The organism is Mesorhizobium mediterraneum, assembly GCF_002284565.1.
Taxonomy (GTDB): Bacteria; Pseudomonadota; Alphaproteobacteria; order Rhizobiales; family Rhizobiaceae; genus Mesorhizobium; species Mesorhizobium mediterraneum.
The window spans coordinates 54,708-109,644 of the sequence record NZ_NPKI01000020.1; the positions used below are offsets into that span (position 1 = coordinate 54,708).

59 protein-coding genes, 1 pseudogene and 1 riboswitch (2 of these 61 only partly in view) are annotated in these 54,937 nt (G+C 62.6%); of the genes and pseudogenes, 26 read left to right on the forward strand and 34 right to left on the reverse strand.

All coding sequences use genetic code 11. The features are described 5' to 3' along the window. A protein-coding gene (locus tag CIT25_RS37150) for a hypothetical protein (RefSeq protein WP_206072958.1) crosses the window boundary here: on the forward strand, positions 1-566 show its 3' portion. The gene continues 73 nt to the left of window position 1, outside the view; the window shows 566 of its 639 coding nt (coding positions 74-639); its start codon lies beyond the left edge, outside the window; its stop codon occupies positions 564-566. Then, positions 566-859: a hypothetical protein gene (locus CIT25_RS18210; RefSeq protein WP_095485939.1), complete on the forward strand. Its 294-nt coding sequence runs from the start codon at positions 566-568 to the stop codon at positions 857-859. The genes CIT25_RS37150 and CIT25_RS18210 overlap by 1 nt, the downstream gene beginning before the upstream one ends. A 120-nt stretch (positions 860-979) precedes the next feature. Here CIT25_RS18210 and CIT25_RS18215 read toward each other — a convergent pair whose 3' ends face one another. Together CIT25_RS18215 and gloB are read right to left on the reverse strand one after the other, a co-directional pair. Continuing rightward, positions 980-1,408 (reverse strand): cupin domain-containing protein, encoded by a 429-nt coding sequence (locus tag CIT25_RS18215; RefSeq protein WP_095485940.1) that lies wholly within the window; start codon positions 1,406-1,408, stop codon positions 980-982. 23 nt (positions 1,409-1,431) lie between these two features. Then, positions 1,432-2,199, reverse strand: coding sequence for a hydroxyacylglutathione hydrolase (gloB, locus tag CIT25_RS18220; protein WP_095485941.1), 768 nt, complete (start codon positions 2,197-2,199; stop codon positions 1,432-1,434). Between the two features lie 97 nt (positions 2,200-2,296). Here gloB and CIT25_RS18225 point away from each other — a divergent pair, with 97 nt between their 5' ends. The 3 genes from CIT25_RS18225 to CIT25_RS18235 all read left to right on the forward strand — a co-directional run bounded on the left by CIT25_RS18225 (position 2,297) and on the right by CIT25_RS18235 (position 6,032). Further along, the gene (locus tag CIT25_RS18225) at positions 2,297-3,073 is read left to right on the forward strand and encodes a class I SAM-dependent methyltransferase (protein WP_095486031.1); all 777 of its coding nucleotides are present in this window, start codon (positions 2,297-2,299) and stop codon (positions 3,071-3,073) included. A 120-nt stretch (positions 3,074-3,193) separates the two neighbouring features. Beyond that, the gene (locus CIT25_RS18230; RefSeq protein WP_095485942.1) at positions 3,194-5,020 is read left to right on the forward strand and encodes an ABC transporter ATP-binding protein/permease; all 1,827 of its coding nucleotides are present in this window, start codon (positions 3,194-3,196) and stop codon (positions 5,018-5,020) included. A gap of 199 nt (positions 5,021-5,219) precedes the next feature. Then, positions 5,220-6,032: a DUF1194 domain-containing protein gene (locus CIT25_RS18235; RefSeq protein WP_280953369.1), complete on the forward strand. Its 813-nt coding sequence runs from the start codon at positions 5,220-5,222 to the stop codon at positions 6,030-6,032. Between the two features lie 116 nt (positions 6,033-6,148). Here CIT25_RS18235 and CIT25_RS18240 read toward each other — a convergent pair whose 3' ends face one another. From CIT25_RS18240 to CIT25_RS18250, 3 genes and pseudogenes are all read right to left on the reverse strand, one after another. Continuing rightward, positions 6,149-7,081 (reverse strand): glycosyltransferase family 2 protein, encoded by a 933-nt coding sequence (locus CIT25_RS18240; RefSeq protein WP_095485944.1) that lies wholly within the window; start codon positions 7,079-7,081, stop codon positions 6,149-6,151. A 238-nt stretch (positions 7,082-7,319) separates the two neighbouring features. Continuing rightward, positions 7,320-8,312, reverse strand: a complete 993-nt coding sequence (locus tag CIT25_RS18245) for a glycosyltransferase family 2 protein (protein ID WP_095485945.1) — start codon at positions 8,310-8,312, stop codon at positions 7,320-7,322. A gap of 122 nt (positions 8,313-8,434) precedes the next feature. Next, a pseudogene (locus CIT25_RS18250) lies at positions 8,435-8,708 on the reverse strand (methionine biosynthesis protein MetW). Between the two features lie 241 nt (positions 8,709-8,949). Here CIT25_RS18250 and CIT25_RS18255 point away from each other — a divergent pair. Then, entirely contained in the window at positions 8,950-9,270 is a 321-nt protein-coding gene (locus CIT25_RS18255; protein WP_095485946.1) for a DUF1330 domain-containing protein, read from the forward strand. A 15-nt stretch (positions 9,271-9,285) separates the two neighbouring features. Here CIT25_RS18255 and metW read toward each other — a convergent pair whose 3' ends face one another. Together metW and metX are read right to left on the reverse strand one after the other, a co-directional pair. Further along, positions 9,286-9,900 (reverse strand): methionine biosynthesis protein MetW, encoded by a 615-nt coding sequence (gene metW, locus CIT25_RS18260; RefSeq protein ID WP_095485947.1) that lies wholly within the window; start codon positions 9,898-9,900, stop codon positions 9,286-9,288. A 115-nt stretch (positions 9,901-10,015) separates the two neighbouring features. Beyond that, entirely contained in the window at positions 10,016-11,185 is a 1,170-nt protein-coding gene (metX, locus tag CIT25_RS18265; protein WP_095485948.1) for a homoserine O-acetyltransferase MetX, read from the reverse strand. A 120-nt stretch (positions 11,186-11,305) separates the two neighbouring features. Continuing rightward, positions 11,306-11,383: riboswitch (SAM riboswitch) on the reverse strand. A gap of 140 nt (positions 11,384-11,523) precedes the next feature. On the opposite strand from metX, the gene hisC reads away from it, so the two are divergent. Continuing rightward, on the forward strand, positions 11,524-12,633 hold the full coding sequence (hisC, locus tag CIT25_RS18270) for a histidinol-phosphate transaminase (protein ID WP_095485949.1): 1,110 nt from the start codon (positions 11,524-11,526) through the stop codon (positions 12,631-12,633). Positions 12,634-12,654: 21 nt separating this feature from the next. Further along, entirely contained in the window at positions 12,655-13,590 is a 936-nt protein-coding gene (locus CIT25_RS18275; protein ID WP_206072959.1) for a prephenate/arogenate dehydrogenase family protein, read from the forward strand. Between the two features lie 21 nt (positions 13,591-13,611). On the opposite strand, the gene CIT25_RS18280 is transcribed toward CIT25_RS18275, so the two are convergent. Together CIT25_RS18280 and CIT25_RS18285 are read right to left on the reverse strand one after the other, a co-directional pair. Beyond that, positions 13,612-14,538, reverse strand: a complete 927-nt coding sequence (locus CIT25_RS18280; RefSeq protein ID WP_095485951.1) for a sugar kinase — start codon at positions 14,536-14,538, stop codon at positions 13,612-13,614. Positions 14,539-14,594: 56 nt separating this feature from the next. Continuing rightward, positions 14,595-15,593 carry a DUF2125 domain-containing protein gene (locus tag CIT25_RS18285; RefSeq protein ID WP_095485952.1) on the reverse strand — a complete coding sequence of 333 codons (999 nt, stop codon included), beginning with the start codon at positions 15,591-15,593 and terminating at the stop codon, positions 14,595-14,597. A 120-nt stretch (positions 15,594-15,713) separates the two neighbouring features. Here CIT25_RS18285 and CIT25_RS18290 point away from each other — a divergent pair, with 120 nt between their 5' ends. Next, positions 15,714-16,262 carry a gamma-glutamylcyclotransferase gene (locus CIT25_RS18290; RefSeq protein ID WP_095485953.1) on the forward strand — a complete coding sequence of 183 codons (549 nt, stop codon included), beginning with the start codon at positions 15,714-15,716 and terminating at the stop codon, positions 16,260-16,262. Between the two features lie 82 nt (positions 16,263-16,344). Here CIT25_RS18290 and CIT25_RS18295 read toward each other — a convergent pair whose 3' ends face one another. Next, a complete protein-coding gene (locus CIT25_RS18295) occupies positions 16,345-17,325 on the reverse strand; it encodes a quinone oxidoreductase family protein (RefSeq protein ID WP_095485954.1) in 981 nt (326 codons plus the stop codon). A 169-nt stretch (positions 17,326-17,494) separates the two neighbouring features. Here CIT25_RS18295 and CIT25_RS18300 point away from each other — a divergent pair, with 169 nt between their 5' ends. The 3 genes from CIT25_RS18300 (at position 17,495) to CIT25_RS18310 (ending at position 20,324) form a co-directional block, all read left to right on the forward strand. Then, on the forward strand, positions 17,495-18,463 hold the full coding sequence (locus CIT25_RS18300; protein WP_095485955.1) for a GlxA family transcriptional regulator: 969 nt from the start codon (positions 17,495-17,497) through the stop codon (positions 18,461-18,463). 152 nt (positions 18,464-18,615) lie between these two features. Further along, positions 18,616-19,563 carry an aldo/keto reductase gene (locus tag CIT25_RS18305; protein WP_095485956.1) on the forward strand — a complete coding sequence of 316 codons (948 nt, stop codon included), beginning with the start codon at positions 18,616-18,618 and terminating at the stop codon, positions 19,561-19,563. A gap of 143 nt (positions 19,564-19,706) precedes the next feature. Next, positions 19,707-20,324 carry a LysE family translocator gene (locus CIT25_RS18310; protein ID WP_095485957.1) on the forward strand — a complete coding sequence of 206 codons (618 nt, stop codon included), beginning with the start codon at positions 19,707-19,709 and terminating at the stop codon, positions 20,322-20,324. A 24-nt stretch (positions 20,325-20,348) separates the two neighbouring features. Here CIT25_RS18310 and CIT25_RS18315 read toward each other — a convergent pair whose 3' ends face one another. Together CIT25_RS18315 and CIT25_RS18320 are read right to left on the reverse strand one after the other, a co-directional pair. Further along, on the reverse strand, positions 20,349-21,143 hold the full coding sequence (locus tag CIT25_RS18315) for a lysophospholipid acyltransferase family protein (protein WP_095485958.1): 795 nt from the start codon (positions 21,141-21,143) through the stop codon (positions 20,349-20,351). Positions 21,144-21,224: 81 nt separating this feature from the next. Further along, a complete protein-coding gene (locus tag CIT25_RS18320; protein WP_095485959.1) occupies positions 21,225-22,136 on the reverse strand; it encodes a LysR family transcriptional regulator in 912 nt (303 codons plus the stop codon). A gap of 106 nt (positions 22,137-22,242) precedes the next feature. Here CIT25_RS18320 and CIT25_RS18325 point away from each other — a divergent pair, with 106 nt between their 5' ends. The 3 genes from CIT25_RS18325 to CIT25_RS18335 all read left to right on the forward strand — a co-directional run bounded on the left by CIT25_RS18325 (position 22,243) and on the right by CIT25_RS18335 (position 24,021). Further along, on the forward strand, positions 22,243-22,794 hold the full coding sequence (locus CIT25_RS18325; protein WP_095486032.1) for a carboxymuconolactone decarboxylase family protein: 552 nt from the start codon (positions 22,243-22,245) through the stop codon (positions 22,792-22,794). Between the two features lie 116 nt (positions 22,795-22,910). Continuing rightward, positions 22,911-23,381, forward strand: a complete 471-nt coding sequence (locus CIT25_RS18330) for a nuclear transport factor 2 family protein (RefSeq protein ID WP_095485960.1) — start codon at positions 22,911-22,913, stop codon at positions 23,379-23,381. 13 nt (positions 23,382-23,394) lie between these two features. Beyond that, positions 23,395-24,021, forward strand: coding sequence for a pyridoxamine 5'-phosphate oxidase family protein (locus tag CIT25_RS18335; protein ID WP_095485961.1), 627 nt, complete (start codon positions 23,395-23,397; stop codon positions 24,019-24,021). Positions 24,022-24,035: 14 nt separating this feature from the next. Here CIT25_RS18335 and CIT25_RS18340 read toward each other — a convergent pair whose 3' ends face one another. From CIT25_RS18340 to ftsE, 3 genes are all read right to left on the reverse strand, one after another. After that, on the reverse strand, positions 24,036-24,758 hold the full coding sequence (locus tag CIT25_RS18340; RefSeq protein ID WP_095485962.1) for a YdcF family protein: 723 nt from the start codon (positions 24,756-24,758) through the stop codon (positions 24,036-24,038). Between the two features lie 77 nt (positions 24,759-24,835). Next, the gene (locus CIT25_RS18345; protein ID WP_095485963.1) at positions 24,836-25,825 is read right to left on the reverse strand and encodes a cell division protein FtsX; all 990 of its coding nucleotides are present in this window, start codon (positions 25,823-25,825) and stop codon (positions 24,836-24,838) included. After that, entirely contained in the window at positions 25,818-26,477 is a 660-nt protein-coding gene (gene ftsE, locus CIT25_RS18350; RefSeq protein WP_010911739.1) for a cell division ATP-binding protein FtsE, read from the reverse strand. The genes CIT25_RS18345 and ftsE overlap by 8 nt, the downstream gene beginning before the upstream one ends. Before the next feature lie 191 nt (positions 26,478-26,668). On the opposite strand from ftsE, the gene CIT25_RS18355 reads away from it, so the two are divergent. The 3 genes from CIT25_RS18355 to CIT25_RS18365 all read left to right on the forward strand — a co-directional run bounded on the left by CIT25_RS18355 (position 26,669) and on the right by CIT25_RS18365 (position 28,317). Then, on the forward strand, positions 26,669-27,313 hold the full coding sequence (locus CIT25_RS18355; RefSeq protein WP_095485964.1) for a hypothetical protein: 645 nt from the start codon (positions 26,669-26,671) through the stop codon (positions 27,311-27,313). Positions 27,314-27,339: 26 nt separating this feature from the next. Then, on the forward strand, positions 27,340-27,882 hold the full coding sequence (hpt, locus tag CIT25_RS18360; protein ID WP_095485965.1) for a hypoxanthine phosphoribosyltransferase: 543 nt from the start codon (positions 27,340-27,342) through the stop codon (positions 27,880-27,882). A 63-nt stretch (positions 27,883-27,945) separates the two neighbouring features. Then, positions 27,946-28,317 (forward strand): response regulator, encoded by a 372-nt coding sequence (locus CIT25_RS18365; RefSeq protein ID WP_095485966.1) that lies wholly within the window; start codon positions 27,946-27,948, stop codon positions 28,315-28,317. Between the two features lie 20 nt (positions 28,318-28,337). Here the strand turns inward: CIT25_RS18365 and CIT25_RS18370 are convergent, their stop codons facing one another. Continuing rightward, on the reverse strand, positions 28,338-29,288 hold the full coding sequence (locus CIT25_RS18370; RefSeq protein ID WP_095485967.1) for a DMT family transporter: 951 nt from the start codon (positions 29,286-29,288) through the stop codon (positions 28,338-28,340). Between the two features lie 228 nt (positions 29,289-29,516). On the opposite strand from CIT25_RS18370, the gene CIT25_RS18375 reads away from it, so the two are divergent. Next, the gene (locus tag CIT25_RS18375) at positions 29,517-30,374 is read left to right on the forward strand and encodes a LysR substrate-binding domain-containing protein (protein ID WP_095485968.1); all 858 of its coding nucleotides are present in this window, start codon (positions 29,517-29,519) and stop codon (positions 30,372-30,374) included. 13 nt (positions 30,375-30,387) lie between these two features. Here the strand turns inward: CIT25_RS18375 and CIT25_RS18380 are convergent, their stop codons facing one another. The 3 genes from CIT25_RS18380 to CIT25_RS18390 form a co-directional block, all read right to left on the reverse strand. Continuing rightward, positions 30,388-30,756 (reverse strand): glyoxalase superfamily protein, encoded by a 369-nt coding sequence (locus CIT25_RS18380; RefSeq protein ID WP_095485969.1) that lies wholly within the window; start codon positions 30,754-30,756, stop codon positions 30,388-30,390. A 41-nt stretch (positions 30,757-30,797) separates the two neighbouring features. Further along, positions 30,798-33,428, reverse strand: a complete 2,631-nt coding sequence (locus CIT25_RS18385) for a TIGR02302 family protein (protein WP_095485970.1) — start codon at positions 33,426-33,428, stop codon at positions 30,798-30,800. A gap of 174 nt (positions 33,429-33,602) precedes the next feature. Continuing rightward, positions 33,603-34,544 carry a threonine/serine dehydratase gene (locus CIT25_RS18390; RefSeq protein ID WP_095485971.1) on the reverse strand — a complete coding sequence of 314 codons (942 nt, stop codon included), beginning with the start codon at positions 34,542-34,544 and terminating at the stop codon, positions 33,603-33,605. A 50-nt stretch (positions 34,545-34,594) separates the two neighbouring features. On the opposite strand from CIT25_RS18390, the gene CIT25_RS18395 reads away from it, so the two are divergent. After that, positions 34,595-34,897 (forward strand): ArsR/SmtB family transcription factor, encoded by a 303-nt coding sequence (locus CIT25_RS18395; protein WP_095485972.1) that lies wholly within the window; start codon positions 34,595-34,597, stop codon positions 34,895-34,897. Between the two features lie 94 nt (positions 34,898-34,991). Here the strand turns inward: CIT25_RS18395 and lysA are convergent, their stop codons facing one another. From lysA to argH, 3 genes are all read right to left on the reverse strand, one after another. Continuing rightward, on the reverse strand, positions 34,992-36,260 hold the full coding sequence (lysA, locus tag CIT25_RS18400; RefSeq protein WP_095485973.1) for a diaminopimelate decarboxylase: 1,269 nt from the start codon (positions 36,258-36,260) through the stop codon (positions 34,992-34,994). A gap of 52 nt (positions 36,261-36,312) precedes the next feature. After that, on the reverse strand, positions 36,313-36,519 hold the full coding sequence (locus CIT25_RS18405; protein WP_095485974.1) for a lipoprotein: 207 nt from the start codon (positions 36,517-36,519) through the stop codon (positions 36,313-36,315). 68 nt (positions 36,520-36,587) lie between these two features. After that, positions 36,588-37,988, reverse strand: coding sequence for an argininosuccinate lyase (gene argH, locus CIT25_RS18410; RefSeq protein ID WP_095485975.1), 1,401 nt, complete (start codon positions 37,986-37,988; stop codon positions 36,588-36,590). 34 nt (positions 37,989-38,022) lie between these two features. On the opposite strand from argH, the gene tlpA reads away from it, so the two are divergent. After that, complete coding sequence (tlpA, locus tag CIT25_RS18415; RefSeq protein ID WP_095485976.1) at positions 38,023-38,709, forward strand: thiol:disulfide interchange protein TlpA; 687 nt, start codon at positions 38,023-38,025, stop codon at positions 38,707-38,709. 111 nt (positions 38,710-38,820) lie between these two features. Beyond that, entirely contained in the window at positions 38,821-39,234 is a 414-nt protein-coding gene (locus CIT25_RS18420) for a TOBE domain-containing protein (protein ID WP_245329897.1), read from the forward strand. Between the two features lie 138 nt (positions 39,235-39,372). Here CIT25_RS18420 and CIT25_RS18425 read toward each other — a convergent pair whose 3' ends face one another. From CIT25_RS18425 to CIT25_RS18445, 5 genes are all read right to left on the reverse strand, one after another. Next, the gene (locus CIT25_RS18425; RefSeq protein WP_095485977.1) at positions 39,373-40,455 is read right to left on the reverse strand and encodes an ABC transporter ATP-binding protein; all 1,083 of its coding nucleotides are present in this window, start codon (positions 40,453-40,455) and stop codon (positions 39,373-39,375) included. Further along, a complete protein-coding gene (locus CIT25_RS18430) occupies positions 40,452-42,038 on the reverse strand; it encodes an ABC transporter permease (protein ID WP_164897534.1) in 1,587 nt (528 codons plus the stop codon). The genes CIT25_RS18425 and CIT25_RS18430 overlap by 4 nt, the downstream gene beginning before the upstream one ends. Before the next feature lie 176 nt (positions 42,039-42,214). Beyond that, on the reverse strand, positions 42,215-43,222 hold the full coding sequence (locus tag CIT25_RS18435; protein ID WP_095485979.1) for an iron ABC transporter substrate-binding protein: 1,008 nt from the start codon (positions 43,220-43,222) through the stop codon (positions 42,215-42,217). Between the two features lie 209 nt (positions 43,223-43,431). Beyond that, complete coding sequence (locus CIT25_RS18440; RefSeq protein WP_095485980.1) at positions 43,432-44,637, reverse strand: cytochrome P450; 1,206 nt, start codon at positions 44,635-44,637, stop codon at positions 43,432-43,434. Continuing rightward, entirely contained in the window at positions 44,634-45,293 is a 660-nt protein-coding gene (locus tag CIT25_RS18445) for a GNAT family N-acetyltransferase (protein WP_158302585.1), read from the reverse strand. The genes CIT25_RS18440 and CIT25_RS18445 overlap by 4 nt, the downstream gene beginning before the upstream one ends. Before the next feature lie 56 nt (positions 45,294-45,349). Between CIT25_RS18445 and CIT25_RS18450 the strand changes: the two genes are divergently transcribed. The 4 genes from CIT25_RS18450 (at position 45,350) to CIT25_RS18465 (ending at position 49,709) form a co-directional block, all read left to right on the forward strand. After that, on the forward strand, positions 45,350-46,399 hold the full coding sequence (locus CIT25_RS18450) for a hypothetical protein (RefSeq protein ID WP_158302586.1): 1,050 nt from the start codon (positions 45,350-45,352) through the stop codon (positions 46,397-46,399). 105 nt (positions 46,400-46,504) lie between these two features. After that, positions 46,505-47,074, forward strand: a complete 570-nt coding sequence (locus tag CIT25_RS18455; RefSeq protein ID WP_095485983.1) for a sigma-70 family RNA polymerase sigma factor — start codon at positions 46,505-46,507, stop codon at positions 47,072-47,074. Position 47,075: 1 nt separating this feature from the next. Then, positions 47,076-47,714, forward strand: a complete 639-nt coding sequence (locus CIT25_RS18460; RefSeq protein WP_095485984.1) for an NrsF family protein — start codon at positions 47,076-47,078, stop codon at positions 47,712-47,714. A 270-nt stretch (positions 47,715-47,984) separates the two neighbouring features. Further along, a complete protein-coding gene (locus CIT25_RS18465; protein WP_095485985.1) occupies positions 47,985-49,709 on the forward strand; it encodes an adenylate/guanylate cyclase domain-containing protein in 1,725 nt (574 codons plus the stop codon). Between the two features lie 504 nt (positions 49,710-50,213). On the opposite strand, the gene CIT25_RS18470 is transcribed toward CIT25_RS18465, so the two are convergent. From CIT25_RS18470 to CIT25_RS18500, 7 genes are all read right to left on the reverse strand, one after another. Next, entirely contained in the window at positions 50,214-51,092 is an 879-nt protein-coding gene (locus CIT25_RS18470; protein WP_095485986.1) for a 3-hydroxybutyryl-CoA dehydrogenase, read from the reverse strand. Between the two features lie 117 nt (positions 51,093-51,209). After that, entirely contained in the window at positions 51,210-52,139 is a 930-nt protein-coding gene (locus tag CIT25_RS18475) for an electron transfer flavoprotein subunit alpha/FixB family protein (RefSeq protein ID WP_095485987.1), read from the reverse strand. A gap of 158 nt (positions 52,140-52,297) precedes the next feature. After that, the gene (locus tag CIT25_RS18480; protein WP_095485988.1) at positions 52,298-53,047 is read right to left on the reverse strand and encodes an electron transfer flavoprotein subunit beta/FixA family protein; all 750 of its coding nucleotides are present in this window, start codon (positions 53,045-53,047) and stop codon (positions 52,298-52,300) included. A gap of 213 nt (positions 53,048-53,260) precedes the next feature. After that, positions 53,261-54,064, reverse strand: coding sequence for a rhomboid family intramembrane serine protease (locus tag CIT25_RS18485; protein WP_095485989.1), 804 nt, complete (start codon positions 54,062-54,064; stop codon positions 53,261-53,263). A 25-nt stretch (positions 54,065-54,089) separates the two neighbouring features. Next, the gene (locus CIT25_RS18490) at positions 54,090-54,671 is read right to left on the reverse strand and encodes a cob(I)yrinic acid a,c-diamide adenosyltransferase (RefSeq protein ID WP_095485990.1); all 582 of its coding nucleotides are present in this window, start codon (positions 54,669-54,671) and stop codon (positions 54,090-54,092) included. 29 nt (positions 54,672-54,700) lie between these two features. Then, complete coding sequence (locus CIT25_RS18495; protein ID WP_095485991.1) at positions 54,701-54,892, reverse strand: twin transmembrane helix small protein; 192 nt, start codon at positions 54,890-54,892, stop codon at positions 54,701-54,703. A 23-nt stretch (positions 54,893-54,915) separates the two neighbouring features. Then, positions 54,916-54,937, reverse strand: partial view of an SDR family oxidoreductase gene (locus CIT25_RS18500; protein ID WP_095485992.1) — the 3' portion only. The gene runs 845 nt beyond the window's last position; only the last 22 of its 867 coding nucleotides appear in the window; the start codon falls outside the window, past its right edge; its stop codon occupies positions 54,916-54,918.

A 54,937-nucleotide genomic window follows, 5' to 3' on the forward strand; every position in this document is an offset into this window, starting at 1 on the left:
GGGAGCTGATCCGGATTGCGACGCCGGATAAACCGGACGTACTGGCTGCGATCTCGGCCGCCCACGAGATCGATCAGGCGACGGCGGTGAGCTACAGGAAACAGTATCCCGCACTGGATTTCCTGTGTGGCTATCGGTCAACCTGCGTTTGGCACGGAAAGGCCATTCAATATCTCGAAGACGCCGGCGTAGGCTGGGGCAATTTTGGAACGCTGACCTCGGCCGCGCTCGATGGCGACGCAAATACCGCGTCTCACAAGGTTTACAAATTCTCTGATAGGCTTTTGCGACAATATGGTCGGGTGCAGGAGGTGGTCCGGGAGTATGATCGCATCCACCGAGTTTCGCTCAAAAGCGGCGCGAGTGTCAGGATTGGCATGATCGCAGACTACGAGCCCACTGCCGACGCTGTTCGCACTCTCTGGGAGCAGTTTGGTCCCATTGATATCGTCTGGAACATCAATCCAAATGGGAGTCCTTCGCCCGAAGCGATTGACGCAGGGCAAGAACTCGGGTGCGAGGTGATGAAATGGGACGAGCTGAGAGAATATCTGAGAACAGCTTGATGACTGCAGGCGAGATTGCGGCCTATCTTCTGGGCTGCTGCGGCTCCCTGGGCCGGTTCGAGTCCTACATGTTCGGTTCGACCCTAAACGGTATCGGCGAGGATATTGACATCCTGGTCGTTGGCTCAGTTGGCGATGCGCTGTCACAGCTCAAACAGGAGTTGCAGTCTGCGAGCGAATGCCTGCCGCTTCACATTCTCTACATGCAGTCCACTGAAGTGCAACACACTGAGTTTGTGACGCGAGAAAAGTGCGTACCGCTCACGCAACTAGCGTCGTCGGTAGCTGTATGATGAAGTTCACAGCGTAACTGAATTGAGCGCGGCGAACGACAGGTTTCAGGAGTCCGTCTGCACAACTCGAACGTCCTAAATGAGGTCGAATTTCGTCGTTCGAAGCGATTGGGTTTAACCCTAGGGGGTGCGCGGCTCCCAGCCTGGTGCGGCCAGTTCGAAGGCCGCGAAATCGAAGCCCGGCGCCACGGTGCAGCCGACCAGCGTCCATTCGCCCAGGCTATGTGCCGACTGCCACCAGCCTGCCGGCACGACGATCTGCGGTCGCTCGCCGGCCGCCAGTGCCGTGCCGAGCACCTGCTCGATCACCGGCCCGTCTTTCTCATGCATCGACAGCGCCAGCGGGGCGCCGGCATAGAAGTGCCAGACCTCGGCCGCGTCCTTGACCCGGTGCCAGGCCGACAATTGATCTTGCTCCAGCAGGAAGTAAATCGCGGTCGAATGGCCGCGCGCGCCTTCTGCGCCATCGCGGAAGGTCTCGGCATACCAGCCGCCTTCCGGATGCGGTTTCAGGCCGAGCGTTGCGATGATTTCGGCGGAGGTGGTCACGGTTTCCAGACCATAAATGGCGCTCAGAAATTATCCTTGCGCTTGCGGATCTCGGCGAACACTTCGACGTCGGATGCTTTCTCCATGCCGAGATGCTTGCGGATTGCCGGATCATGCCAGCGCAGGAACGGATTGGTCGACAGTTCCTCGCCGATCGTGGTTGGCAGCGTCGGCTTGCCATCGGCGCGCAGCGCCTCGATTTTCGCGGCGCGTTCCTTCAGTGCCGAATTGGTCGGGTCGACGGTCAGCGCGAAGCGGGCGTTGGAAAGCGTGTATTCATGGCCGCAATAGACGACCGTCTCGGCCGGAAGTGCCGCGAGCTTCTTCAACGAATCGTACATCACCGGCGGCTTGCATTCGAACAGTCGGCCGCAGCCGAGCGCGAACAGCGTGTCGGCGGTGAACGCCACTTTCGACGCCGGCAGATGATAGGAGACATGGCCCGCCGTGTGGCCGGGCGTGGCGATCACGTCGATCCTCTCCTCGCCGAGGTGGATGACCGAGCCTTGCTCCACGGTTTCGTCGATGCCGGGGATCTTGGCCTTTTCCGCCTCCGGCCCGACGATGCGCAGCTTGAAGCGTTCCTTCAGCGCCAGATTGGCTTCGACATGGTCGACATGGTGATGGGTGGTCAGGATCATCGTCGGCGTCCAGCCGGTACGCTCGATCGCAGCCAGGATCGGCGCCTCCTCCGGCGCGTCGATAATCGCGGTCTGGCCGCTTTTGGGGTCGTGCACCAGCACACCGAAATTGTCGCTGCGGCACATGAACTGTTCGATTTCGACCGGCATCGCATCTCTCCTTTATCGCCGCAGACATAGGGCGCTTGCCCGCGGATGTCATCCGCCTTTGTTGAACTTGGACCGCATCGAAGATACCGTCCCGCGCATGCATTCCGATATCGTCGATCTCCGCTCTTTCTATTCGACCACGCTCGGGCGATTGGCCGAACGCTCGATCACAATGGCGTTGTCCTCAATATGGGCTGTCGTGCCCAATGAGCGGCTGGTTGGCCTTGGCTACACCTTGCCGTGGCTGGAGCGATTCGGCGCCGACGCAGAGCGGGTCTTTGCTTTCATGCCGGCGACGCAAGGCGCGGTGGTCTGGCCGGCCACGGGGCCGACCGCGACCGCGCTGGTCTTCGATGAGGAATTGCCGCTGGTCGATGCTTCCATCGACCGCATGCTGCTCGTCCATTCACTCGAACATGCCGAGAACCCGCGCGAGACGCTGAACGAAATCTGGCGGGTGCTGTCGCCCGCCGGCCGCGTCGTCATCGTCGTGCCAAACCGGCGCGGTGTCTGGGCCCGTTTCGAGCATACGCCGTTCGGCAGCGGCCGGCCTTTCTCGCGCGGCCAACTCACCGAATTGCTGCGCGAAGCAAACTTCACGCCCGCCGCCTGGTCCGATGCCCTGTTTTTCCCACCATCGCGGCGACGCTTCATGATGCAGCTCCACAACGTGCTGGAACGCGCCGGCCGCAGGCTCTGGCCGATCTTTTCCGGCGTCATCGTGGTCGAGGCGCAGAAGCGGCTCTATCAGGGCGTGCCGGTCGTCCAGCGCGCCTCTCGCCGCGTCTTCGTGCCGGTTTTCTCGCCGCATGGCGCCACAAGGCTCGGCCGGATAGCGCGGACCGGGAACGCAACATTGCCAGTCCGTCGATGACATTTTCGTGATCGGAATCGCGCTTTTTCTCGCCTATCTGTCGAGGACGGGCTCGCTACCCGATTGAGTCGACTTGTTTACCGGTTTCAGCACCGCTTTTCGAATTCAAGGACTTCACCAATGGCTGATCATCCGGATGTCGAGGCCAAAGCCAAGCCGGTTGCCGCGTCGATCGAGGCCAGCAGCCTGCGCGACCAACTGGCGACAATCAAGCTGGCGCTGGGTACCTCGCCGATCCGCAAGCAACTGCTCTGGGCCAGCATCGGCATAGTCGCCGTCATTGTGGCAACCTCGATCGGGCAGGTCCTGCTCAATCGTTGGAACGAGCCCTTCTACGACGCGCTGGCGCGGCGCGACATGCAGGGTTTCCTGCATCAGCTTATGATCTTTGCCGCCATCGCCGGCGGGCTTGTGGTGCTCAATGTCGGCCAGACCTGGCTCGACCAGATGATCCGGCTGAAGCTGCGTGAGGCGTTGACCCTCGACCTGATCGGCGAATGGATGCGGCCGGCGCGCGCCTTCCGGCTTGCCAATGCCGGCGCCATCGGCGTCAATCCTGACCAGCGCCTGCAGCAGGATGCTGGGCATCTCTCCGATCTTTCTACCGGTCTCGGCATAGGGCTATTGCAGTCGTTCATTCTGCTTGTTTCCTTCGTCGGCGTCTTGTGGTCGCTGTCTTCGGGCTTCGTTTTCCATATCGGCGGCTATTCGCTGGCCATTCCGGGCTACATGGTGTGGGCCGCGATCCTCTATGCCGGCACCGCCTCCTGGTTGAGCTGGCTGGTCGGACGGCCGCTCATCCGCTTCAATAGCGACCGCTACACGCGTGAAGCGGAGCTGCGCTCCTCGGTGGTCCGCGTCAACGAGAATGTCGATGCCATAGCGCTTGCGCACGGCGAGGCCGACGCGAGACGACGGCTGGAGTTCGACCTCGGCACGGTGCTGGGCGCGATGCGGCGCATCTATAGCGCCCAGATCAATCTTTCCTGGGTGACCGACACCTATGGCTGGATCACTGTCGTCGCGCCGATCCTCGTCGCCTCGCCGGTCTATTTCGCCGGCGATATCAGCTTCGGCGGGCTGATGATGGCTGTCGGCGCCTTCAACCAGGTGCATTCCTCGTTGCGCTGGTTCATCAACAATATCGGCGGCATCGCCGATTGGCGCGCCACGCTGATGCGCGTCGCCGATTTCCGCATCGCGCTTGTTGAAACGGATGTGCTGCACGACGCCGAAGAACGCATCACAATCGGCGAAAATCCGAATGGCAGGCTGACATTCGAGAAACTCGAGATTGCGTCGCGGGATGGATGCACGAAGCTCGCCGAGGCCCATGTCGAAATCCGCGCCGGCGAGCGCGTCATGATCACCGGAGATCCGCGCGCCGGCAAGACGCTGTTCTTTCGCGCCATTGCCGGTCTGTGGCCGTGGGGAAGCGGGCGGATCGGCATGCCGGCCGGAGAGGTGCCCGCCTTCGTTCCCCGCAAGCCCTATTTCCCGCTCGGCACACTGCGCGAGGTGCTCGACCACGCCAATGCCGGGGTCAGCGATGCCGAGATCTCGGCGGTGCTTGCCGAGGTCGGTCTCGAGCGTCTGTCGTCCTCGCTCGACCGCTCGGCGCGCTGGGAGCGCGAATTGAGCGATGACGAGCAGCGCCTGCTTGCCTTTGCCCGGCTGGTCCTGCGGCAGCCGAAATGGGTGATCATCGACGAGGCTTTGGACACGTTCGACGGCGCGACGCTGAGGCGGGTGCTGTCGATGCTGGAGGCGCGTCTTGCCGACGCCGCGATCCTCAATATCGGCCGTGGCCAACATAACAGTGAATTCTTTCCGCGCTCATTGGCGATCGTGAGAGATGTCGGCCGACCAGCCCTCAAGCCAGTCCGTGTCAGGGCCGGCGCGATCGAGCCTCCCCCGGCCGTCGCCGCAACCTATCAAGAGACATAGCCGGCCATCCCAGCCAAGCTTTATTTCGCCGTGATCGCAGCGAAAGATTGCCGGTATCGCTCGGAGGTCTGCGGCGTTGAACCCATGCTTGACGCGCTTAAAGCGCGTCCCGTTGAAGAGATTCATGCGACACGCTTTAAGTCTTTGTTTCTATGCATGTCGTTACCCCAGAACCGCTGCGCACTTTTGGGCGACATGCATTAGCCTGCTTGCCTGCCTTGCCTGGGCTCAGGCCGCACCACTGGCCGCGCCTGCCGATACCATTGCCGTGGACGTCGAACTGGTGCTGGCGGTCGACATTTCACACTCGATGGACGAAAGGGAATTCGCCCTGCAGCGCGCCGGCTATGTCGAGGCGCTGCGCCATCCCGACTTCATCAAGGCGGTACGCTCGGGTGTGAAGGGCCGCATCGCGCTCGCCTATTTCGAATGGGCAGGCACCGTCCGCGACGATGCGCTCATTGCCTGGCAGGTCATCGACAACGCCGAGAGCGCCAGCGCTTTTGCCGACAAGATCGAGGCCCGCCCGTTCAGGAGCTTTCGCGGCACCTCGATTTCCGGTGCGCTCGCCTTCGGCGCGAAGCTTCTCGGTGGAACCGCTTTCGACGCGACACGCAGGGTGATCGACATTTCAGGCGATGGCCCCAACAACATCGGCATGCCCGTCACCACGACACGCGACGCCGCGGTGGCAAACGGCATCGTCATCAACGGCCTGCCGATCCTGATCAGCCCATCGCCCAGCTTCAGCCATCTCGACCAATACTATGCCGAGTGCGTTACCGGCGGGCCTGGCTCTTTCGTGCTGCCGGTCTACGCCGCTTCCGAATTCGTGACCGCCATACGCCGCAAGCTGGTCCTAGAGGTAAGCGGTGTTGCCGACCCTTGGGCTGATCCCAAGGCCGGTCCCGGAACGATCCGGATCGGCGCGGCAGCACCAGTCGACTGTTTGCAAGGCGAGCGCGGCCGGCGGTTTTTCTCCGATCCGTATTTTCCGGAACTTAACCGATGAGCTTCTGGTTGGCTCTGGAGCAATTCCAGGAAAAGTGCGGAGCGGTTTTCCGTCCGGAATTGCGTAAAAACAAACACTTAGAGCGGTTCGGCGTTTCCGTGAAACGAGGAAGCGCTCTAGGCTGGCCGTGCGCCATATTTGGTGCGGAACTCATCGTAGAGATCACGACGCCAGCGCCGGCCGCCGACATAGCCGCGCAACAGTTGCGGCAGCGAGTAGCCGAGCGCTTTCGACGACCGGTTGGCCAGATAACCGGCAAATGCCTGCGAAATCCTGCCCTTAATCGTATCGGCGATGATCTGCCGTGCGATCATGTAAGGCGGAATGTCGGGATAACGGTCGATGATGTAGGGGTGTTTGCAGATCAGGTTTGCGTAGGCTTCGACATAGCCGTCGCGTTGTCGCGAAATCGAATTCTCCGAATTGTACTTTTTCCAGTCGACCTCTTCGGACAGTTGCGCGCCACTGCGCCCGGCGAAGCGCAACAGCAACTCGCGATCCTGCATCCGTGCGATGTCGCTGTCATAGCCGCCGATCGCCAGCAAGGCCTCTCGCCGGGCGGTAATCGCCGATCCGGCTATGAAGATCGTCTGCGCGACCAACGCCCTTTCCAGCGTGTTCCGTGTCAGGAACGCGCCGCGGTTGATGCATTTGCTGCTGCGGTCGCCCTTCAGGGACACGAACGAACTGATGAGCACTTCAAGCGTCGGATTCTCCTCGAACCACGCCAGTGTCCGCTCCAGCCGGTTCGGCAAGTAGACGTCGTCGGAATCCAGGAATGTCACCACAGGCGCCCGCGCCCGTTCGATGCCGGCATTGCGGGCGGCGTTGGCGCCTCGCCATTTCGCGCCGACATAGATAAGGCGAGGGTCGCGGATGGCAGCCAGCGCCGCTTCCGTGCCATCGGTCGAGCCGTCGTCGACGACAATGTGCTCGAAGCGGGTAAGGTTCTGCGCAAGCACGCTCTCCACGGCGCGCAAGACCGTGCTGCGCCGATTGTGGGTCGGCGTGATCACAGTGATGAGTGGAGCAGGGTCCATCTCGGGCATGTCGCCTCAGCTACGCCCCGCGTTCCACAGCCATCGAATGGATTGGATGTTCGTTTCCATGCCCGCCCCAGGATTGCGTTCGATTCGACGCTACAAAAAAGAAGCGATCATGTCATCACAAAGTATTGCGGCGGAACTCGTCGGGCATTGGCGAATTCTTGATGCCACGCTAGAGCCGCTTGGTGGCCGCTTCCTAACCCATTCAAAGAAACGACCGAAACCACGAACGCAGCAGCGCCTAACTATGTCCGACATAATCAGGCACGACTTCGATTTCGTCGCCAACGAGACCCGCAGCGAAACTGAGTTGGCCCCAAAACGCCAAGCTGTAGAATGCCAGACCGACAATCAGAGATAATGGAATTTGCCAAAGCGGCATGCCTGTCTGGCGGGCATGGCCAGTTACGCGTCGCATTGTGCGCCACGACATGGTGAACCATCGGCTGAACGATTTCACAATCCGCTGCGTGCGACTGGGCGACTTCAGCTCCACAAACTTCCGGTCGGCATCGCGGCCTGTTACCAACGCGCGCCAGAAAAAGAACCGCCAACCACGTGGCGAGTAATGATAGACGCGTGCGTTGACGTTCAGAATTTTGTGGCCTTCACGTCGAAGCTCATGCGTCAGCAGAGTGCAAGAAACCTTGAATCCATTGTGTTTCGCAAAGGGATGGCTGACAATCCAGTCGCGCCGAAAGGCACTGTTATTGGCGTTGATCGCTCGCTTGTTAGCAAATCGTGCATCTGCCTCAGGCATAGGGAAAAACCAAAGCAGCGCGAACGTCCTGGAAAAGAAATCATCGTACGAAAGATATGTATATCCGTTCACGCAAATAATTTCAGGATCTTGAAACGGGTCAAGCAGAGTTGGGAGCCAGCCCGATTCTGCCACGGTATCCGAGTCGATGAAGATAACGATATCTCCATTGGTTGACAGGATGCCGTTGTTCTTGAGGTCGTAATATCGACCGCCTGGGCAAGCGGTGAAGATCAGGTCGGCAACCCGTTCCAACTGCGGCGCTTCAATTGTGATACTGCTACGCAGCGAGGCGGCGTCCTCATCTCGCCCGCCGTGGGAGATGACAACCTGCGGTCTTGCAAGACCAGCTGAGGAAACCACGGCGATTTCTCGAGCCAAGGCAGTCAACGCAACGCCGATCTCGTCCCAGTCGATCGACTTGGCGTTATCCATTTCCACAACGAGGGAATAAGTTGGCTGTTCTTCAACCATCTTTACACCGCAAAATTTATCAGAGGTCACTTTGTTCGACGCGGCTCGCGACGATACCGGTTCAGGTTAGTTATACATAGCAACGCCTGCTGATCAAGAAACACTGCAATCCTTGGAGCGAGCTACCGTTTCAGCAGGAACACCGCTTGCTGGCCGAAGAAATTCCAGAACCAGCACGGCATCGACAGACCGATTTTCTGGCCATTGGCGTCGAGCGCGGTTACCTTTTCCACCGTCGCGCCGAGCTCGTCGCAGAGGTTGACGAAGTCGCTTCGTCGCCTGCAGCAATTCGAGCAGTAGGCCATCACCGGAGCCGACGTCCAGCACCCGTGCCTGCGCCGGGATGAGGTCGGCGACGACTTCGAGGTCGACGCGCTGGGCGTGATTGACACTCATGATCGTGCCTTTGGCTAGCGCATGATGCCGGTCCGAAAAGTCTGCAACTTTTCGGAGTCACGCGCGAATGCCTGGCGCATGATGCCGGTCCGGAAAGCCTACAATCTTCAGGGGTCATGCGCTGAGTTGGTCCTGTATGCATTCTTATAACTTCAGAGGTAATCGACCACCGTAGGGCGCATAGGCAATTGTCGTTCGTGAAGCCGCCTATTGTTGGCTTCGATCAGCAAGGATCTCAGCCATGACCGCTTACGCCGTTGCCCATATGCACCAAGTCACGTTAGGGCCGCAGATTGTCGAATATTTGCAGAAAATCGATGCAACGCTGGAGCCGTTTAGCGGGCGCTATATTGTGCATGGCAGCGAGGTGGAAGTGGTTGAAAACACCTGGCCGGGGCACCTCGTAATCATCGAATTTCCGGACATGCAGCATGCGCGCGGATGGTACCAGTCGCCCGCCTATCAGGAGATATTGCCCCTGCGCACCGAGAATTCCCAGTCCGATGTGGTCCTGGTCGACGGCGTCCAGCACCCGCACAAGGCCACCGACGTGCTCGGATAGGATGAAATGCGGCCGTCATCGTCTCAACAAGAACACCGCTTGCTGGCCGAAGAAATTCCAGAACCACCACGGCATCGACAGACCGATTTTCTGGCCATTGGCGTCGAGCGCGGTTGCCTTTTCCACCGTTGCGCCGAGCTCATCGCAGAGATTGACGAAGTCGCGGATGGTGCAGAAATGGATGTTGGGCGTGTCGTACCAGGAGTATGGCAGGTCCTTGGTCACCGGCATCCGCCCGTCGAGGAACAGCGAAAGGCGCACCCGCCAGTGGCCGAAATTGGGGAAGGAGACGATGGCGTGCTTGCCGATCCTGAGCAACTCGTCGAGCACCAGCTTCGGGTTGCGGGTCGCCTGCAAGGTCTGCGACAGGACGACGAAATCAAAACCCTTGTCGGGATAGAATTTGAGGTCCTTGTCGGCGTCGCCCTGGATGACGGACAGGCCGCGCGCCACGCATTCGTTGACGCCGCGTTGCGACAGTTCCATCCCGCGGCCGTCGACCTGCTTCGTCGCCTGCAGCAATTCGAGCAGCAGACCATCACCGGAGCCGACGTCTAGCACCCGCGCCTGCGCCGGGATGAGACCGGCGACGACTTCGAGGTCGACGCGCTGGGCGTGGTTGACACTCATGATCGTGCCTTTTGGTTAGCGCATGATCCTGATCCGAAAAGTCTGCAACTTTTCGGGGTCATGCGCTGATGCCTCGAGCATGATGCCGATCCGGAAGGCCTGCAATCTTCAGAGGTCATGCGCTGAGCCCCCTGGCGCGGGCCGCCGAGGCGATGAAGCCGTTGATGGCGGCAAACAGCTCCGGCTCGTCGAGCAGGAAGGCATCGTGGCCGCGGTCGGTCTCGATCTCGACAAAGGACACCGAGGCGCCGGCCGCGTTCAGCGCGTGAACGACCGAGCGGCTCTCCTCGGTCGGGAACAGCCAGTCGCTGGTGAAGGAGACCAGGCAGAAACGGGTCTTGGTGCCGGCAAAGGCGTCGGCCAGCCGGCCGCCATGGTCGGCGGCGAGGTCGAAATAGTCCATCGCCCGGGTCATGTAGAGATAGGAGTTGGCGTCGAAGCGGTCGACGAAGGTCATGCCTTGATGGCGCAGATAGCTCTCGATCTGGAAGTCGGCGTCGAAACCGAAGGTGAGCGCTTCACGATCCTGCAGGTTGCGGCCGAATTTCCGGTGCAGGGCGGCCTCCGACAGATAGGTGATGTGAGCGGCCATGCGCGCCACAGCCAGTCCCTTTTCCGGGCGCTTGCCCTGTTCGAAATATTTGCCGCCATGCCACTCCGGGTCGGCCATCACCGCCTGCCGGCCGACCTCGTGGAAGGCGATGTTCTGCGAGGAATGGCGCGCGCCGGTGGCGATCGGCAGTGCCGAGAAAACGCGCTCCGGGTAGCTCGACGCCCATTGCAGCACCTGCATGCCGCCCATCGAGCCGCCGAGAACCGAAAACAGTTTTTCGATGCCGAAATGGTCGACCAGCATCAACTGCGCCCGCACCATGTCGCGGATGGTGATGATCGGCAGGTCGAGCCCGTAGGGTTTGCCGGTGGCGGGATTGGTCGAGGCGGGGCCGGTGGAGCCGAGGCAGCCGCCGATGACGTTTGAGCAGATGACGAAGAAGCGGCTGGTGTCGATGATCTTGCCGGGGCCGATCAGCACCTCCCACCAGCCCGGCTTGCCGGTCACCGGATTGGTGCTGGCGACATGCTGGTCGCCGGTCAGCGCATGGCAGACGAGGATGGCGTTGGAGCGGGCGTCGTTGAGCGTGCCGTAGGTCTTGTAGGCAATCTGGAACGGTGACAGCAGCGTGCCGGCGTCGAGCTTGAGCGGCTTGTCGGCATCGAAACGCAACACCGGGCTCGACGGCTCGTCGGCCTCGTTGTTGGTTCTTTTAGTGCGCAGCGCGACCATCGCATCCTCTTACATCAACCCATCGCGCTTTTCCGAAAATCGATACCGATTTTCGGGTCGATGCGATTGTCCGGCCGGCTACGGACAACAAAAAACCGGCATCGCCTTCGCAAAGCCGGTTACAGGATGCAAACGGCCCTTTAGCGAGTTGTTTAACGTGGCTGCAAGCCGACCGGCCAAATCACCACGGGATTTCGCCTTTCTTCTAGGACCGGCGCGCCTCGGCGTCAACGGCCAGTCGCTCACCGACAGTTGCCGCCTCTCGACATTCCAGGCCACGGCTTGTATTTCCGCTGCGGCTTCCCCAGGCGGAAGCGTTCTCGACGGATTTTTGCAATATGAACCAGGCATCGGATCAGGCACGTCCAACGCCCCGCGCGGGGATCATGGACATCGAAGCCTATGTGCCGGGCAAAAGCACGGCACCGGCCGGCGTTGCCAAGGTCCATAAATTGTCGTCAAACGAGAACCCGCTCGGCCCCTCGCCGAAGGCGATAGAAGCCGCGCGTGACGTCGCGGCCAAACTCGACATATATCCCGATGGCACCGCCAGGCGCCTGCGGGAGGCGATCGCCGAGGTGCATGGCCTCAACCCTGCGAACATCGTCTGTTCCAACGGTTCCGATGAGATTCTGGGCCTGCTTGCGCAGACCTACCTCGCGCCCGGCGATGAAGCTGTCATCACCGAACACGCCTTCATGGTCTACAAGATCTACATCCAGTCGGCAGGTGCTGTCCCGGTGTCGGTCCAGGAAACCAATGAGCGCGCCGACGTCGATGCGATCCTCGCTGCGGTGACGCCGCGCACCAGGATCATCTTCCTCGCCAATCCCAACAACCCGACCGGCACCTATTTGCCGTTCCAGGAGGTGCGCCGCCTGCATGCCGGCCTGCCTCGAAACGTGCTTCTGGTGCTGGATGGCGCCTATGCCGAATATGTCCGCCGCAACGACTATGAAGCCGGCGTCGAACTGGTGGCTGGCGCGGAAAACGTGGTCATGACCCGCACCTTCTCAAAGCTCGGCCTCGGCGGCGCGCGGATTGGCTGGATGTACGCGCCGATGCATATCATCGACGCGATCAACCGTGTGCGGGGTCCCTTCAACGTCAACGCGACGGCGATCGAGGCCGGCATTGCAGCGATCCGCGATCGTGCCCATGTCGAGCGCAGCGTGGCGCATAACGAGACCTGGCTGTCATGGGTGAGCGAGGAATTGACCAAGCTCGGGCTGCGGGTGACGCCGAGCGTCGGCAATTTCGTCCTCATCCATTTTCCCGAGGACAAAAAACATTCGGCGGCAGCTGCGGACGATTACCTCTCCGCGCGCGGCTACATATTGCGGCGCGTCTCCGGCTACGGCTTCCCGAATGCACTGCGCATGAGCGTCGGCACCGAAGAGGCCAATCGCGGCGTTGTCGCCGCACTCACGACATTTCTGAAAAGCTGAAACCCCCGAAAAGCTGAAACAATGACATCACCGATGTTCGAAAAGATCGCGCTGGTCGGCATCGGCCTGATCGGCTCGTCGCTGGCCCGCGTCATCCACCGCGAAGGTCTTGCCCGTCACGTCGCCATCTCGACGCGCAGCGAAACGACGCTGGCGCGGGCGAGGGAGCTCGGCCTCGGCTCCTCCTACACGATGGATGCGAAAGAGGCGGTCCGCGATGCCGACCTGGTTATCGTTTCGGTGCCGGTCGGCTCTTCGGGCGAGGTCGCCGAGGAAATCGCACCAGCGCTAAAGCAGGGCGCCATCCTCACCGATGTCGGCTCGACCAAGGCATCGGTCATTGCGCAGATGCAACCGCATGTGCCTGATGGCGTGCATTTCATCCCCGGCCATCCGTTGGCCGGCACTGAAAAATCGGGCCCGGACGCCGGCTTTGCCGAACTGTTCGAAAACCGCTGGTGCATCTTCACGCCGTTGCCCGGCACCGATCCGGACGCGCTAGAAAGACTCTCGGAATTCTGGCGCCGCTGCGGCTCCAACATCGACACGATGGATCCCCAGCATCACGACATGACACTGGCCATCGTCTCGCATCTGCCGCACATCATCGCCTACAACATCGTCGGCACCGCCGACGACCTGGAGTCGGTGACAAAATCCGAGGTCATCAAATATTCGGCCTCCGGCTTTCGCGACTTCACGCGCCTTGCCGCTTCCGACCCGACCATGTGGCGGGATGTCTGCCTGCACAACAAGGATGCCATCCTCGAAATGCTGGCGCGGTTCTCGGAAGATCTGGCCTCGCTGCAGCGGGCAATCCGCTGGGGCGACGGCGAAAAGCTGTTCGACCTGTTCACCCGCACCCGCGCCGTCCGCCGCTCGATCATCGAGGCCGGCCAGGACATCGACGTACCGGACTTTGGCCGCCAGGCGGTCGAGCATCCCGCAAAGCAGTAGCCTGTCTCGACCGCCAGGCCGTTAGTCCGCCGGCCAGTGAGCCGCCATCATGGCCAGCGTCTCGGCCCTGTCCGGCGCGCCCAGCCTGCCGCCGAAGCGCAGGCATTTGAGCGCGGCGGCGGCGCTGGCAAAGCGTAATGTCCGTTCGATCGGCATCGCCTCCGCCAGCCCGACGGCAAAGGCGCCGTGAAATACGTCGCCGGCGGCAAGCGTATCCACTGCTTTGATCCTTGGCGCCGCGACATGGCGCACGGAACCCGCCGAGCGGTCGAACCACCAGCTTCCCGCAGCGCCGCCCGTCACCGCGACAAATGCATCGATGCGTCCGGCCAGCGCTTCACAGGCCCTTTGCGGGCCTTGCTCCTCGCCGCAGAGGATGAACGCTGCCGGCTCCGACGCGACGACGTGCGAGGCCAGCGGAAACAGACGTTCCAGCACGTCCCGTGGCGCGGTGTCGGCGTCCAGTATGGCCGGACGGCCGATTGCGCGCGCCGCCGCCAGCGCCACAGTTGCTGCGCCCGGCCAGCGCACGTCGACCAGGACGGCGTCGAATGCGGTGAGATCTTGGGTGGGGAGCGCCTCGGGGTCGGCCTGGGCGAGCTTGTCATAGAAAGGAACGATGATGCGCTCGCCATGCGTGTCGACCAAGATGGCCGACAGTGCCGACCGCGCGCCGCTGACGCGCCGGACAAAGCTGCAATCGACGCCCTCGGCCTCGATCCCGGCGACCAGCTGATCGCCGACGGAGTCGTCCCCCGCGCTCGCCCACAGCGATACGTCCGCGCCGAGGCGGCGCGCGGCGCAGGCCGCGCTCGAAGCCATGCCCGAGGCGATCTGGACGCCGTCGGACGCGATGAACTTGCCCTGACGTGTCGGAAGCGTGTCGACGCGAAGGATCGTATCGAGCGTCAGCGCGCCAACACTCAGGAGCTTCACCGGGCTGTTCATTTATCTTCCTGTTTGACCGTGATCTTTTCCGAACTGGAGGATTCGCAATCATGGGTCTAATCGACCGGTTTGATCCTGCCCAGCGGGATAAAACCGAGCGAGGCCTTGCCCTTGACGATCTTGAGGGGCATCGACGGTTCGTTGCCAAGCAGCGCCAGCCCGGCAAAGCCGGTTTTGATCTGGCTCTTCTGCTCGGGAATGGCCTTGCCGAGGATGGCCGCCACGGCCTTCGGGTCACTGAGCTTGATCATCAGGTCGGCGTCGATCAGCCCATCGGCATCGACCGAAACTGGTCCGGAGACGGTGACGCGCGCGGTCCCCGACGATAGATCGAGCTTGCCGATATCGACCGCCTGGCCGCGCAAGCTCCTTGGCTGCGTCTTGATCAGCGCCACGCCGTTCTTCAGCGTCACGTCGCCGCTGCCGTCGAGCGGCGGCAACACGCGGCCATCGATCGCCCCTGGATCGATTTCGAGATCGGTAAAACTCCCGGCATAGTCGATGTCCTGACCGTTCGGACGCAATTGTCCGGCCGCCGTCCCGGCGCTGAACAGCTCGACCGGATCTGTGCCATCCGCCGGATCGGTCTGGCCGGACAGGCCCTCTGCCTCCAGTGAAACGCCCCGGGGCAGCGGCCAGGACAATTTCAGGTTCGCTCGCAGATTATCCCAGTCGATCCACAGCGGCGTCATCCCCGGGGCTGAGGTCCTGAGCGGTCCGCGCAAGTCGGCGCCAGGCGACAGGATTTGGGTGATGTGCGTAACCGCGTTGAGACTGCCGAGCGAGGCTGCGACGTTCCTGGTGTCGTCCTGATAAGCCAGACTGTCGCAGGAAATGGCGAAGCTCGAGGGATAGCCGCTAACCGTGAGATTGGCGCAGTCCGCCTCGGTACCATTGCCGTTGAGCTCGGTGACTGCTTTGGCGGCTTCGCTCTTGACCTTGTCTGCCAGGTAGAACCAGCCGGCGCTGTAGAGGCCGAACAGCACGACGATGAAAGCGCCAAGCCAGAAGAGGCGGCGGCGAAAATTCGGCGGGCGCTCGTCACTTGACGTCATGCTGCGGCTCTCGTTAACGCGTGTTGCAGAGGGGACTGTCGTTTCCGGCAACATCGGGTAGACGGAGACGGATTTTAAAAACACCGATTCCAGTGCGGTGCTGCAACCAGGCTTGGCGATATGGGCGATTTTTGGGTTTTTGGCTACGGCTCGCTGATCTGGCGGCCGGGATTTGCGCATGTCGAGACGCGGCGCGCGCGTCTTCACGGCTATCGCCGGTCGCTGTGCGTCTACTCCTTCGTGCATCGCGGCACGCGCGAACGACCCGGGTTGGTGCTCGGCCTCGACCGTGGCGGCTCCTGCATCGGGCTGGCTTTCCGCGTCCCCGGCGATCTGCGCAACGAGGTCATCACCTATCTGCGCGAGCGCGAGCTGGTCACCAATGTCTATCTCGAGCGCACACTTAGCATTCGCCTCGACAATGACGGTATGAACGTGGGCGATACGAACGGGGGCGAGATTGTCCCGGCGGTCGCCTATGTTGTCGACCGCACCCACGAGCAATATGCCGGCGCGCTCGATGCGGCGGATGCCGCGACCGTCGTTCGCGGCGCCGTCGGCCAGTCAGGAAAGAACGAGGACTACGTGTCCAGCACGCTGGAGCACCTCGAGGCGCTGGGGATCCGCGACCACTGGCTGGAAGAGGTGGCGAAACGGATCGGGTCGTGATCGCTTTCGCTGTTGACCATGATCTTTTCCGAAAACCGGTTCCCACTTTTTCGCTGACCTTCGGTTCGGGTGATGGTCCGGGCTACATCCTGAAAATCTGTTTTCCGAGATCGGCGCGGTCCAGGCTGTTTGTCACGGCGAGCTTGAACTCCGACAGCGGATGGATGCCGCCGACAGGGACATGGAAATCGGGTTGGCCGAAGGTATCGACAATCTCGTGCAACACTGGCCGGTCGGCTTCGACAGGCGGCGAAAAGAAGTAGCGGTAGATATTTGCCCTGATCTCGACGCCGCTCAGCAGCACGTCGAAATTGTGCAGTTCGAAACGCTCGGCGCTCATGCCGCCATTGATGACCATCTGCCCGCCCATCGCGAGGGCGCGGATCAATTCGCCACTGACGGGTCCGCCGACATTATCGATGATCCCGTTCAGCCCGGCGCCATCGGTCATTTCCATGACTGCTTCCCTGATACCGACGTTCAAACCAGACAGATCGAGGATGGCCGTGGCACCAAGTCCCTTCAGGTCGAGCCTGTCGTGGGAGCGTCGCACAAGCGCGATCACCTTGATGCCGCGCCGTTGGGCAAACTGCATCACCATCGTCGAAACCGATGAATAGCCGGCCGTGACGGCCAGCCACTGTCCAGGCTGCACGCGGGAGTCCGCCAAGAGGTCCCAGGCGGTGATGGGATTCACCATCTGCCCGGCGCGTTCGAGCGGATAGTCGGCGGGCAGCGGGATCAGCCATTCGGCCGGAACGGCCGCATATTCGGCCCAGCTGTCGTAGTAGCTGAACGCGACAAGCGTGCCCGGTTTCAAAGCGACGTTCGCGCCAACGGCCTCGACAACGCCGGCGCCATGGTTTCCGGCCACCTGCCGGGGGAAATGCGGCTTCTTCGGTTCGGGGTAGAGGTTCTGAATGAACAGGAAGTCGCCAGGGTTGACCGAGGCGGAGACCATCTTGACCAGCACCTCGCCGTCGCCAATTCGCGGCATGGGCAGGTCGCCGAGATAGAGCACGTCCCGCGGCGAGCCGATTGCGTCGAATACAATTGCTTTCATCTTGGTCTCCAGTAACGGCGGATCTGGGGCTAGCAGCCTGGACGTCACCAGATTGCAGCACCGGTGTTTGCATCGGTGTCGCGGAACCTAAGGTCGCTGGCAAAAATCGGAATTGGCAGATTTGACAATCTATATGCTAAACTTGCCATAGCTGTTCAAAGGAGGCATCTTGGACAACCGCCCCCTCCATGCCGTGATCTGGCTGCCGTCGACCTTCTATTCGGCCGTCGCCGCGACACTTGTCGAAATGTTCGAGCTGGTGAACACCATTCGCGGCGCGCCGGCGATTTCCTTCGAATTCGTGGCGCGGCAGGCTGACGCCACGACGACGCCTGGGATCTCCTTTCACACCAGACGCGAGCCCTCGCAGCGCATGGACCTGCTGATCCTGCTGGCCATGCCCGGCATGCAAATCCCGGAGCTTGTTGCCGCGCTGGAGGAAGAGAGCCGCCACGCCGCACCGCTTATCGCAAGCGCGCAGCGCGACGGCGCCATCATCGCCGCGCATTGCGGGGCCGGTTACTTCCTGGCAGACGCCGGTCTTCTCGACCGAAAGCGCGCGACGATCTCCTGGTGGCTGAAGACGGATGCCCAGCGCCGCTTTCCAAAAGTGCGGTGGGACGCTTCACGTGTGCTGATCGGGGACGGACGGATCTACACTTGCGGCGGCGGCTTTTCAGGCCTGGAGCTCGGCAAGGCGCTTCTGCGCGATCTTGGCTTCGCCAGGGAGGAGCGCCTGGTTCGCAAATTGCTGGTGCTGCCACCGTCGCGGCAGATCCAGACACCTTACGAGTTCCCGCTCGCCGATCTGCCGCCTACGCAAGAGGCGTTCCGCGACCGGCTCGAAGCCTTGTCCAGGAAACAGCTCGGAGCGCTCGACCTTGCGTTCCTTGGTGCGCAACTCGGTCTGTCGCCGCGAACGCTGGCGCGCCGGTTTTTCGATGAATTGCACACCACTCCCGGCCGATGGATTCAGGACCGGCGCCTTGAGGCCGCGAAAACACTTCTTGAAAGCACCAAGCTCGGCATTGCCGAAATATGTTACCAGGTCGGATACCGGGATACGGCGTCATTCAGCCGGCTTTTCAACCGCGTGGTCGGGTTGCCGCCTGGTGAATACCGGCGCCAAAGCCAGTAGACATCGGCTGGAACGTCGAGCGCGGCGGTCGCGCCTTTGTGAAGGCTGGCTGGTCGGAAAAGTTGGCCAGGCCTTTGACGTTGCCACGCCGCGACATAGGTTAAGCGAGGGCTTCTCGCCCCCATTCTTTCCATTCCCCACGGAGATCAGTCTTGCAGAAACGTCGTCTCGGTCAAACCGACCTGTCCATCGCGCCGCTGGTTCTGGGTGGCAACGTCTTCGGCTGGACCGCCGACGAGAAAACCTCTTTCGACCTGCTCGACCGCTTCGTCGGCGCCGGCCTCAACGCCATCGACACCGCCGATTCCTATTCGCGCTGGGTTCCCGGCAACGAGGGCGGCGAATCCGAAACGATCATCGGCAAATGGATGAAGAGCCGTGGCAACCGCGACGAAGTCGTGGTGATCACCAAGGTCGGATCGGATATGGGGCAGGGCAGGAAAGACCTCTCCGCCGCCTATATCGAGAAGGCCATCGATACGTCGCTGATGCGGCTGCAGACCGATGTCGTCGATCTCTATCTGTCGCACTGGCCGGACCCGACCACCCCCTACGAGGAGACGCTCGGCGCCTACGAAAAGCTGCTCGCCAAGGGCAAGATCCGCCACGTCGGCGCCTCCAATCTCGATGCCGGCCAGTTGCGCGCCGCGCTCGACGTGGCAAGCCTGCGGGGCCTGCCGCGCTACGCGGTGCTGCAGCCGGAGTACAATCTCTATGACCGCGCCGCCTTCGATGGGCCGCTCCGCGATCTGTGCATGGCGGGGGATATCGGCGTCATCACCTATTTCAGCCTCGCCAAGGGGTTTTTGAGCGGCAAGTACCGCAGCGAAGCCGATCTCGGCAAAAGCGCGCGTGGCGACGACGTGAAGACCTATCTGAACGTGCGCGGCATGCGCATCCTGGCGGCACTCGACGCGGTGTCGGCGCGTCACTCGGCCAAGCCGGCGGACGTGGCGCTCGCCTGGGTGATTGCGCGGCCCGGCGTCACGGCGCCGATCGCCAGCGCCACGACGCTGGACCAGGTCGACAGCCTCGTCCGCGCCGTATCGTTGAATCTCAGTCCTGACGATATCGCCGATCTCGACAGCGCGAGTGCATAGAAGCTAGCGCGAAGCGGCGGCCGCTCAAACGCCAGCCAAGGATCGTGCGCGGCCTGCGCCGGACGGCTCCGCACGATCGTTCAAGACGCCCTGGTCTGCCCTGCCATACGATTGGTCGCATCGCGTCGGGATATGGTATACAGATGGCCGAACAGGTCTTTTCCCATCCGGAACTATGGCAGCAATTGCTCGCGCTCATCCTGGCATCGGCGGTCGTGATGGGCAGTCCGGGGCCGGCGACGATAAGCGTCACCGCCGTTGGTGCGGCCTTCGGTCTGCGCGATTCGCTCCGCTACGCCTCGGGCATTATCCTTGGCACGGTCGCCGTGCTTTTGGTCGTGGCGACGGGCATCACGGCCATGCTTGCCTCTGTGCCGAGGCTCACACCGCTTTTGGCGGTGGCATCCGCAGCCTACATCCTCTACCTCGCCTTCAAGATAGCAACGGCTCCGCCTCTGGCTGCGCGTACCGGCGGGGCGGCACTTCCCACCTTCCTGGGCGGGTTTCTTCTGGCCGTCGCCAACCCGAAAGCCTATGTGGCGATTGCCGCCGTGTTCGCCGGCACGTCGGCCGCCGGTGAGCTCGATGCAGGGCTCAAGCTGGCGGTCCTCGTCTCGATGATCGTCGCCATCCATGTCATTTGGCTTCTCGCCGGTGCCGCGTTTGCGCGCTTTCTGCGCAAACCGCTGGCCTCGCGGATCATCAATCTGACGTTTGCGGCGACACTGCTTCTGACCACGGCGCTGGCCGTGATTCCCTAGGGATCTGCCGGTCAGACGGGCGGTTCAGGCCAGGTTATCGGGGGCCAATTCCCTCAGCCGCTTCACCGCCGTCGGCGGCATGGGCGGCGGGTTCGGCGCACGGGACGCATCGACGAGCAGCTGGTCGCAGGCGGCTTCCGTCTCGCCGATCAGCCGTTCCATGAATTCCTGCTTGTCCAGCCCCGGCGGGATCGGCGGCAGGAACCGGGCCTTGATCGTGCCGGGATAGCGCAGGAATTTCCGCCGCGGCCAGTAGAGGCCGGCGACATGGGCGACCGGCACCACCGGAATGCCAAGCTGCGCATAGATCTCGACGATGCCGTATTTGTAGGCCGGCTCGTCGCCCGGCGCCCGGCGTGTGCCCTCGGGATAGATGATCAGCTGGCGGGGATTGCGCGCCAGCTCCTGTTTGGTCGCGGCGACCACCGCTTTCAACGCCTTCGAGCGGCTGCCGCGGTCGACCGGGATCATCCGCATTTTCAGGATGTACCAACCGAAGAACGGGATCCAGGTCAGTTCCCGTTTCAGGATGTAGATCGGATCCTGCAGGAAGGGGAAGAAGGCGATCGCGTCCCAGAAGGATTGATGCTTGGGCGCCAGGATGAAGGAACCCTCGGGCAGGTTTTCCTGGCCGGTGATCTCGCTTTTGGTGCCGGCGATCTTGTCGTAGAGCCACATGCTGGTGCGCGACCAGAATTTCGGCACGAACCAGGCGCGGTGGCGCGGCGACAGGAAATAGTACGGAGTCCAGATGATCATCTGGACGATCAGATTGACGTAGAAGACGAGGTTGAACGCCAGCGAGCGGATATGGAGCATGTGGGAAGTGCCCGGTGAGGAGGTGTGCGTTGGTTACACCAAGCGCAGGTAAAAAGGAAACGGTGCGAAGGCCCCTGTTCGTCAGGCCTGCCATGTCGCTTGCACGAGCCGCGTCTTCAGGCGTGGGGCGGCGAAGTCGAGGAACGCACGCAGTTTCACCGGCAGCAGACCTTGGCCGGCATGCACGAGGCTGACCGGCCATGGCTGCGGCTCGAATGCCTCCAGCACGGTGCGGAGTGTGCCGGACCGCACCGCAGCAGTGATCTGATAGGAAAGCACCCTCGTTATGCCGACGCCGGCAATCGCGGCATCGATCGCCGCTTCCGCGGTGTTGACCCGAAGCCGTGAGCGGATCGGAACAGGGAGTTCGGTCTTGCCGGTGGCAAAGGTCCACGTGGCGGGAGCGGTGAGCCCCTCGAAGGTGATGCAGCTGTGTGACGCAAGGTCTTTCGGGGTCTCCGGCGTGCCGCGCTCGGCCAGATAGGCCGGCGTCGCGCAGACAACGCGCCGGATCGAGCCGATACGGGTGGCCACCAGGCTCGAGTCGGGAAGCTCGCCTATGCGGACGGCGAGATCGATGTGCTCCTCGGTCAACTGGGTTATCCGGTCGGCGAGCATCAGGCGAATAGCCACGTCGGGGTAGACGGCGAGGAAGCCGGTGACGACCGGCAGCACATGCAGGCGGCCAAAGACGATCGGCGCGGTGATGATCAATTCGCCCGTCGGGGCGCTGTATTCACCGGCGGCGGTCCGCTCGGCCTCGCCGACCTCGTCGAGAATGCGATGGCAGGCAGCGAGATAGGCATGACCCGCGTCGGTCAGCGTCAGCTGGCGCGTCGAGCGGTTCAGGAGACGCGTCTTCAGATGCCGCTCCAGGTCGGAGACCTTGCGGCTGACCGTCGCAAGCGGGATGCCGAAACGGCGTCCGGCGGCCGAAAGGCTGCCGGCCTCCACAGCGGCGACGAAAAGCGACATAGCCTCGAGGCGATCCATGCTTCTCCCGGAAAATGGAAGGATTGATTGCAAATATGACAGCTACATCCAAAACATGGAAGGGGCCATGTTTGACGGCGAAGCTGATCAACGAGAAGGAATGCCGATGCCCCGTATCCCTACACCCGCGTCCATAGAGGCCGCGCCTGCTGCGTCGCGGCCGATGCTGCATGCCGTCGAGAAGCAACTCGGCGTCGTCCCAAACCTCTTCAGGCTCGTTTCCAATAGCCCGGCTGCGCTTGAAGGCTATCTCGGTCTGTCCGGAGCGCTTGCCAAGGGCCGCCTGCCCGCGCCGACGCGCGAGCGCATCGCTCTGGCGGTCGCCGAGATCAACGGCTGCAGCTACTGCCTTTCCGCCCATACCTATCTCGGCAAGAACCTCGCCAAGCTTGACGATGCCGAGATGGTCGCCAATCGTGCGGGCGGGTCCAACGATCCCAAGGCCGCCGCGGCCGTGCTTTTCGCCGCCAAGATTGCGCGCGACCGCGGCCATATCGGTGACGAGGATCTCAGCGCCGTCAGGCTCGCAGGCTACGACGATGCGCAGATCATCGAGATCGTCCAGCATGTCGCTCTCAATGTCTGGACCAACTATGTCAATGAGGTTGCCAGGACGGAGATCGACTTTCCGGTCGTTTCTGTCCGCAAGGCAGCCTGAAATTTCAGCGACCAGTGTGTCGGTTTTGGAAAATCCGATGCTCAAACAAAAGAGATAGAGCGGCGGTACGGTTCGACTTGAAAGCCCGCCGCTCTAGCCCATCACAAGGAGTTCCCATGTCTGAAAGCCGCCCGCCGCTCCCGCCATTCACCGCCGAGACTGCCGCACAGACGGCACGCATGGCGGAGGATGCGTGGAACTCCCGTGATCCGACACGGGTCGCGCTTGCGTACACAATCGACAGCCGCTGGCGCAATCGGGCCGAATTCCTGCAAGGGCGCGACGCCATCCAGACCTTCCTCACACGCAAATGGGATCGCGAACGCGACTACCGGCTCATCAAGGAGGTCTGGGCGTTCCGCGACAATCGTATCGCCGTGCGTTTCGCTTATGAATGGCACGACGACAGCGGCTCGTGGTTTCGCAGCTACGGCAATGAGAACTGGGAGTTCGATGAACATGGATTGATGCGCTTGCGCATCGCCAGCATCAACGACCTGCCGATCCACGAGGCCGACCGCAAGTATCATTGGCCGCTTGGCCGCCGGCCGGACGATCATCCCTCTCTGTCGGAGCTCGGCCTTTGAAGGAGGCTTTTCCATGAATGCTCACGTCTTCACCAGCGATGTCGCCTTTACCCCAACCGTCAAGGCGATCCAGGCCCGCAAAGGCTCACGCGATGCCTATGCCCGCGTCGAGGAGCGCGGCGGCTGGCAAGCTGATATCACGCCCGATCTCGCCGCCTTTATCGAGGCGCAGACCAGCATCTTCCTGTCGACGGCCAATGGTGACGGCCAGCCCTACATCCAGCATCGCGGCGGGCCGGCCGGCTTCCTCAAGGTGCTCGACGAGCGGACGATCGGGTTCACGGATTTCTCCGGCAACAGGCAATTCATCACCCAGGGCAATCTGGACGACAACCCCCGCGCTTTTATGTTCCTGATCGACTATGCCCACCGGCAGCGCATCAAGATCTGGGGCAGTGCGCGCGTCGTCGAGGACGACGCCGACCTGATGGCGAAGCTGATGCCGGAAGGCTACAAGGCGCGCCCCGAGCAAATCATACTGTTCACGGTTTCGGCCTGGGATTCCAATTGCCCGCAGCACATCCCACAGCGTTTCGAAGCGGCCGATGTGGCGGCGGCGCTGGCCGAACGGGACAATCGTATCGAACGTCTCGAACAGGAGATCGCGCGCCTGCGCGGAGCCTCTAGCGCCAAGGAATGATACCGCTGCCGGTTTCAGATCGGCTCAGCAGCCTCGGCCAGCGCGATGCCGGTTGGCGTTGGCTTCACCGGCACGATGCCCCGCGCCAGCGCCAGCAGATATTTGTTGTATTCGGTGAACAGCACGCGCAGCGCCCTGGGCTTGGTCAGCCAGCCGCCATTGCCAAGATTGCTGTTGACCACCGGATAGGGCTCGAGCTTGGCCTTGTGTAGCAGCCGGCCCATTTCCAGCAGGCTGCGCGGCATGTGATAGTTGTTGGTGACGAGGATCACGGTGCCATAGGCGTGGTCTTCCACCCATTTCGCGCTTTCCTCGGCATTGCCGATCGTGTCGAGCGCGGCGCGATCAATGTCGACGCAGCAGGAAAACAATTTCTTGTCGCCGCGTGTCGCGACCTGAAGCTGGCGGCGGCTGGCGGAAGGATGCACGCCGCTGATCAGCAGCCGCTCGCCCTTGCCGGACGCAAGCAGACCCATGGCGGCGTCGAGACGCGAATGGCCGCCGGTCAACACGATGATGGCATCGGCTTTTGCCGGATTGGTAGGCGTCGCGAGACGGCTGACAGTGTTGGCGAACCAGCCGAAGCCGCCGGCAAACAGCGTTGCCAGCACGAGCAGAAAGAAAGCGGAGATGCGAAACGCGCCCGCCAATCGGCTGGGCTTGGCGCGCTCACGGGAACGCGTAATCACCAAGGGCAACTGTCCAGCCATTCCGCTCGAGTCGCGCGCGTCCATCATCTTATCGTTAACCCTGAAATGCGGCGTTTAGTAGGTGAAAAAGCACACATTACGTTACGCTAATTCTCTATCCGTGATCACCCCGCGTCGGGTTGGCGGACATCGATGTCGCTGAGATAGGTGACGACGGTGACATGGGAGGTCGCCGCCGTCAGCGCACCGATGACCAGCACCATGAGGACGACGCCGAAATAGCCCGCTGAACCGATGGCGAAATTGCCGAACAGCGCGGTTGCCTGATCGGCCTGCGGCGTTGCCATGTTGCGCGACGACCACCATGAGAAGACGATGAAGACGAGCACCGCCGCCGCACCCCCGGCGGCTGCGCCCTTCATGCCGGTAACGAGAAAGTGGTGGCGGAACTCGCGCGCGATGAAGCGCGCTTCGGCGCCGACGAAATGCAGCACCTCGATGATGTGGCCATTGCCGGCCATGGCGCCGCGCGTTGCGAATACCACGGTCAGCACGGTTGCCGACAGCATCAGCGCCAGCACGGCGATGCCGATGGTCACCGTGGTGCGGGCCATGGCCACCAGCCGGTCGACCCAGGTGCGATGGTCGTCAAGTGCTGCACTAGGCAGTTTCGGGGTAATCGCGGCACGCATTGCGGCGAAATCGGGCGGGTTGCTCTCGTCTATGGTGACGATGATCAGACGCGGCACCGGCAAGTCGTCGATGTTGAGACCCGAGCCCAGCCACGGCTCCAGTAGCCGCGCGGTGGCATCGCGGTCGACGATCCTGGCGCTCTTCACGCCAGGAAATTCGCCGGCGATCTGCGAGGCCTGGGCAAGTGCTGCCTCCATGTCGAGGCCGTCTACCGGCTTGATTTGGATCGTCGCCTCGCGCGAGATCTGGTTCTCCCAGACCGAGGCGGTGTCACGCACCAGCGTCACCGCGCCGAAGGTCAGGCAGGAGAGGAACGTCATGATGGCGATGACCAGGACCAGCGCCCGGCCGGCGATGTTCTGTGCCGGCACGATCGGCGCCATCTTGCGCTGAACGCGCTGCGTCGTCGCAGCCCTCTCGGCGTGTTGGTCTTCGACATGTTCAACGGGAAGGTTAGTCATAGATATCCAGCCTTCCGCCGGCCAGGATCATGCGCCGTGCGTCGACCTGTTCCATCAGGCCGAGGTCGTGGGTTGCAATCACCACCGCGGTGCCCAGCCGATTGAGTTCGATGAACAGCCGCAACAGGCGCCGCGCCAGCGGCGGATCGACATTGCCGGTCGGCTCGTCGGCAAGCAGGATCTCGGGCTGCTCGATCAGCGCCCTGGCGATTGCGGCGCGCTGCTTCTCGCCGCCGGACAGCACCGGCGGCAGCACATGCATGCGCTCGCCAAGGCCGACCCACTTCAAGAGTTCGGTCACGTCGGTGCGGTAGCTCGCCTCCTCGCGTCCGCGCACGCGCAGCGGCAAGGCCACGTTTTCATAGGTCGTCATGTGGTCGAGAAGGCGAAAGTCCTGGAACACCACGCCGATTCGCCGCCTCAGATGCGGCAACTCCGTGCGCGAGATACGTGAGCGGTCCTTGCCGAAGATGGTGATCAGCCCGCGCGTCGGCTTGAGCGACATGAACAAAAGCCGCAGCAGCGTCGTCTTGCCGGCGCCCGAAGGGCCGCTCAGGAACTGGAAGGAGCGCTCCGGTATGTGCAAGGAAATGTCGCGGAGGATTTCCGGACCCATGCCATAACGGAGGCCGACATTTTCGAAGCGGATCACGTTCGACGACCTGAAACTTGCGGCGGCGACGAGCCAGCCTTCTCTGAGAAAAGACCATCGGCCGGCATGGTTAACCGGCGGTTAATTCTGAGGTTTTTTGGGCGCGTCACAAGGGTTCCGGTGGGAAGCGTTAACCATTTCCGTTTACGCAAAAGAAACGAAGAGCGAACAAGTGCCGTAGTGCTGGGGCCGTGATGGCTGAGGATCGAACCGCGCGCCCGGTTTCCGGCGAAATCATGGCCGACACGGCCGCCGCGCCGGAACGCATCATGCGTGATCCAGCCGATGACATCGTCGACGCCGACTACGAGGTGCTGCCGCGCTTTACCGGCAGCATGGACCCTTCACCACCGCTTTCGCGTGTGGTGGCCACGCCGTCGATCGAAGGCATGGAGATGCTGCGCAAGCCCGAAGCCGCGACGGGACGGTTGCGGATATCGCGCGGTGGACCGATCTTCTGGATCGCCGGCCTCAGTGCCGCGTTTGCAGCCTTCTGGATATCGGGCGGGCACGCGCTTATGCGCCAGGCGCCGCTTCTTCTCGCGGCCCAGGAAACAGGCACTGCCCTCACTATTTCAGGCGTCACGTCGCGTATCGATGCGTCCGGGCCGGAACCTGTCCTGTTCGTCGGTGGCGAGGCCGCAAATGACGGCGCCAGCCCGTCGCCATTGCCGCCGTTGGAGATCCGGGTCACCGGCAATGACAGGCGCACAACCCGCTATACGCTGGGCACATTCAACCGTTCGCTGGCGCCCGGCGAAAGATTTGGCTTTTCCAGCCGGCTCGACGTGCCTAGAAACGGGGTCAAGACCGTTTCGGTCACCTTCGCCAATTAGGGCGATCATTTCTGGAAGGGCGGCCAATGCCAGTCGTGCGCGGCAAGGATATCGAGGTTCTGTTTTCGGCGTCGGCTATTGCCCGCCGCAATCTGGAGCTCGCCAAGGAGATCGCCGGGCACGACTATCAGGACCTTTTGGTGATTTCGGTGCTGAAAGGATCGTTCATTTTCGCCGCCGACCTCATCCGCGCCATGCACGATGTCGGCCTGTCGCCCGAGGTCGAGTTCATCTTTATCTCCAGCTACGGCGCCGGCACCACCAGCGGCGAGGTGAGGGTGCTGCGCGATATCGACAATGAGGTCGCCGGCCGCGACGTGCTGTTGATCGACGACATCCTCGAATCCGGCAAGACGCTGTCCTTCACCCGCGACCTGATGTTGTCGCGCGGCGCCAAAAGCTGCGCTATCGCCGTGCTGCTCGACAAGCGCATGCGCCGCCAGACCGCGCTCAACGCCGACTATGTCGGTTTCGACTGCCCCGACTATTTCGTCGTCGGCTACGGCATGGATGTCGCCCACGCCTTTCGCGAGCTGCCCTTCGTCGGCATCGTCAAGGGCGACGCCTAGATTTTTCTTCGATGCTGTTTGCGGTTCAGGAAAAGTCAACTTTTCCCCGCCAAACATTCCGCCATGGCAAAGCTCCTGATCGTCGAGGACGATGAATCCGTCCGCACTCTCGCCGCTCGTGCGCTCGAACGCGCCGGGCATATGATCGACATCGCCGCCGACGGCGCGCAAGGGCTTGCCCTGATCCGCGCGGCACGTGGCGGCTACGATCTTGTCGTCTCCGATATCCGCATGCCGGAGATGGACGGCATCGCGATGGCCAAGGCGGCGGCGTCGCTTTTCCCGGCGATGAAGATCTTGCTGATGACCGGCTATGCCGATCAGCGCGAGCGCGCCGAGGAATTGAATGGCGTCATTGTGGACGTTGTGCAGAAACCGTTCACGCTGGCCGAAATCCGCGCGCGTGTCGAACAGGCGCTCGCCTGCTTTGCCTAGAGCCTAAGGCCTGACCGCGGTCAGGCCGGATCGCAGGTCGCCGCGATTGCCGGCGCGCTGCTTCGGCGCCGGCTGGCATCGAGCGCGAACAGACCGGCGCCGATGATGAGCGCAGCGCCGACGACGGTGGTCGATCGCGGCACTTCGGCAAAGAACAGGAAACCCCACAGCGGCGACCAGATGATGCCGGTATACTCGAAGGTGGCGACGCTGTTGGCGGGCGCCAGCCTGTAGGCTTGCGACAACAGGATCATCCCGGCCGAGGCGACGAAGCCGCAGGTTGCCATCTTGAGGAAATCGATTGGCGTCGGCCAGATCCATGGCCTGACCAGGAATTCGAGGCTTGGATGCGTGGCGTGAGCTATTCCTGCCAGCCAGAACAGCCCGGCGACCAGTGCAGCGCCCAAGAGGTAGACGCCATTCTGATAGAACGCCATGACCGTGGACGATTCGGTGTCGCCGATCTTGCGGGCCATCAGCTGCGAAAAGCCGTACAGCACCGCTGAGGCCAGCGACAGCAGCGCCGCCCAGTCGAACAGCCCGGCGCCGGGCCGCAGCATCACCAGCACGCCCAGCATCCCGACCATGACGGTGACCAGCGTCTGCCATGCCACCCGTTCGCCGAGATAAGGGCCGGCAAGCGCCATGATGAACAGCGGTGCCATGAAATAGAGCGCCACCGCGTCGGCAAGCGGCAGGGCGGCGATTGCCAGGTAGTAGACCGTGTAGGAGGTGAACAGGATCAAGGCGCGCATCGTCAGCATGCGAAAACGCTTCGAAAAGATCGCGCTGAGCCCGACATCGACATGAACGAGCACGAGAAGAATGGGCAGGGCGACGATCGAGCGGATCGCCATCACTTCGGTCACCGGGTATGTGCCCGATACGGCCTTGATCAGCGGATCCTGGAGCGAGAACACCAGAACGCCGAGGCAAAGACTTGCCATGCCGAGAACGATCCGGTTCTGCATGTCGTTCAACGGGCTCCTTGCATGTGCGGCCCGAAAGCCGGGCCTGCGGTTTGGGCAAAAAGAACCCGCCACCGTTTCGGGCAGCGGGTACGAGTGAGGACTCTGTATTGGTCCGCGGCCGATTTCGCAGCCGCATATCCAATGGGTGAAGCAACTATCATCCGACGTTTGACATGTTGCAAACGAATTGGAATGATGCCAGCAATCAGATTTTCTTATGGCGAACAAATGAAGTCCACGCTCGACAGCGATCTGCTGCGCACCTTCGTCGCGGTTGCCGATACCGGCAATTTCACCAAGGCAGCGGAGCAGGCCGGCCGTACCCAGTCGGCGGTTTCGATGCAGATGAAGAGGCTCGAAGGTGTGGTCGGCGACAGCCTGTTCGAGCGCGGCTCGCGTGGTGTGGCGCTGACCCGCCGCGGCGGCGAACTCATCGTCAACGCCCGCCGGATCATATCGCTGCTCGACGAGACGGCGGCATCGATGGTCGCGGCGCCGCTTGGTGGGCCGGTGCGCATCGGCATCCCGGAGGAATATGGCCACGCCATCCTGTCGCGCGCGCTCGGCGCCTTTGCCAAGCGCCATCCTCAGGTCGAAGTCACCGTCCGCTACGCGCATTCCGGCGCGCAGATCGCGGCGCTCGCGGCCGGCGAGCTCGATCTGGCGGTGGTGTTCGAGTGGCAGGATCTCTTCGGCGGCGAGGTGCTGATGCATGATCCGACCGTATGGGTGACGTCGGAGCTTCACCACATGCATGAGGAGCGGCCGGTGCCGATCGCGCTCTACAACCGTGCCGGCTGGTGCAAGGATTTCGCGATAAAGTCGCTGGAACAGCGCGGTCTAGCCTATCGTGTCGCCTATACCAGCGATACCAATGGCGGACTACGGCTCGCCGTCACGTCCGGGCTGGCGATTGCGCCGATCTCGCGCAGCAACATCCCTGCCGGCTGCCGCGAACTTACGGCCGCCGACGGGTTCGGCGACATCGATTCCTCGAACGTGGTTTTGCGGCGCAATCCGAATGCTTCCGGCGAGGCGATCGACGGCATGCAAGAGGCGATCCGCGAGGCGTTCACCAATCGCTAAAGCCTGGCAGCCGCTATGCGACGTTTTCGTAGAAGGTCAGCCGATTGCCGAACGGATCGCCGACGGTAACCTCCCTTGTCTGCCAAGGTGTCTCTTCCACTCCCGGCCTGGCAAAACGGTACTTCTTCGCTATCAGTTCGCGGTGCAGCGCCGCGATGTCGCCCGCTTCGACGCGGATATGAGCGCCCGGCGCGCCGTCGCCGTGATGTTCGCTCAGATGCAGCACGCAACCATCGCGCGAAATTCCCATATAGAGGGGAGCGTTGTCGTCGAAGCGGTGCTCGAACTGCACTTCGAAACCGAGGAAGCCGACATAGAATTCATGCGCCTTGGCGATGTCGAAGATGCGCAGGATCGGAGTGACGGCGCCGAGTTTCACCATGGTAGTCTCAATGGTTCGATGCTTGAGGCGATAGAAGAGGTTTACTTCAGCTCCAGCAGCCGCTCCAGGTAGCTGCGCTCGATGTCGGGGCTGAGCGCGTTGCCGAGCCGCTTGCGGATCGCTTCGAGGATCTGGCGCGCGCGCTGCACGTCGATCTCGTCCGGCACTCTCACCGAACTTCCATCATCAGGCCCCTCGGTGGAGCGTGGCCGGCCGAGCGGATCGCGGTCGGCGTTCTGCTGGCGGCCGCCCCGCTCGCCTTCGCCCTCGTCGCCCTGCATGGCCTGCAGTTGCTTCATCATGTCCTTGGCGCCCTTGCGCAGCGCTTCCAGCGCGCGGCCCTGGTGGCCGACGGCCTGGTCGCCATCGCTGTCGCCAAGCGCCTGTTCGGCACTGCCCATGGATTTGCCGGCGTCGCCAAATCCTTCATTGGGCTCGAGCCCCATACCCTCAAGACCTTTCCTCAGCTGGTCGAGGTCGCCCTGCAGCTTGCCCTGACCTTCCTGCAACTGCTTCAGCGCGTCGGCGAATTCCTCCGGCGTCATCGGCTTCGGCCGGCCGAGCGGATCGCGGTCTTCACCTGGGCCGGGCTCGCCCTGTTCGCCCATTTGGCCCTGCTCGCCGTTCTCGCCGAGCTGTTCGTCGCGGTTCTGCCCGCGCTGTTGCTGGCCGCGCTGCATCTGGTCCATGCGGAAGGTCTCGTTCATCATCTCCTGCTGGCGCCGCATGATCTCGCCGAGCTTGTCCATCTGCTGGCGCATCTCGCTGTTCTGCTGGCCGCCTTGCTGCTGACGTCCGGCCTGCAGATTGTTCATCATGTCCTGCAGTTGCGAAAGCAATTGCTGCGCGCTGTCGCGGTCGCCGGACTTCGCCAGATTCTCGATCTGGTCCATCATGCGTTCGATGTCGCTCTGGCGCAGTTCCTGGCCGTTCTGCTGCATCTGCGGCGCGTTCGGATTCTGCTGCGCACGCTGGGCGAATTCCTGCAGGAACTGGTTCATCGCCTCGCGCAGTTCCTTCATCGCCTTGTCGATTTCCTCGTCGCTGGCGCCGTTCTTGATGGCGTCCTGCAGCGCCTGCTGCGCCTGGCGCAGCCGCCTCTCGGCCTCCGAAAGATTGCCTTCCTCGATGCCGAGCGCGATCTCCCAGAGATAGGCGACCTCGTCGCGCAACTGATCGTCGCTGTCGGCCATCTTCAACCGCGTGCGGGCGCTCATGATGGCGAGGTAGTGTGCCATGTTGTCGAACGTGTCTTCGGGCCTGAGCGTGATCGCGTCCATCAGGTCGAGCACGCGGCTCTTGGCGTTGGCGTCGAGCGCCAGCACGCGGCGCTGCTCGATCACGGCCCTCGCAAGCGGATTGGAGAAAGGCCGCTCCGGCATCACCAGCGTCTTGGTTTCGCTGGTTGCCGTATGTCCGGCATCGTCGGTGGCGACAAGCGTGAGGTTGATGTTGCCGCCGGCCCAGACATGCTCGGTCAGGTCCTTCGTGGTCTTGGCGGCATTCCCCTTGGCGCCGCGGCGCGGCAGCGACAGCGGCATTTCGGGCGGGCCATAGAGCGGATGCGCATTCGGCGCCGGCGGGTCGGCCAATACGAAATCCGCCTTGGCGGAGGCCGCGCCATAGTCGTCGTCGATCTGGTAGTTGAGCTCGAAGGAGCCATTGACGGCGCGTTTGGGCTCGCCGACGAAGCGGATCTGCGGCGGCTTGTCCGGGATCACCGCGAAGGCCCAGTTGCCGAGTTCGTCATTGCCCGAGCTCAGCGTCAGCGTGCCGTTGGCCGTCAGCTTTCCTGTGAACTGGCGCACCGTGGAGGGCGTTGCCGCCGCCGGCTTGGCCTTGTCGGCCTGCTGCCCGGTCGGCTCGATGGTGCGGGCATTGCCGTCGGCGTCGGCGTAGCTCAGCGTTTCCTCGCCCGACCCGCCGGTGACGCGCAGCGACACGTCGCTGCCTTCCGGAACGGTGAAGGTGGACGCAGCCTGATTGCCATTATTGGCGAGGGCTGGGTTGGCGAGGGCTGGGGAGGTGAGGAAGACCGGCGGCCTGCCGGTGTAGGCCGGCGGCGTCACCCAGGCGTCGATGCGCGGCGGGACAGTGTCGCGCGCCGCGTGGGCACTGAACCCGTCTGCTATGCGACCGCCCGACGGTCCGAAGGAGAAAGCAAAGGCGGTGACCAACAAAAGCGCCGCCACGGCGCGCAGCCCCCACGGGTCGCGCTCCGGGACCCGGGTGCGTGGCAGGTCGCCACCGAGGTCGCCGAGTTTTTCGGCCATGCGTTTCTGGTGCTCGCGCCACAGCGCTTGCGAAAAAATGCTTTCCCTGCCGCTCGGCCGGTCGGTCTGCACCAGCACCGGGCTGTGCAGCAACTGGTTGGCCGCCTCGATGCGCCGATCGATCTCGGCGCTGGTCGGCACCCGGAAGAAACGCAGGGGATAGAGTGCGGCAAGGGCTGCGATGCCGAACGCCGCCACGAGACCGATGCGCGCCATATCGGGCAGCAGATGGAAGAGGCCGAGCCACGAGATGCTGAGGAACAGGCTGGCGACGATGACCAGCGGAAGCAGCAACGGCCAGCCACGCTCGACCGTCATCGAGATCCGCGTCGCCAGCCGGCTCAGAGCAAGGCGCCCGGCCAGGCTGCGATCACTGGTGGAGGTGGGTCGTTGCGTCATCGGCCCTTCCTGATTCGGGCGGGATAACCCGAACCTCACAAATCTATCGCACCGGCCCGAAAATCGGATGCGAAGGACTCAAAGTCTTAGATGCTCGTCGCTCCAAACATACCAAGAAACACGGCGAAGGCGAGGCAGTTCCCTAAAACGTGAACAGGACTGCCCCTGTTATCGTCAGAATTTAGCCGGATTGGCGTTTGCACCGCAGACCAGCACGGCGACACACTCGCCTGCAGCCGGCGCGTAGCGGCCGGACAGGACCGCCGCGAAAGCCGCAGCGCCGCCCGGCTCGGAGATGATTCGCACCCGGTCCCAAAGCGCCGCCTGCGCGGCGATGATCTCGTCGTCGCTGACCAGTATGGAACGCTCGACGAAAGCCTCGGCGATTGGAAACATCATTTCGCCGACGCGCTTGGGCGCCAGCGAGTCGGCAGCGATGCCTTCCGCCGGCGCGTCGACGGGCCGGCCGGCCTCGAAGGCGCGATAAAGCGTCGGCGCACCTTCGGGCTCGACCGCGATGATCCTGATGCGGCCGGCAAACCAGGCGGCAATGCCGCCGATCAGGCCGCCGCCACCGACGGCGACCAGCAGTGTGTCGAGCTCGGGCAGGTCGGCCTCGATCTCGAGGCCAAGCGTGCCTTGACCGACCAGCGTTTCCTCCTGGTTGAAGGCGTGGATCTGCAGCGCGCCGGACCTTTCGGCAAAGTCTTCACTGGCGGCCAGCGCCTCGGCATAGCGCGCGCCGCCGACGACCAGCTCTGCGCCGTAGCCGCGGATGCGTTCCAGCTTGGCCGGCGGGCTCACTTCGGGAACGAAGATGGTCGCCTTGTGGCCGAGCCGCATGGCGGCATAGGCGACCGCGGCACCATGATTGCCGCCCGATGCGGCGACGACGCCAGCCTTGGGAACCGGCCGCTCGAGAAGATTGGTGAACGCGCCACGCGCCTTGAACGAGCCGGAATGCTGCAGGCATTCGAGCTTCAGGTCTAGGCTAAGAGGTGGACGGCCAAAATCGGCCATGTCGACGCGCAGCACCGGCGTATGGCGCACGAATGGCCGGATGCGCGGTTCCATTGCGGCGATGCGTTCGCGCGTGATCATATTGGCGTTTAGCATGGCCTGCTCCCAAGGGTTGACATCACTTAGTAACTTAGCAAAATGGCTAAATGCAAGAGGTCGATGTCTTCAAGGCGATCGCCAACGAGCGCAGGCTGCAAATCCTCGATTGGCTGAAGGACCCGCGCGCGCATTTTCCACGCCAAGCGGATGGCGATCTGGTCGAGGACGGCGTCTGCGCGCTGCTGATCGCCGAAAAGCTGGGGATCACCCAGGCGACGCTCAGCGAGCATATGCGGGTGCTCACCCAGGCCGGCCTTCTCAGCAGCAAACGCATCAAGCAATGGACATTCTATCGCCGCGACGAGGGCAGGATCGCCGAGACCAGGGCGTTGGTTCAGCACCGGCTGTAGCGCTGCCGGCGCTCTATTTTTGTTTGACCATGATCGTTTCCGAAAACCGGTTCCCACTTTTCGCTGACGCGGACCTTCGGTTCGGGATCATGATCTATTCCAGCCAATCTGGCAGCGAATCCAGCCCGATCAGCTCGTCATACGTCTGGCGCGGGCGCACGACATGGAAACGGTCGCCGTCGACCAGGACTTCGGGCACCAGCGGCCTGGTGTTGTAGGTGCCGGCCTGCACCGCGCCATAGGCGCCGGCGGTGGCGATGGCGATCAGGTCGCCGGTCTTCAGCCGGGGCAGGTCACGGTCGAGGCCGAGATAATCGCCGGTCTCGCAGACCGGGCCGACGACGTCGACCGTCATGCGCGGCGCCGCAGGCGGCTGCTGCACCACCGGCTTGATGTCATGGAAAGCGTCGTAAAGCGTCGGCCGGATCAGATCGTTCATCGCGGCGTCGACAACTAGGAAGTTCTTGGCGTCGCCCTCCTTCACGAAGATCACTTGCGAGACCAGGATGCCGGCATTGCCTGATATCAGCCGGCCCGGCTCGAACATCACCTTCAGCCCGAGCTTGGTGACGTGCTTCTTGACGATCTGGGCATAAGCGTCCGGCAAGGGAGGCGGGCTGTTGTCGACGCGGTAGGGAATGCCGAGGCCGCCGCCGAGATCGATATGTTCGATGGCGTGCCCGTCGGCGCGCAGCACCCCGACCAGCTCCACCAGCAGCGCGAAGGCGTCGTCGAAGGGCTGCAACTCGGTGATCTGGCTGCCGATATGGGTGTCGATGCCGGTGACCTTGATTCCAGGCAGTTCAGCTGCGCGGGCATAGACCTGGCGCGCCTTCTGCCAAGGAATGCCGAACTTGTTCTCGGCCTTGCCGGTGGAGATCTTCTTGTGGGTCCTGGCATCGACATCCGGATTGATGCGAAGCGAGATCGAGGCCACCTTGCCCAGTGCCGTGGCGCGGGCCGACAGCAATTCCAGTTCCGGCTCGGATTCGACATTGAAACAGAGAATGCCGGCCGAGAGCGCAAAATCCATTTCGCGCGCGGTCTTGCCGACGCCAGAAAACAGGATCTTGTTGGCCGGAATGCCGGCGGCCAGCGCGCGGCGCAGTTCGCCTTCAGAGACCACGTCGGCGCCGGCGCCGAGCTTGGCCAGAATCTTCAGCACCGCCTGGTTGGAATTCGCCTTCATGGCATAGCAGACCAGCGCGTCGAGCCCGGCAAAGGCCTGCGCAAACACGCGGAAATGCCTGGTCAACGTCGCCGTCGAATAGCAATAGAACGGCGTGCCGACGCTTGCAGCGATATCTGATATCGCCACGTCCTCGGCATGCAGCACGCCGTCGCGGTAGTCGAAATGGTTCACAAGAGTGGTTCCGGAAGTTGGAGCACGATGAGATCGGCCGATCTCATCGTCTCTAGAGCAGCGGGTCGAGGATGAACTTCTTGTCCTCGACCGGTTTTTCCGGCTCGGGCGGCACGGGCTGCTTGGCCTTTTCGGCGTCCTTACGAGCCTGCACGGCCGCCTCATAGGGCGTGTCGAGCCCGGACTTCCTGCCACAGGCCGTTACGGTCGCCAGCGCCGCCAGCAGCGTCAGCGTCACCAAGATCCTGCTTGCGGTCATTCGTGCCATCCGTCCGAAACTTTTGCCCGCCGCTTTTAGCTGAGTTTTGCTGGCATTGCACCCCGGCATCACGCCTTGGCGATGCGCTTTTTCCAGTACCGGATCTGCTTCCTCACTTCCGACGGCGCGGTGCCGCCGAAGCTCGTGCGGCTCTTCACCGAGTTCTGCACGGCAAGCACCGAAAACACGTCCGCGGTGATGCCAAGGTGAATAGACTGCAAGTCTTCCAGCGGCAGCCTGTCGAGCCCGATCTTCTTCTCTTCGGCCAGGGCTACCGCGCGGCCGGTGACATGATGCGCCTCGCGGAACGGCAGGCCAAGCGTGCGCACCAGCCAGTCGGCAAGATCGGTCGCGGTCGAATAGCCGGCACCCGCGGCCTTCTTCATGGCCGCGGCATTCACCGTCATGTCGCGCACCATGCCGGTCATCGCCGCCAGCATCAAATCGAGCGTCTCGGCGGCGTCGAAGACGGACTCCTTGTCCTCCTGCATGTCCTTGCCGTAGGTCAGCGGCATGCCCTTCATGACGGTCAGCAGGCCGACGAGATGGCCGGTGACGCGGCCGGTCTTGCCGCGCACCAACTCGGCGGCGTCGGGGTTCTTCTTCTGCGGCATGATCGAGGAGCCGGTGGAGAATGAGTCCGACAGCCTGACGAAGCCGAATTGCGGCGTCGACCAGATGATGATCTCTTCGGCCAGCCGAGACAGATGCGTCGCGCAGATTGCCGCCAGCCCTAAGAATTCCAGCGCGAAATCGCGGTCCGAAACGCTGTCCAGGGAATTGCGCATCGGCTCGCGGAAGCCGAGCGCCTTGGCCGTTTGGTGCCGGTCGATCGGAAAGCTGGTGCCGGCAAGGGCGGCAGCACCGAGCGGGCTTTCGTCCATCCGCTCGATGGCGTCGCGTACACGCGACAGGTCGCGCGAAAACATCTCGACATAGGCCATGCAGTGATGGCCGAAGGTCACCGGCTGCGCCGCCTGCATGTGGGTGAAGCCCGGCATCACCGTCGCCGCATGCTCCTCGGCCCGCTCCAGGAACGCCGCTATCAGGCCCTTCAGCGCCTCGGCGACGCGAAAGCACTCGTCCTTGACCCACAGCCTGAGATCGACCGCCACCTGGTCGTTGCGCGAACGGGCGGTATGCAGGCGGCCGGCGGCCGCGCCGATCAGCTCGGCAAGGCGAGCCTCGACATTCATGTGGATGTCTTCCAGCCTGGTCGAAAACTCGAACTTTCCCGCCTCGATCTCTGCCAGGATCGTGTTCAGCCCGTGAGCGATTTTTTCTTGATCGGCCGCCGAAATAATGCCCGTTTGCGCCAGCATCTCGCTATGGGCGATCGAGCCTCTGATATCCTGCGCATAGAGTTTGCGGTCGAACGAGATCGACGCGTTGATCGCTTCCATGATCGCGGCCGGACCCGAGGCAAAACGTCCGCCCCACATCTGGTTGCTGGCCTTCTTGTCACTCATCGCTATAACCCGTGCTCCGGAGCAGTTTTTAGAAATGGCAGACGGCAATAAATTTTTCCCGGCCCCGCGCCTCATCCTCGCCGCTTTGGTGGCGGGCGTGCTGGCCGGCGCGGTCGCGGTATATGTCAGCGAGAGCGGTTCTGGCAACAACGCGCCCGCTCAAGTTGCCGTTGGCGACAGCAAGGACGATGTCGCCTGCACTGCCAAGGCCGATCGTGCCAAGACGGTCGCGGCGGCTGCTACCGGCCAGGTTGCCGCACTTTTGCCGGCCGATCCGCCGCAATCGCTGAAAAACCTCGCCTTCAACGACCCTGGCGGCAAGCCGATGACGCTCGCCGACCATGCCGGCAAGACGGTGCTGCTCAATCTATGGGCGACATGGTGCGCGCCCTGCCGAGCCGAAATGCCGGCGCTCGACGCGCTGCAGCAAGAAATGGGCAGCGACGCCTTCGAGGTCGTTGCGGTCAACGTCGATGCCGGCGACGACACCAAGCCGAAAAAGTTCCTCGAGGAAACCGGCGTCAAGGCGCTCGGCTACTACCGCGATTCGACAATGGCGCTGTTCAACGATCTCAAGACGCGCGGCCTGGCGCTCGGCCTGCCGGTCACCATGCTGATCGACGGCGAAGGCTGCCTGATCGCCCATATGAACGGCCCGGCCGAATGGTCAGGGCCGGATGCGAGGCGGCTGGTCGAGACGGCACTCGCCAAGTCGGACTAGGCGCCCCTGGGCGCACGGCAATCGCGACGGATTTGGTGGTGATGAATGGCGGCCGTGTCGAGCAGGTCGGCACGCCTGGCGAAATCTACAAGCGCCCCAGCGAGCCGTTTCGTGGCGACCTTCGTCGGCGCGCCGGCGATGAATATCCTGGAGGGCGCCGTCGAGTTCGATGGCCTGTCGTTGCTCGGCGGCAGCCGGCGCCTCGCCATTCCACGTGTGGGCCTACCGGTGGGGACGCAGGTCGCCGCCGGCATCCGGCCGGAAGCCGTGCGTCTTGTTGCGCCCGGCACGCCGGGCGCGCTCAAGGCTACGGTCGACCTCGTTGAGGAGCTGGGAGCTGGCCGGGTCGTCTATGTGGATCTCGACGGGGCATCCTTTTGCGCGGTGACATCGGAAGCCGTCCATCCGGCACCCGGAACGGCGGTCGGGCTCATGTTTTCGCCTGATGAGATGCACTTCTTCTCGTCGGAGACCGGAAGCCGTATCGATACCTTCAGGGCTTCCGTGCCGGTCCCCGCACACTGATTGCAATCGCCAGCAAGCTCGTTGCCGCCCGCTCCGAGTGCCGGCAAGCAAAGGGAGGGGGACGATGCCGCCGCTGTTTCGGCCAGAACCGTCGGAGTTTGCTGCCGGATAGCGCTAGGGCGCGGGCCGGGCGCCCATTCAGGCGAACACATGCGCCTTGCCGGAAACAGTCAGCAGGACGATCTCGCCAACGGCAGGCGTGTCCATGCCGGGCTTGCGCAGGATCAACGGCGTGTTGCCGATTGCGGCGGCGTCCGGCGGATCGGGGCTGTTCAAGAGCCGCACAGCGATGGTGCACATCGAGCCGGCGAATTCGGACTCGGTCACCTCGCCGAACAGCATGTCCGGCGTGCCCGACATGCCTTCGCGCGACGTTCGTTTCAACAGCACCTGTTCCGGCCGCAGCATGATGCGGACGATATCGCGCCGCTCGGTGCTGTCGACGGCGATGCGGCCGAGCGGCGAGCTGGCGAAGCCATCTGATATCTTGGCCGGCAGGATGATGGCATCGCCGAGGAATTCGGCAACCATCCTGTCTTTCGGCTTGAGATAGAGCTCGCGCGGCGTGCCGATTTGCGAGAACTTGCCGTCGCGCATCACCGCGACCTGGCTGGCAAAGGACAGCGCCTCGGCCTGGTCGTGCGTGACCAGGATCGTGGTGATGCCGGCGGCCTCCAGAAGCTCGGCCACAGCCTTGCGCATCGAGGCGCGCAGACCCGTGTCGAGCGCCGAGAACGGCTCGTCGAGCAGCATCAGCCGAGGCTTCATGGCCATGGCGCGGGCTAGCGCCACACGCTGCTGCTGGCCGCCGGAGAGCTCGTGCGGCCGACGCTTCAGGATCGCCTTGTCGAGCCCGACGATATAGGCGAGCTCGACGATGCGCTCGGTGCGCTTGTCCTCGTGGCGTCCCATGCCGAAACCGATATTGGCGGCGATGGTCAGATGCGGGAACAGGGCGCCGTCCTGCGCCACCACGCCAATGCTCCGCCGATATGCGGGCACGGCGGCGCCGCCATTGGCCAGTACCTCGCCGTCGAGCACGATGCGGCCCTGGTCCGGCGGCTCGAAGCCGGCGATCAGCCGCAGCAAGGTCGTCTTGCCGCAGCCGGACGGCCCGACGATCGCCGTGCGGCTGCCACTGGCCACGCTGAGATCGACGCCGGCCAGTGCGGCCACCGGGCCGTAGTGCTTGTGCACATCGGTGAGTTCGAGGAAGCTCATCGTCCGGCCATCCGCTTCGACTGGACATAGAGCAGCCAGGTCAGGGGCAGCGACATCGCCACCATGATGAGAGCGTAGGGTGCGGCGGATGCATAGTCGATCTCGCCGCTGTGGGCCCAGAACGCCATCGCCAGCGTGCGAGTGCCGTTGGGCGCCAGCATCTGCGTGGCGGTCAATTCGTTCATGATGCCGAGCGCCACCAGCGCCATGCCCGCCGCGGCACCCGGCGCCGACAGGCGGATCGTCGTCGACCATAGCGCCTTGAGCGGTGATCGGCCGAGACTTGCGGCGGCGCGTTCGAGCTCGACCGGCGCCTGCGCGATCGATGCCCGCAGGCTGATCAGCGCGCGCGGCAGGAACATCAGCGCATAGGCAACGAGGATCGTGAACAGGGTCTGGTAGAGCGGCAGAGCGATGCGCACCGTGATGGTGACCAGCGCCAGCGCCACGACGACGCCGGGCAGCGATCCAACGATGTAGTTGCAGCCTTCCAGAAGACGCTGCAGCGGTCCGGGCGCGCGGATCGAGATCCAGGCCATCGGCATGGCGGCGACGGTAGCGAGCAGGGCGCCGGCGAGCGCCAGGAACAGGGTCTGGCCGAGCGCCAGGCCGATCTCGTCGAGGCGCCAGACGTCGGCGCCGCCGGCCACAAGCCAGCGGCCGATGGTGACGAACGGCACGCCCAGCGCCAGCAACGCTGTGACCACCGGCAGCAGCAGGCACGGGATCGTGGCGCGGCCGAGCCTTGTGCGTTGCAGGGGACGCGCTGCGCCCGAGCCGACGCGGGCATAGCGCTCCTCGCCGCGCACGAGCACTTCGATCCCGAGCAGCACGAAACAGCATGTCACCAGCACCGCCGCCAGCATGTTGGCGGCCGGTCCATTGAAGGTCGACTGGAACTGGTCGACGATTGCCGTGGTGAAGGTGTCGAAGCGGATGAACACGTAGAGGCCGTATTCGGCCAGGAGATGCAGGCCGACCAGCAGCGAGCCGCCGCAGATGGCGAGCCTGAGCTGCGGCAAGACCACCCGCCGGAACACGCGCCACGGCCCGAGGCCGACGGCTGCCGCAGCATCTTCGAGGGCAGGATCGAGCCGGCGCAAAGCTGCCGCCACCGGCAGATAGAGGAACGGGAAATAGGCGACGACGGAAACCAGGACGCCGGCCCACAGGCCGTGCAGTCCCGGGACCAGGGTGATCCAGGCATAGGAGTGGACGAAGGCGGGGATGGCGAGTGGCGCCACCGACAGCCAGGCCCACAGGCGGGCCCCGGGAAGATCGCTGCGTTCGGTCAGCCAGGCCAGCGCCACCGAGAGCACGATGCAGATCGGCACGGCCAGCACCACCAAAAGAAGGGTGTTGACCAGGAGCTCGCCGACGCGTGGCCGGAAGACCAATGCCGATACGGTTTCCCAGCCGGTCTGCACGGCAATCCAGATGATAAAGGCGAGCGGCAGCAGGGAGAAAAGTGAGACCAGGATGGCGGCGAGCGAAATCCAGGATACGGGCCGCCGGCGCGTCCATTGCCCAGCCACCATGCCGGTCGGCGAGCCTGAACGTGCAAGATCGGCCGCAGACTGCATCAGCTCAGACGCCGCGCCGCTGCCGCCCGGTGGCGGAAGCGATCGAAGGGTCGCAAACGCGGCCAAAAACGCAGTCTGTCGTCATGGACGAATGCCATCTCGAAAAACAGAGCGCTCCTGCGGAAAGCGAAGTCCCGCAGGAGCGCAGTCGGTTGCCCTTTTAGGACGAACGCCGACTAAAGCAAGCCGGCTGCCGTCATCAGATCGGTCACCTTCTTGGAGTTCAGCGTCGTCGCGTCGACCTTCGGCGCCTGCAGATCGGCTAGCGGCACCAGCGCCGGATTGGACTCCGCGCCCTTGCCGACCGCGTATTCGAAGGAATTGCCGGTCTTCAGCACCTCCTGACCACCCTTGCCGGTCACCCATTTCAGGAATGCCTGGGCTTCCTTCGGGTGCTTGCTGGAGGCCAGCACGCCACCGCCGGAAACCGAGACGAACGCGCCCGGATCCTGGTTCTTGAAATAGTGGAGCCCGATGTTCTTGCTGTTTTCACCGGTCTTGGCCTGGTCGCCGTAGTAGTAATAGTGATAGATCACGCCGCCTTCGACCTCGCCGGCATTGACCGCCTTCATCACCGTGCTGTTGCCCTTGTAGGCGGTGAAGTTCTCCTTCATCGCCTTCAGCCAGTCGGCCGTTGCGGCCTCACCCTTGAGCTGCAAAAGCGCGCTGACGATCGCCTGGAAATCGGCGCCGGAGGGCGAAGCGGCCCAGCGTCCCTTCCAGCTTGGATCGGCGAGATCAAGCAGCGACTTAGGCAACTGCTCGGCGGTCAGCTTGGTCTTGTCGTAAACAAAGACGGTGCTGCGCGCGGCGACGCCCACCCACTTGCCGCTGGCCGGCTGATACTCCTGCGGAATCTGCGCCAGCGTGTCGGCATCGATCGGCGCGAACAGGCCTGATGCCTCGACCAGGGCCATAGCCGGCGAATTCTCGGTCAGGAACACGTCCGCAGGTGAGGCGGCGCCTTCGGCGACGATCTGGTTAGAGAAATCGCTGTCGCCGCCGTGGCGAACGGTGACCTTGATGCCGGTTTTCTTGGTGAAACCTTCCACCCAGGCATTAGTCAGGCTCTCATGCTGGGCATTGTAGACGACGATGCCGCCGTCCTGGGCCATCGCCGGGCCGGTGATCAGGCTGATTGCAAGTGCTGTGGCACCGGCAAGGGCGGAAAGAGCATATTTCATGGACGTCATCCCTCTCGATCTCGATGGTCTTGATTTAGCAAGGCTGCACCTATCAATTCCTGACCGGTGTAGTCAACATTGGCCGCTGCGTTAATCAAGCGTCGAAACGCGAAAGCCACGCCGGACGGACAATTTTGTGTGAGCAGGCACGTGTCTGCTCTGTCCGCAACAAAGCGTCGCCGCGAAGGGATAGTGTTCCCCGGCGTTTTCTACGCGAAAATCAGGGGAGCGGTCTGCAGGCCGTAAAGCAGCACCGAGGGTCGTCTGACAACCCTGAGAAGGTCAAGGCGCCAACCCCCGGCCTTTGTGAACAGCGCCTCCAGCAGGGCGGCTAGCTCCAGCCTGGCGACATGCTGTCCGAGACAGACATGCAAGCCAGTGCCGAAGGTGAGGGTAGAGGGGACGGCGGAGCTCAGGTCCAGCTGGTCGCCTGCCGGAAAAACCGCCGCATCGCGATTGGCGCTGGCAAGCACTGGGACGACAGCCTGTCCGGCACGGATGGCGACACCGTCAAAATCGAAGTCGTTCGCAGCGATCCGTGCTCCGGCATAGTGAACCGGAGCGCAATAGCGAAGCAGTTCTTCCGCTGCGGACAGCCAGCTTACGCGTCCGTCTTCAAGAAGTTTCCGCTGGTCGGGGAAGCATTCAAGCGCAACAAGCGCGTTGCCGAACGTGTCGACAACCGTCGCCTGTCCGGCAAAAAGGAGAAACACGATGTTGGCAACGGCGTCGTCGCGTTGCCAGCGGCCGGCTTCGACCTCTGCTAGCATCTGCGCGGCCATGCCGTTTGGCCGTATCGCACCCTTGTCGATCGCGGACGACACCCAGAGTTCCAGCCGGCGGCAGGCATCATTGGCGTCGGGGTCCACGCCTTTAGGTCTCATCTCCAGTGCTTTGGCCATGCATTGTGCATCCTCTCCCATCGACCACGGGTTATCGATATTAATGCCGAGGATGTTCTCCAAAGTTGAGAACGACAAAGGGACGGCCAGATCGCGCACTGCGTCGAAGTCTGGTTTTTCCGTGGCCTTTTGCGTCAAATGCAATGCTGTGGACAACAGGCTGTCGAAGAGACGCGCACTCAGGGATGGCGTCAGCGATCCCGCGAGCGGGCGGCGAAGTTGTAGATGTTGCGGAGGATCCGACAACATCATGGATTTCGTCAGCAGATCGAGCGCGTAATTAGCGGTGATCTTTTGCCGGGTCGCCTGGTAAGCGCCGGGCGGCGCTTGCAAAAGCGACGGGTGTTTCAGCGCCTTCGAAACCAGGGCATGGCTGAACACGTAATACGCTTGGCCCACTTCGGGGTAAGGTGCTTCGCCCCAAGCTGCTCCCCCGGTCGCCCGGCGCCGCGCGAATTCTGGAAACCGATCGTTGCCGAGAGCGAAAGGGTTGAAAAGCTTGGCTGATATCATTGGGTGACATCCACCGCAAAGATAACGCGATAGCCCCCGGAGCTTGCATCCTCCGGCAGAAATCCAGGCGCCAGATGCAGAAATTCGCAGTTCAGTACCCGTCGGTAGAATCGCAGCAGCGGATCCCGGATTATGGATTTCACCGGAGGCGTCACGCCGGTACGGTGCCAGTCGTCGATGGTCGCGCGAAACCTCTGATCCGGAAGCACCTTGTCGGGAGTGTCGTGCTGCGCGCCTGCGTAGGACGGACAGCGTCCGTCTCCCACCAACCAGCGTGCACCGACCCGGCGCCCGTGCTCGATCAATTCGGAAAGCAGACGACGCGCGATATCGGTTCCTCTGAACTCCGGACGCACACCGAGATTATAGACATAGAGCGAAAGCGCAGGCTCACTTCGGGCCATCGAAGAATAGGCGGAGAAGGTCTTTGGAAACTTTGCGGTGTCGTGCGGATCCTGATTGGTCTCTACGAAGCAGATTGCGCCTGCGACAAGACTATCAATGGAGGCCGCGATCATCGTATGCCCTAGGGAAAGTCGACGACGGATAGTGTCCGCTCCGGCACCAAGCGGTCCCCATGCGGCATTCTCCATCTCGGCCATCCGCGGCACGTCTTCTTTGTCGAGGGAGTGAAATCTGATGTTTTTGGTTGTCATGAAGGGCAGCCCGCCAATGCCGTGTAGAATGCATGATCTCTATTTGCTAGTCGTGCATGCGCGACCCCGCAACGGCTGATTTTCCGATGATTTTTTATGTTTGCCATCGCCTGCATACCTACACCCAGGCGAGCTTTCTTCTCTATTATCGAAAAGATATGCAGAACTTTTTTCGCTTGGTCCCCTATGAACAGGCAACTCTTCTAGGGTCGCTTTCTGCGGGAACGGTAATCTGGTCCGACATGGACCGACTGAGTGGGGTTGAAATCGATGCGGCCTCGGAGCTCGCCCGCAAATTGGAGCTGGAACAACCTCACGTCGTTCAGCTCAATCATCCGCGCGAGAGTTTTCAGCGTTTCGATTTGCTGCGCAAACTGTTTGCGGACGGCATCAACAATTTCCAGGTCCACCGGCCAGATGCTCTGCCCGACGATATACGCTATCCCGTTTTTCTACGCGACGAGACAGGCGCCGCTTACAAGGCGCCACGGCTATTGCAAGCGCGTCGCGAGCTGGACAATGCTCTCGCCGCCCTGCCTGACATGAAGTTCGTCCGACCAATGGTGGTCGAATTCGGATCGAAGGCCGGCCCCGATGGCCTGTACCGAAAATACGCGGCCTATCGCGTCGGCGATCGGACCTACGCACAGCATTGTTTTGCCAACGAAGAATGGTTCATCAAGGACCCTGGAAGGGGCATTCTGCAAGCTACAAGAAAACAGCACCTGGACTATGTAAGGGACAATCCCCATGCGCCGGATCTGATGGCGATTTTCGAAAAGGCCTCGATTACATATGGTCGGATCGACTACACGATCGTCGGTGGCCGCATTCAGGTCTTCGAGATCAACACCAACCCGACCGTCCTGAGTTATCCGCCAACACCTTTCGACAAATATGATTCAATGCCCTACGCCAACATGCATGCCGATGCTCTTTTGGCGCTGCCGCATGCGCGCGACCCGTCATCGACTGCGGAACTCGATAGAACGCATTTCGAAGTTCTTGCGGTGCTGCGGCGCGAGTACCGGAAAAGGCGCAGGAAGTTGGTCGTCCGAAAAGGTTTGAGGTTTGTCCGGGACGCGGTGCTCGGCTCTAGGCACTGAGCCGTCTGCAAATCTTCGTGATATTCCCATAGTTTGGCTTGGACATTATTTCGCCGGCCACGTAACAAATCAGCGCCGAGGCGCGAATATCGGGAGTGAACTCTTGTGACCGGCAAGGACGAGGCCGAGCTTTCCCGGCTGATGCGGGCCGCGATCGCGGGAGATGAAAGGGCTTACGCCGACTTTCTGCACCGGACGGCTGCTCTCGTTCGCGGCTTTGTCAGGCGCAAGATCGTCCACGGCGGGGTCGATCCCGAGGATGTCGTGCAGGAAACCTTGCTGGCCATTCATGTGAAACGGCATACCTGGCGCCAGGATTTGGCTGTGCTGCCGTGGGTCTACGCCATTGCGCGCTTCAAGCTGATCGACGCCTTCCGGCGGCGCGGGCGGCGTGTCGAGATCGAGATCGACGAGATCGCCGAGACCTTCGCCGAGCCGGAGGCCGAGACGGTCAGCGAGCGCGACATCAATCGGGCCCTGGACGGACTGCCGCCGGCGCAACGTTCCGTCGTCTCGTCTGTATCGGTCGAAGGCCGTTCCATCGGCGAGACGGCAGCGAAGTTCGGCATCAGCGAGACGGCGGTGCGCGTGTCGCTACATCGCGGACTTGCCGCCATTGCCAAACGGTTCGGGGCCAAACAATTCGGGCGGGCCAAACAGTTCAAGCGGGAATGACATGAGGACCGACGATCTCATCAAGGCGCTCGACGCCGATGCCCGCAGCACGGCGATGCCGCTTGGCTCGGCCTGGTGGCTGGCCGCCGGTGCGGCTACCGTGATCGCGGCGGTGGTTTTCTGGCTGACGATCGGTCCGCGTGCCGACATCGCGACCGCCATGCATACGATGCGCTTCCTCGCCAAGTTCGTCTTCACGACTGCTCTGGCCGTCAGCGCCTTCGCCTTGATCCGGGCCCTGTCCACACCCAGTGCATCGACAGGCAAGGCGGCGGCCTGGATGATTGCCGCACCGCTGCTGGTGATCATTGCGGTGGTTCTGGAGCTCCTTTCCGTGCCTGCGGCCGACTGGGGCACACGGCTGGTCGGCAGCAACATGGTTATCTGCCTGACGTCCATTCCGCTGATCGGCATCGGTCCGCTTGCCGTCTTCATAGCGGTGCTGCGCTATGGCGCGCCGACGCGGCCGGTGCTTGCGGGAACGGTGGCGGGCCTGCTCGCCGGTGGGCTGGCGGCAACTTTCTATGCCGCACACTGCTTCGACGACTCGCCGCTTTTCGTCGCCACCTGGTACACGATCGCGATTGCCGTCCTCGCCGCGCTCGGCGCGCTCGGCGCCCGGATTTTCGTGCGCTGGTAGCGACGGCCCGCGAGCGGAGACCGTGATGCTCTAACGTCAAAACTCATTTCATTTCTGAACGACCTCGTTCGACCCCGTTGCGGCCCTTTCGCTCGGAGAACTTCTACGGCAAGCCCTGACCCGAAGCAGTCATTGACTGTTGAAGGCTCAATGTTCCGAAAGGGGTAGGAGACCATCATTCTACCCAGCTAGCCGTTCTCGTTGCTGGCCACGATGGACTCTTCCGTGCGGCGCAAATACCATCGATCCAACCAGTGAGGCGATCACTTAATGGCTGATGAACGCGTCAAGCGCCGTCTTGCCGCCATCGCTGTGGCCGACGTGGTCGGCTACAGCCGAATGATGGAGGCGGATGAGGCGGGCACGCTGGCGGCACTGAAGGAGCGGCGCAAGGCGATCCTGGAGCCGATCGTTCGCGATCGCGGCGGGCGGATCGTCAAGCTTATGGGCGACGGCGTGCTGATGGAGTTCACCAGCGCGGTGAACGCGGTCGAGGCTGCAGTCGAACTACAGGCCAAAATGGCGGAGGCCAACCAATCCCTCACCGAGCACCGCCGCATATTGCTGCGTATCGGCATCAATCTGGGCGACGTGATCGGTGAGGGCTCGGACATCTATGGCGACGGTGTGAACGTTGCGGCTCGCCTCGAAGCCTTGGCAGAGCCAGGCGGGGTCTGCGTATCGGCCAAGGTTCATGAGGAATTGCGAGGCAAAGGCAACGCTGCCTTCGAGGACATGGGCGAGGTGGAGCTCAAGAATATCGTCAGACCGGTGCGGGTTTACCGTGTGGAAACGAGTACTGGTCAAGTGGGCGGGCGGGCCGCAACGACGTCTGCTGCCAGGCCCTCCATTGCCGTTTTGCCATTCGACAATCTGAGCGGCGATCCCAGTCAACAATACCTTTCGGACGGCATCACGGAGGACATCACCACCGAGTTGTCGCGGTTCAAAAATCTTACCGTCGCGGCGCGTCACGCTTCGTTCCATCTTGCCAGGATGGGCATCAACCCAATGCAGGCCGCCCGCGATCTGGGCGCGAACTACGTCATCGAAGGTAGTGTGCGGAAGGCGGGCGAGCGGATTCGCATTACTGCACAGTTGATCGACGCAAGGACAGGCAACCACGTCTGGGCGGAGCGGTATGATCGCGAATGCCACGACATTTTTGCTGTGCAGGACGAAGTCGTGGCAGCAATCGTGACGACGCTCGAGGGGCGAATGGTGGCCGCTGCTGCTCTTCAGGTGCGCAAGCGGCCAACGTCGAGCTGGACGGCCTATGACTTTTTCCTGCAGGGCCGGGAGCTGGCCGACGCCAACATGGAGAAGGAGGCCGTTCCGCTTTTTTCCCGCGCGACGGCGATCGATCCCGATTTTGCGCACGCTCACGCCTGGCTGGCGATCGCTCTCCTCGCCCGCTACTGGTTCGACACCGATCCACGAACGCTGCACGAAGCGTCACTTGCCGCACAAAGAGCCATGGAGTTGGACAGCAACGATCCAACGGTCCACCACGCCAACGGCATGGTCATGGTGTGGCTCCGCGAATACGAACGGGCCGGCGTCCATTTCGACCGCGCCGTCGCTCTCAATCCGGCCGATGCGCAAATTCGCGCGGACCGAGCGAATTGGTTGCGATACGCCGGCCGGCCGGAGGAGGCTCTGGCTTCAATCGACGACGCGCTGAAGAGAACCCCGTTTCCACCACACTGGTTCTGGGTAATTCGCGCCAAAATTTTGCTGGAACTGAGGAGATATGGCGAAGTCGTAGCGGCCTTGGACAACATGCCAAAAAAGGATCACCCCGCTTGGCTCACACTGGCGGCCGCCCATGACCATCTCGGCCATGCCGCTCTCGCTGCGAATGCGCTGGCGAAGGCTCGCGAACTTAGACCCAGCATCTCATCGCGGGAACTGATCGCTGTGAATCCTTATGCTCACCGAGATGCGCTCAAACCTCTGCTCGATGGCCTGCGCAACGCCGGATTGCCGGAGTAAGTAGGCCGCCAATGGGACATTGAAAATTTACACCACGCGGCGAGTTCACCGGAACGCATGCGGATGGCTTCGCGGTCGCAAACGATAGTCCGTCCCTTGAGGTTGCGGAACACCGCGCCTCTTGCCCCGGCCGTAGGCTACGCGCGGAGTGGGTGACGAATGCGGCGTTTGGCGTTCGTATCGTGAATGCCCAAAGATGGCGCTGCCTACTCGTTCCGATTGGCGAGGCGGAGGGCAGAAACCACCCATCTCGGCTATTGGCGGCATCCCGCTGATTGAGTTTTGACTCTAAAGCGGAATGCGTTTGGATTGATCCGGCATTCCGCTCTATCTCTTTGTTTCGTTTGTGCGACGCCAAGTGGTTCCAGTTGGCCGCAAAATGCTCGACGTGAAACGCTCTGCCGGGCTGGTTTGAGCCAGATCCATCGGGCTTCGGGCAAGGATCGGCCCGATGCGGTCTTCACTCAGCGCGACCGCGCGATGTCCGTTGGCTCGTATCGCCGGTCAGCGCGTCGGAACGGGATGCTCGCCGCGATAGTCGTAGAAGCCGCGCCCGGTCTTGCGGCCGAGCCAGCCGGCCTCGACATATTTCACCAGCAGCGGGCAGGGGCGGTACTTCGAATCCGACAGGCCGTCATGCAGCACCTGCATGATCGACAGGCAGGTGTCGAGGCCGATGAAATCGGCGAGCTGCAGCGGTCCCATCGGATGGTTGGCGCCGAGCCTCATGGCGGTGTCGATCGCGTCGACCGAGCCGACCCCCTCATAGAGCGTGTAGATCGCCTCGTTGATCATCGGCAGCAGGATGCGGTTGACGATGAAGGCCGGAAAATCCTCCGAGACGGTGATCGTCTTGTCGAGATGGTTCACATAGGCCTTTGCCGCTTCGAAGGTCTGGTCCTCGGTGGCGATGCCGCGCACCAGTTCGACCAGCTTCATCAGTGGAACCGGATTCATGAAATGGATGCCGATGAAACGCTCCGGCCTGTCGGTCTGCGCGGCGAGACGTGTGATCGAGATCGACGAGGTGTTCGTCGCCAGGATGGCTTCGGGATTGAGCTGCGGACAGAGTTGGGCGTAGATCTTGCGCTTGACCGTCTCGTCCTCGGTCGCCGCTTCGATCACCAGATCGGCACCCGCAAGGTCGGCCATGGTGGGCGCTGCCGAAATGCGCGCCATCGCGTCATTGCGCAGCTTTTCCTCAAGTTTGCCGGAGCCGACCTGGCGGGCCATGTTGCCGCTGATCGTGGCGATGCCCTTTTCGATGCGGTCGGGTGAGATGTCGTAGACCAGCACCTTGTAGCCCGCAAGCGCGGACACATGGGCGATGCCGCCACCCATCTGGCCCGCGCCGATGATGCCGATCGTCTCGATCTTGCTCATTACACCGATCCCGTCAAAAGGCCTTTGCGGCCTGCTTTTTGTGCGGTGCAAACTAAAAGGGCGGGGTGACTTCGTCTACCCCACCCCTCACTATTTAATACGCTTTGCCAGATAGCGTCAAAGCGCCTTTTGCAGTTCCGGCATAATGACGAAAAGGTCGCCGACGAGACCGTAGTCGGCGACCTGGAAGATCGGCGCTTCCTCGTCCTTGTTGATGGCGACGATGACCTTGGAATCCTTCATGCCGGCGAGGTGCTGGATGGCGCCGGAGATGCCGACGGCGATGTAGAGATCGGGGGCCACCACCTTGCCGGTCTGGCCGACCTGCCAATCGTTCGGCGCGTAGCCGGCGTCGACAGCGGCACGAGAGGCGCCGACGGCGGCGCCGAGTTTGTCGGCGACCGGCAGGATGACCTCCTGGAATTTCTCCGAAGAGCCCAGCGCGCGGCCGCCCGAGATGATGATCTTGGCCGAAGTCAGCTCCGGACGATCGGTCTCGGAAAGCCTGTTCTCGACGAAGATCGACAGGCCGGGATTGGCCGCCGCCTGGACCGTCTCGACCGGGGCGGAACCGCCCTCGGGTGTGGCCTGGAAGGAGGCAGTGCGCACGGTGATGACCTTCTTGGCGTCGCTCGACTGCACCGTCTGGATGGCGTTGCCGGCATAGATCGGCCGCTTGAAGGTGTCTGACGACACCACTTCGATGATCTCGGACACCTGCGCGACATCGAGCAGAGCCGCCACGCGCGGCGCGACGTTCTTGCCCGACGAGGTCGCCGGCGCGATGATCGTGTCATAGGCACCGGCTATGCTGACGACGAGCGCCGCCAGCGGTTCGGCGAGGCGCTCGGTGAGCTCGTCGGCTTCGGCGAGCAGCACCTTGCCCACGCCCTTGAGCTTGGCGGCGGCGTCCGCTGCCGGCTTGGCACCCTTGCCGGCGACCAGCACATGCACGTCCGAGCCGACCTGCAGTGCTGCCGAAAGCGCCTTGGCGGTCTGGTCGGAAAGTGTCGCATTGTCGTGTTCGGCAATCAGAAGAATTGTCATCTCTCTATTCCTTGATCCACTTCAGTGGGGACGTCTCAAATTCATGTCAGGCCGAGTCGAAAACGGTTGGGTTCGAGAACCGGAGCGGAGCGTACTTCAGTACGTGAGCACCGGAAGCGGAGAACCCTGCCGTTTGCAGGCCGGCATCACATGAACTCCTACAACACGCCGGCTTCGTTCTTCAGCTTATCGACCAGCTCGGCGACGCTCTTGACCTTGACGCCCGCCTTGCGGCCGCTCGGCTCCTCGGTCTTGATCACCTTCAGCCGCGGCTTGACGTCGGCGCCATAATCGGCGGGCGATTTCTCGTCGAGCGGCTTCTTCTTGGCCTTCATGATGTTGGGCAGCGAGGCGTAGCGCGGCTGGTTGAGGCGAAGGTCGGCGGTGACGATCGCCGGCATCTTCAGCTCCACCGTCTGCAGGCCGCCATCGACCTCGCGCGTCACCTTGGCCTTGTCGCCATCGATAACGATCTTGGAAGCGAAGGTGCCTTGCGCCCAGCCGAGAAGTGCGGCCAGCATCTGGCCGGTCTGGTTGGAATCGTCGTCGATCGCCTGCTTGCCGAGAATGACGAGACCCGGCTGTTCCGCCTCGACCACGCCCTTCAGCACCTTGGCGACACCCAGCGGCTCGGTCTGCTCGTCGGTCTTGACCAGAATGGCACGGTCGGCGCCCATGGCGAGTGCGGTGCGCAAGGTCTCCTGCGCCTGCTGCGGCCCGATCGAGACAACGATGATCTCTTCCGCCTTGCCGGCCTCTTTCAGCCGGATCGCCTCTTCGACCGCGATCTCGTCGAACGGGTTCATCGCCATCTTGACGTTGGCGAGTTCCACCGCCGAACCGTCAGCTTTCACACGAACCTTCACATTCGCATCCACAACCCGCTTCACGGGCACAAGGATCTTCATTTGCCTGTCACCTCTTTCACGATAGCAACCTCTTCCAAGATAAATTGAGCGCGCTATAGCAGCGTGCGCCCCTTCAGAGTTGTCGAAAGCCGACATTCCGGGCGGAATTCTAGTCTCCGACCGCCTAGTGTGGGAAAGCTTCCGTAGTTGCGGCGACCTCGCACGTCAATATCTGGGGCGCGCCCAAATCGTCCGCGGCGCACTCAAATCGGTTCAGTCCGGATTGGAGGCGCTTCCTCGTCCCCAGCGCGGCGCCGGCTGCGCAGGCTGGGGGTCGTTTGGCGCCGGGTCTGCGGCAACAGGCACCTGGCCGGCGACCACCACGGCCTCTTCGTCCGCGCCGGCAAGCAGTGGCACGGCGCGGTTGCGCAAGATGAGCACCAGCACGGCCCCGGCGATGATGCCGCCGACATGGCATGCCCAGGAAACCTGATCCTCGCCGCCGGCGGCGAACATCACGATCTGGAACAAGATCCACAGGATGAGCGGTATGAAGGCCGGGATGCGCAGCGGGATGCGGGCGAAGGCCAGCACCCATACTTTCACGCGGGGATATAGGATCAGATAGGCGGCAACCACACCGGCAATGGCGCCCGAGGCGCCGATCAACGGAACCTGCGAATCCCACGCGATCAGGCCCTGGAAGAAGGCACCGGCGATGGCGCAAAGCAGGTAAAAGGCGAGAAAGCGGACATGGCCGAGCGCGTCCTCGACATTGTCGCCGAATACCCAGAGGAACAGCATGTTGCCGCCAAGGTGGAAAATATCGGCATGCAGGAAGGAATAGGTGACGTAGCTCAGGCTCTCGGGGATGACGACAAACTGTGGGGCGAGCTCGACGCTGTCGTGGACGACCGACGGGATGAAGCCGAGGCCCAGCACAGCAGCGTTGGAAAACTGCTCGCCGCCAAGCGCGGTGGCGAAGTAGATGAGCGTGTTGAGCGCGATCAGGCTGATCGTCACATATTGCAGCTTGATGTGGCGCAGCCTGTTGGTGTCGTAAAGCGGGATGAACATCGGACCCCCTCCCGCCTCGGCAGATTCAGCGGTTCTTGCCGGGAACCCATAGCACGTCGGCGTTTCCATTGTCATTGACCGCGCGCGCGGCGACGAACAGAAAGTCCGACACGCGGTTGATGTATCTTATCGCCTCGCGGTTGACATGCTCGCCTGGGCCCTGCGTCAACGCCACCATGATGCGCTCGGCCCGCCGGGCCACCGTGCGGGCGAGGTGAAGGGCAGCCGCCGCCGGCGTGCCGCCGTTGAGCACGAAGGATTTGAGCGGCTGCAGATCCTTGTTGAGCAAGTCGATGTCCTTTTCGACACGGTCGGTCTGCACTGCGGTGATGCGCAGCGGCTCATAGCCGAGCGGCTTGCCGTCGTCCGGCACGGCCAGATCGGCGCCGAGGTCGAAAAGGTCGTTCTGGATGCGGCCGAGCATCGCGTCGATCGCCGGATATGTTGCCGCGGTGTGGATGCGGGCCATGCCGATGCAGGCATTGGCTTCGTCGATCGTGCCGTAGGCGTCGATGCGCAGATCGGATTTCAGCCGCCGTTCGCCGGTGCCGAGGCCGGTGGTGCCATCGTCGCCGGTGCGGGTGTAGATCTTGTTGAGCTTGACCACGCTCTGCCTCCCGAAATCGCAGGTCACTTTTATTTGCGGGTGAACCAGACGGCCAGCATGATCAGCACCAACGCAACGAACTGCAGCAGCACGCGCGTCTGCATCAGCTTGTTGGAGGTCATGGCGGAGCCGCCGCGCATCATGTTGATGAGGCCGCGGATCAGCACGATCACCACGGCGACCATGACGAGGACAGCGAGGATGTTGAAGACGGTTGCCATAGTGTGTTTCCAGTCGATTGCGTTCAGGCGCGTTTGGCAAGCAGG

Excerpts from the sequence above, each read along its gene's own strand:
- CIT25_RS18485 (WP_095485989.1), bottom strand. The coding sequence starts at position 54,064 with ATGTTCATCCCGCTTTACGACACCAACAGGCTGCGCCACATCAAGCTG.
- CIT25_RS18460 (WP_095485984.1), top strand. The coding sequence starts at position 47,076 with ATGAGGACCGACGATCTCATCAAGGCGCTCGACGCCGATGCCCGCAGC.
- hisC (WP_095485949.1), top strand. The coding sequence starts at position 11,524 with ATGAACCAGGCATCGGATCAGGCACGTCCAACGCCCCGCGCGGGGATC.
- CIT25_RS18445 (WP_158302585.1), bottom strand. The coding sequence starts at position 45,293 with ATGACAACCAAAAACATCAGATTTCACTCCCTCGACAAAGAAGACGTG.
- argH (WP_095485975.1), bottom strand. The coding sequence starts at position 37,988 with ATGAGTGACAAGAAGGCCAGCAACCAGATGTGGGGCGGACGTTTTGCC.
- CIT25_RS18395 (WP_095485972.1), top strand. The coding sequence starts at position 34,595 with ATGCAAGAGGTCGATGTCTTCAAGGCGATCGCCAACGAGCGCAGGCTG.
- CIT25_RS18230 (WP_095485942.1), top strand. The coding sequence starts at position 3,194 with ATGGCTGATCATCCGGATGTCGAGGCCAAAGCCAAGCCGGTTGCCGCG.
- CIT25_RS18290 (WP_095485953.1), top strand. The coding sequence starts at position 15,714 with ATGGGCGATTTTTGGGTTTTTGGCTACGGCTCGCTGATCTGGCGGCCG.
- CIT25_RS18425 (WP_095485977.1), bottom strand. The coding sequence starts at position 40,455 with ATGAGCTTCCTCGAACTCACCGATGTGCACAAGCACTACGGCCCGGTG.
- CIT25_RS18440 (WP_095485980.1), bottom strand. The coding sequence starts at position 44,637 with ATGATATCAGCCAAGCTTTTCAACCCTTTCGCTCTCGGCAACGATCGG.
- CIT25_RS18430 (WP_164897534.1), bottom strand. The coding sequence starts at position 42,038 with ATGCAGTCTGCGGCCGATCTTGCACGTTCAGGCTCGCCGACCGGCATG.
- hpt (WP_095485965.1), top strand. The coding sequence starts at position 27,340 with ATGCCAGTCGTGCGCGGCAAGGATATCGAGGTTCTGTTTTCGGCGTCG.
- CIT25_RS18240 (WP_095485944.1), bottom strand. The coding sequence starts at position 7,081 with ATGCCCGAGATGGACCCTGCTCCACTCATCACTGTGATCACGCCGACC.
- CIT25_RS18495 (WP_095485991.1), bottom strand. The coding sequence starts at position 54,892 with ATGGCAACCGTCTTCAACATCCTCGCTGTCCTCGTCATGGTCGCCGTG.
- CIT25_RS18210 (WP_095485939.1), top strand. The coding sequence starts at position 566 with ATGACTGCAGGCGAGATTGCGGCCTATCTTCTGGGCTGCTGCGGCTCC.
- CIT25_RS18275 (WP_206072959.1), top strand. The coding sequence starts at position 12,655 with ATGACATCACCGATGTTCGAAAAGATCGCGCTGGTCGGCATCGGCCTG.
- CIT25_RS18315 (WP_095485958.1), bottom strand. The coding sequence starts at position 21,143 with ATGCTCCATATCCGCTCGCTGGCGTTCAACCTCGTCTTCTACGTCAAT.
- CIT25_RS18340 (WP_095485962.1), bottom strand. The coding sequence starts at position 24,758 with ATGATGGACGCGCGCGACTCGAGCGGAATGGCTGGACAGTTGCCCTTG.
- CIT25_RS18225 (WP_095486031.1), top strand. The coding sequence starts at position 2,297 with ATGCATTCCGATATCGTCGATCTCCGCTCTTTCTATTCGACCACGCTC.
- CIT25_RS18475 (WP_095485987.1), bottom strand. The coding sequence starts at position 52,139 with ATGACAATTCTTCTGATTGCCGAACACGACAATGCGACACTTTCCGAC.
- CIT25_RS18255 (WP_095485946.1), top strand. The coding sequence starts at position 8,950 with ATGACCGCTTACGCCGTTGCCCATATGCACCAAGTCACGTTAGGGCCG.
- CIT25_RS18405 (WP_095485974.1), bottom strand. The coding sequence starts at position 36,519 with ATGACCGCAAGCAGGATCTTGGTGACGCTGACGCTGCTGGCGGCGCTG.
- CIT25_RS18450 (WP_158302586.1), top strand. The coding sequence starts at position 45,350 with ATGCGCGACCCCGCAACGGCTGATTTTCCGATGATTTTTTATGTTTGC.
- CIT25_RS18370 (WP_095485967.1), bottom strand. The coding sequence starts at position 29,288 with ATGCAGAACCGGATCGTTCTCGGCATGGCAAGTCTTTGCCTCGGCGTT.
- CIT25_RS18295 (WP_095485954.1), bottom strand. The coding sequence starts at position 17,325 with ATGAAAGCAATTGTATTCGACGCAATCGGCTCGCCGCGGGACGTGCTC.
- CIT25_RS18330 (WP_095485960.1), top strand. The coding sequence starts at position 22,911 with ATGTCTGAAAGCCGCCCGCCGCTCCCGCCATTCACCGCCGAGACTGCC.
- CIT25_RS18365 (WP_095485966.1), top strand. The coding sequence starts at position 27,946 with ATGGCAAAGCTCCTGATCGTCGAGGACGATGAATCCGTCCGCACTCTC.
- gloB (WP_095485941.1), bottom strand. The coding sequence starts at position 2,199 with ATGCCGGTCGAAATCGAACAGTTCATGTGCCGCAGCGACAATTTCGGT.
- CIT25_RS18345 (WP_095485963.1), bottom strand. The coding sequence starts at position 25,825 with ATGACTAACCTTCCCGTTGAACATGTCGAAGACCAACACGCCGAGAGG.
- CIT25_RS18480 (WP_095485988.1), bottom strand. The coding sequence starts at position 53,047 with ATGAAGATCCTTGTGCCCGTGAAGCGGGTTGTGGATGCGAATGTGAAG.
- CIT25_RS18380 (WP_095485969.1), bottom strand. The coding sequence starts at position 30,756 with ATGGTGAAACTCGGCGCCGTCACTCCGATCCTGCGCATCTTCGACATC.
- CIT25_RS18280 (WP_095485951.1), bottom strand. The coding sequence starts at position 14,538 with ATGAACAGCCCGGTGAAGCTCCTGAGTGTTGGCGCGCTGACGCTCGAT.
- CIT25_RS18465 (WP_095485985.1), top strand. The coding sequence starts at position 47,985 with ATGGCTGATGAACGCGTCAAGCGCCGTCTTGCCGCCATCGCTGTGGCC.
- CIT25_RS18245 (WP_095485945.1), bottom strand. The coding sequence starts at position 8,312 with ATGGTTGAAGAACAGCCAACTTATTCCCTCGTTGTGGAAATGGATAAC.
- CIT25_RS18335 (WP_095485961.1), top strand. The coding sequence starts at position 23,395 with ATGAATGCTCACGTCTTCACCAGCGATGTCGCCTTTACCCCAACCGTC.
- CIT25_RS18325 (WP_095486032.1), top strand. The coding sequence starts at position 22,243 with ATGCCCCGTATCCCTACACCCGCGTCCATAGAGGCCGCGCCTGCTGCG.
- metX (WP_095485948.1), bottom strand. The coding sequence starts at position 11,185 with ATGGTCGCGCTGCGCACTAAAAGAACCAACAACGAGGCCGACGAGCCG.
- CIT25_RS18375 (WP_095485968.1), top strand. The coding sequence starts at position 29,517 with ATGAAGTCCACGCTCGACAGCGATCTGCTGCGCACCTTCGTCGCGGTT.
- CIT25_RS18385 (WP_095485970.1), bottom strand. The coding sequence starts at position 33,428 with ATGACGCAACGACCCACCTCCACCAGTGATCGCAGCCTGGCCGGGCGC.
- tlpA (WP_095485976.1), top strand. The coding sequence starts at position 38,023 with ATGGCAGACGGCAATAAATTTTTCCCGGCCCCGCGCCTCATCCTCGCC.
- CIT25_RS18390 (WP_095485971.1), bottom strand. The coding sequence starts at position 34,544 with ATGCTAAACGCCAATATGATCACGCGCGAACGCATCGCCGCAATGGAA.
- CIT25_RS18320 (WP_095485959.1), bottom strand. The coding sequence starts at position 22,136 with ATGGATCGCCTCGAGGCTATGTCGCTTTTCGTCGCCGCTGTGGAGGCC.
- metW (WP_095485947.1), bottom strand. The coding sequence starts at position 9,900 with ATGAGTGTCAACCACGCCCAGCGCGTCGACCTCGAAGTCGTCGCCGGT.
- CIT25_RS18470 (WP_095485986.1), bottom strand. The coding sequence starts at position 51,092 with ATGAGCAAGATCGAGACGATCGGCATCATCGGCGCGGGCCAGATGGGT.
- CIT25_RS18435 (WP_095485979.1), bottom strand. The coding sequence starts at position 43,222 with ATGAAATATGCTCTTTCCGCCCTTGCCGGTGCCACAGCACTTGCAATC.
- CIT25_RS18285 (WP_095485952.1), bottom strand. The coding sequence starts at position 15,593 with ATGACGTCAAGTGACGAGCGCCCGCCGAATTTTCGCCGCCGCCTCTTC.
- CIT25_RS18310 (WP_095485957.1), top strand. The coding sequence starts at position 19,707 with ATGGCCGAACAGGTCTTTTCCCATCCGGAACTATGGCAGCAATTGCTC.